The organism is Prosthecobacter sp. (assembly GCF_046154365.1).
Taxonomy (GTDB): domain Bacteria; phylum Verrucomicrobiota; class Verrucomicrobiia; order Verrucomicrobiales; family Verrucomicrobiaceae; genus Prosthecobacter.
This window is the reverse complement of sequence record NZ_JBJXFV010000182.1, coordinates 1-57,546: the sequence shown is the minus strand read 5'-3', so window position 1 is coordinate 57,546 and position 57,546 is coordinate 1. Positions and strand designations below refer to the sequence as shown.

Sequence of the window (57,546 nt, the reverse complement as noted above, 5' to 3'; positions counted from 1 at the left end):
TCCGCTGGAACTTCATCGGCCGAGCGTACTCACACCCATATCCCGTTTTCCGCACGCCGCAGGATGGTGTGACCTTCGTCTTCGATGGCGTGGAGGTGCAGCCAGCCGTTTTCGACGAGCTGACGCACGCTTTCGTGATTGGCGATGACGGCGTCGATGTCGGAGCGTGGGGCTTCGATGAAGACGCTGAGGCGCAGTGGCTCGTGCATCCAGTTTTCGCCGTCATGCACGCTTTGCAGCGGCAGGCCGGACTGGAGATCGCCGCCGTTGCCCTGCTGGATGCCAAAGGTGCCGACGACGTTGTGCGTGACTTTGTTGCCGCTGCCCCAGAGGCGGTTGTTCACGGTGCTGGCGTAGTATTGCAGGTTGATCCAGTTCGTCACGATCATGGGCGCGGTCATGATGAGTTCGAGCGTGCTCTTGGTGGTGTCGGCACGGTGGTTGTAGTTATGTAAAAAAGCGCGGCCTTGCAGATTCAGGCTCTGGGTGCGCTCGCGGGGCGCGACGATGAATGCGGCATTGCCGGCGAGGCCCCACTCAGGCCGCACCTGGGCCCAGTCGCGGCTGCGCTGGTGGATGAGCTTTTCGATCTCGGCTGTCTCGTGATTGCTGATGCCGAGATGGGTGGCGCGTTGCAGGCGGTTGTGCTGCGCGGCTTGATCCAGCCAGAGTTGTAGCTGGAGCAGGTCGGTCTCGTGTGAGGGCGGCACGGAGTCGGTGTCAAAGAGGCTGATCTCGTCCGTGGTGGTGTCATGCAGCGCGGCGATGAAGCGGGTGTCGTGCGGGATGAAGATGCCGTGTTGCTCCAGTTGAGCGCGGACGGCGGCTTGATTGAGGATGGCGGCGGCGACGCGGGCATTGGAATCGCCAGCGTGACCTCCACAGGCACCACAATCGAGTCCGGCGGCATACGGATTGTTCGTGGTGTTGCTGCCGTGGCCGCAGAGCATGACGAGGCGGGCGAAGTTCGAGGTGAGGCCCATGTTTTTCAGCGCACCGAGTCCAAGTTGCACCTGATCCTCGTGCGGAATGCCAGCTTCTGGCTGCATGTCGATCGGATCGTGCGCGAGGCGCTTGTGCTGATGCAGATTCGGCGCGGCGCAGGAGTGGCAGGTGTGTGCGTCCTTCTTGCCGCCGAGTTGAAAGCTGTCTTTGACGAGATTCCATGCGTAGCCGACACCCGCAGCCTCGACGAAGCTGAAGCAGCTCACGGCGGAGGTCTTGAAGGCATTCCATGAGTGCGACACGCGGCGTCCGAGCTGGAGCTGCCGCCGTGCGTGCTTGTCCTGCTCCGGCGTGGCGTGCGGCAGGTGCTCGCGCACGCGATATTTTGGCGAAAAGAACACGGGAAGCTGCGAGGTGCCGTGCCTCTGGCCGAAGGGCACATATTCGATCGGCATGCCAAAGAAGCCCGCGAAGCCGAGGGTCTCAACCCCGGCCGAAACGCTCTCCAAGGAGCGGCGGATGACCTCGGAGCGCACGTCGATGCAAAACACGGCCTGCACAGCGGGTCGTGCCTGTTTGCTGTCCGAGCTGTTTTGCGCGGCATAGGTGATTTTGGCGCAAAGCTCACGCTGAAAGCCGATTTCAAGGGCGCTGTGCCAGAGGAGCTGCTTTTGCGTGGTGAGGCTGAGACCGGATGTTTTGCCGGTGAGGCTGTCGGTCCAGTGTGCGCGGATGCCGACGGACGCGAACTGGTTCAGCAGGGCGACTTCAAACACGAGCCGCACGGCGAGGAGGTCGATCAGCGATTCGTCGTGCCTGCCGTGCGTGGCTTTTTCCCGCACATGATGCTGTACATAGCTGCTCCAGCCGGGCAGCGTCATGAGCAGGCGGTGGAGATAGTCCTCGGCGCTGGCGGGGGTGATGCCGAGCATGTCGAGCAGCGCGGGGATGGCTTCAGTGGCGCTCTCCGGCAGCTCGGCGATCAGCTTGCGGAAGCCTTTGAAGCCGAGCATCTCCGGTGTGGCGTCGATGGCTGAGGCCTGCTTCCATGCAGCGAAGAGCGGCAGCTTCTTCCACGGCATGCGCCAGGCGGCCTGGCCTTCGTCGAAGTAAGCGGCGCACCATTTGGAGATCTCTTCAGTGACGAGGCCGCTCCAGTTCCGCTGAAACTTCGCTGTGGCGACATCGGCGAGGCTTTGCATGCCGCTGGCAGGATAAGGCTCGGGTTTCTTCAGCCAAATAAGCAACTGCGAGGTCGTGAGGTCAGAGTTTGAGCGCGTTACCGCTTCAGCGAGGTCTTGGGAGGTGATGCGACCTCTGGCGAACTGCTGGCGGAAGTATTCCACACTCATGAGCATGCTGTCGCTCGTGACGCGCTGCATGAGGTCGCAGACTTCTGCGAAAGGCTTGCTAACAAGACCGACGAAGGGATTCACCGCCACGAAACTCTGCAGCGGCCACAGCGGAGGGATGCGCAGGCAGGCGTGGCGGGCCAGCTTAAGCCAGTTTAGATTCTCTGTCGTGGCGACGGCGGTCTTGACGACGGGTTGGACGATGATGAGTTCAGTGGGGGCTTCGAGGGTAGTGGTCATGGCGTTGATGGAGTTGGCAGGAAGATTGATCAGGCAGTGAGTTTTTGCGTGAGGCGGCTAAAGAGCGTGCCGAGATAGAAGCCGTTGCTGGCATGCACATAGAAGCGTGCGAAGGCCGGGCGTGAGGCCCAGGCGGGCAGTTGAGACTGGAAGACGAGCACCGCGAGGAAGAGCAGCGCGACGAGAAATATCACCGCATGCTCCACTCCGCTGCGCAGCGGTGCGTAGGCCGGCACACTGGCCGCGAGCAGATGCTCAAAGCCCGCATGCAGCGCGAAGCACGCCGCCGTGGCCGCCGCCGCGATGCCGAGCCCGCGCAGAATGAGCCTTTGGCGAATGCTGCTGCTCCACAGCGTCCACAGCAGGTGCGCCATTGCCATGATGAAGACCACGATGAGCAGCGTATGCCCGGGATCACTCTGCAACGTCACCCCGAGAGCTGTTGCCATGCCAAAGCCAACCGCGATGGACACCGCCAGCGAGCCCAGCACCACCAGCGGATGCGCCGCAGGCCGCCCTACCGGCGTCCAGGCCGATTTTGTGAGGTTCACGACGCTGCCGCTGCTGAGGAAGGCATGCGCCTTGTAAAGCGAGTGCGCGACGATGTGCATCATCGCCAGTGCAAAGGCACCGAGGCCGCATTGCAGCATCATGAAGCCCATCTGCGCCACCGTGGACCAGGCGAGCGATTTTTTGATGCTCGTCTGCGTCATCATGATGACCGAAGCGAAGAGCGCCGTGAAGGCACCGAGCAGCGCAAGGGTGTTCAGCGCCACTGGCGACTGAGTGATGAGCGGACTCATACGCACGATGAGAAAGCCACCCGCATTGATGATGCCCGCATGCATGAGCGCGGAGACCGGCGTGGGCGTTTCCAGCGTGTCAGGCAACCAAGAGTGGAAGGGAAACTGCGCGGACTTCAGCATCGCCGCAGCGACGAACAATCCGGCCACGAGTCCCATGTGCGGTCCGACAGGATTCGCGAAGAGTTCATGAAACTCCCAGGTGCCGTGCCCGTGCCACACCAGCACCAGCGCCGTGATCATGCACGCATCCGCCAGACGGCTGATGATGAATTTTTTCCGCGCAGCGATCACCGCCGCAGGCCTTTCACGGTAGAAGGTGAGCAGTTGGTGCAAGCTCAGGCTCGTGGCGATCCATGCGGCCGTGAACATGAGCAGATTGCTCGATGCCACGAGCACCAGCACGCTGCTCAGTGTGATGACGAGCCAGCGGGAAAACCGCGCCTGTCCAGGATCACCCTCGAGGTAATTGATGGAGTAACGAGTGACGATGAGGCCGAGGAAACTGACCAGCGTGAGCATCAGCGCCGAGAGTGGGTCGATCAACAGCGCTAGCTTTGCCGGCCCCCAGGCCGCAAGCTCGATCCGCATCGGCCCGGCCAGCACCACCGCGCCTGCGAGGAAGACGGCGGCTGCAAAGAACAACCGCGCAGCCCAGGCCGCGCCTTCCGCTGCCAGTTTTCCCTCTTGCAGCAACATGCAGGCTCCGACCGTGATGAGGAAGAGCATCGGAGTGATCCATTCGGGGGCGGAGAGTAGTTGAGGAGCAATGTGGATAAGCGGAGTCATAGGAGTGTGTGGATGTGGTGACGCGGCAGGCTATCGCCAAAAGTTTCCCTTCTCTCCAATTCAAGATTTGGCATTTATCGTTCGTTTTGCTAAATGTGAGTTCATGGCCTTTTTGAACTACCATCACCTCCGCTACTTCCGCGCCATCGCCAACGATGGCAGCCTGACCAAGGCGGCGCAGCATCTGAAACTCTCACAGTCGGCGCTGAGCGTGCAGCTCCGCAGTTTGGAGGAAAATTTGGGCCAGCCCTTGTTTGAGCGGAAGCACAAGGCGCTTGTTTTGACCGAGGCGGGCCGCATCGCGCTGGAGTATGCGGACTCCATCTTCCGCAGTGGCGAGGAACTCGCTGACCTGATGCAAAACCGCGCCAAGCGCAGTCGCGGCTTCCTGCGCGTCGGCGCGGCATCCAATCTCTCGCGCAACTTCCAGCTTGGCTTCCTACGCCCGTTGCTCACTCGCGATGACGTCGAGCTCATCATTCACTCCGGCACGCTGCGAGAGCTATTAGCACAACTCCAGACCCACACGCTCGATGTGGTGCTCTCGAACACGCCCGTGCGCCGCGATGCCGAAACGGGCTGGCATAGCCATCTACTCGATGAACAGCCTGTGAGTCTCGTCGGGCACAAAACACGCGGCATGAAGCCTTTCCGCTTCCCCGAGGACCTGCGCACTACACCCATCGTGCTACCGAGCCTCGAAAGCAGCATTCGCGCCGCCTTTGACGTGTTGATGGATCAAACCGGCATCCGTCCCATCATCGCCGCCGAAGTCGATGACATGGCCATGCTGCGACTCATGGCCCGCGAAACAAATGGCGTGACCCTCGTGCCGCCCGTTGTGGTCAAAGACGAGCTGGAAAGCCGCGCACTTGTCGAGCGGTACAAGTTCCCGCAGATCAAAGAAAGCTTTTATGCGATTACGCCGAGCCGAAGATTCCCAAATGCGATATTGCGGGAGCTGATGAAGCGAAAGTGAGGCCTACTTCCGAGGCCCATACACTGGCACTCTTTCGCTTGCGTAGGCTCCTGCTTCCGTCAGTGTGGAAAGATCGGGGGCGTCGTGGAGCTTCGCAGGGGCTTCTGGGTAGGGCGCGGAGGCCTCAATGACGCGTCCATGCTGCTCGTAGTCGGTGCCTGGCAGCTTCGTGAAGGTCCAGGTGCGGATTTTGCCTTCGAAGGGCATGCCGATGACGGCATAGGCGTTGTGGTCGATGACGCAGTGATCGCCGAAGTGCTGCACATCGACGGCGCGGCCGCGGCCGGTGGAGTAGCCGCCGTAGGTCGCGGCGGGTGGTTTGCCGCCGATGAAGAGATTGTGGGTGATTACGGCATGATCAAACGGCTCGCTGGTGTGGATGCCGAGGCCATCGCCGGTTTTGATCACGGTGTTGTGCATGATGACATCGCCTTGGCTGAAGCGGCTAATTTTGAAGGACTCGTGGATGATGTTGAACATCACATTGCGCATAAAATAGTTCGGACCGCCGAGGCCGGGCTGCGAGGAGATGCCGACAAAGCAGTTGGTGAGGCGGTTGCGCATGATGCGGCAGTTGTGCAGCGCAAAGTCGGCTTCGATGCCGTCGTCGAGACCGGCGCTGAGGTCGTTGTTAAGGATGTCGTTGCACGTCTGCTGCGCGGCGCCGTCGTCCTCCATGTGACTGATGCAGTCGCGGAAGCCGGTGACGCGGTTGTGGCGGATGACGCTGCCGCTGCCGGTGAACTGGATGCCCTCGCCCTCGTTGTCGCCGCCCGCGCCCATGATCTCCGGCTTCCAATCGCGGATGCCGGTGATGGTGTTGTCCTCGATGCAGGCGTTCATCATGCCCGGCTTGTAGGCTTTGATGCCAAACTGCGAGCGAATTGTGCAGCGCCGCACGACGCAGTGCTCGGTGCCGTTCAAGCGCACTGGGCCGTTCACCGTGACACCTTCGAGATACACCCACTTCCGATTCGTGAGGCTGATCTCGCTGAAAACGGCCTTCCCGCTCGTGCTGCGATACACAATCGGTTTCCCCGGCTCGCCATCGCGATTGAACGTCGCCGCGCCGTAATCGCCATCAGCCAGCAAAAGCACCTCACCGGGCTTCACGGCGTTCAAATCGGCCTTAGTGCCGTTTTTGATGGCTGCATCGACTTTGGCGATGGCTTCGAGCCGTGTCGATGCCATCACGATTTTCGTCGCATCACCGCCATCGGGGTCATGGAGCTTCAATGCGATCTCGTAGTCCGTTCCGGCTTCCAAATCAAAGACACTGCCGCTCAAACGATTCGTCCAAGTGATGATCGGATTGGTCTTCTGACTCGATCCAGCAGGCACACGCCGCAAGGGCATTCCATCACGCCATTCGGTGCCACCGACTTGGCGAAACTTCATCTCGCAAGTCGCATCAAGATCGTCATCGCCCTCGATCTGCCATTCGACGGCGAGATTCGTGATCGTGGGAAACGGCGTGGTGACCTCCCCGGACATGGTGGAGTCCGCCGCATGCAAGGTGGTCAGGAGAAAGAAAGGTAGCAGTTTAGTCATGGAGTTTCGTGGTGCTGGCCATGTTGCCAAACATGTGATAGATGACGCTGCCGGGCTTGCCGCCGTAGGTGAAGCCACGGGCGGTATAGCTGGGGGCGTCGTGATGGAAATCGTGCCACGTCTGGCCACCGTCGGTGCTGCGGAGGATGCCTTTGCCGCCGTGCAGGGTGCTAATGAGCATGATGTCCGGCTTCACGGGGTCGATGTAGAGCGGGCCGCTGTCGAGCGCGGCGAGTTGGGTCCAGGTTTTGCCGGCGTCGGTGCTTTTGAGCAGCTTGGCGGGGCGCGAGCCTTTGTAGCTCCAGTAGTTCTCGTGCTGACCATCGCTGATGAAGAGGGTGGTTTCGTCCTTTGGATGATGCGCGAGACCATCCACGCCATCGGCGGCATGGGCGACCTCCCAGGTCTCGCCGCGATCATGACTTGCATAGAGACCACTGCGCTTGAGGCATTGCAGATAGATGTGCTGGCCGCTGGGGCTGGTGACAAGGCTGAGGCCGTTCTTCGTTTTCAGCGTGTGCTTCCATGTCGCGCCGCCGTCTTCGCTTTTGAAAACACCGAGCTGGTAGTTCGCGAGGTGCATGATGTCGGAATTCGTCGGATCAAAACAGAGGTCGCCCATTTCGCTGTCGTCGAGCCACTTGCCCCACTCGCCGCCGAACTTCTCGTTGAGGTCGAGCACGAGCTTCCATGTCTCGCCACCGTCATCCGTGCGATGCAGACGCGGATGACGCGTGCCGCCGTGACCGTGGATGATGGCAAACCACGTTTGCGGCTTCTTCGGGTGGGCTTTGACGACGCTGCCATCGTGGTTCTGCCACTTGTCATTCCACCATTCCGTCTGGATGCACATGGGCTGCCACGAGGCACCTCCATCATTGGTTTTGAAGACGCCTTGGTCCAAAGCGGCGACCATAGCCTGCTGCGGGTTATGCGGGCTGATGGCGGGGCCTTGGAAGTAACAGAGCACTTGCAGCCCCACGGTGCTGCCCGTCCAACTGACGCCGAAGTCGGTGCTGCGACACATGAGCGAGCTGTCGCATTTCAGCCAAGTGCTGCCGTCCGCAGTGACGGCGATCGAGCTGCATTTGCCCTCGGGCGAGGCGTAACGATTCATGCCGGGATAGCTGCCACGATCCCAGTTTTTCTCAATGCGATGCCGCGTCCAGGTGTCGCCGTTGTCACTGCTCACCACGAGTTCGCCGAGCGCCCACAGCATGACTTTACCACCACTTGCGACGGCGAGACCGCCTGCAAAGCGCAGGCCGGGCTCCCACTTGTGGGGCGACTCTTTGACGATGGAGAAGGTGGCTCCGCCATCACTGCTGCGGTGAAGTTTGCCGGTGGAATCAAAGGCAAACAAGCCGCTACCAGTCGGTGTGGCGCGTGCGGTTAAGACGATGCTGTCGGCGAGCTGGAGCTGCCATGTTTTGCCGTCATCCTGGGAGATCGCGAGGCCCGGCGATGGTCGGCATGAGACGCAGAGGGTGCCATCAGCGAGGAAGAGAGGGAAGGCGGGCGTGTCGCTGCTGTTCTTCGCCACGGGTGGCTTCGCGAGTTCGGTCCACGTCGCTCCATGATCGCGGGAGACACGCAGGGTGCTGTCGTGATCGAGCGCATAGACGCTGCCATTGCTAGAGACGGCAATGGCATGGCCGAGACCTGGTGTTTTGTCATCGCCGATGGTCGGAGCTTTACCATACGACTCCTGCCAACTCACACCGCCGTCATGACTGGCCCAGATCATCCCGCAAGTGCCCCAATACATGTGCAGCGGCTCTTTCGGGTCGATGGCGAACTGACGATTGTGTGAAACGATCTGCTTCCGCGACATGACACCGCGCTCGACATCGGCGGACATCTTTCGCCAGGTCAAACCCGCGTCTTGTGAGCGAAACAGGCCGCTGAGGTCCGTCATCGCCCAGACTTCTTTGGCGTTTATCGGATGCGCCACGACGTCCTCGATCCACCCGCCGCCGCCGGGTCCAAAAGGCTGCCACGTTTCAGCGGCGAGAGCTGAAGAAGCGAGGAGGGTGAGGAGGAGTTTCATGTGGTTTATCGCGTTGTCATCGGTCCCATCTTAATGACTTCGAGGTCTTTGCCCTTCACCTTGCGGATGGGCAGGAGATCCTCGTGGTTCCAGCGATCATCGGGCGCTCCGCTGATGAACCAGTCGCCGCCGTTGTCGGCGAGGATCATGCCGTGCGTCTTGAGGCCTTCGAGGATCACTTTGGCAGCACCGGTGAACTTGGAGGTATCAAAGCTGGCCTTCAAACGCACACGCATACCCATCGGCGGCAGGTTCTCGTCCTTGTGCGGACTCGCAAAATGCGTGGCGGGCGACACATAGGCGCGGCGGCTCTTTTTGACGGTGAAGCGCAAAGCGTGCGTGAGCTTGTTCGTGCCGCAGATTTCATCGTAGCGGGCAAGTCCAGGCAGGATCGGCAAGCCAGCGGCATCAGCACTCGTCCAGCCAGCGGGGCGGGGCTTAGGCGCTTTCAGATCAAACACGCTGCCGCTGTAGGCCGTCCATGCTTTGCCACCGAAGAGTGGAAAGGCGCGGTAGATCTCGTAGAGCTTCCAGTTGTCCTTATCGAGCACGAGGATGTGGCGGTCGCCATCGCTTTCGCGCCCGCCTTCGATCCAAGCATCCTCCGGGATAGGATAGGGGCCGGGATCGCTCTCGTCTTTGCCTTCGTTGAAGTGGATCGGCACCTTCGGCTGATCACCACTGACAACGTAATATGGAATGCCGCCCGGCTGCCCCTGCCACACGAGGCCGAAATCCTCATGCAGTCCCGTCTCCGCGCCGATGGACGCGATGATGGCCTCGCTGAGCGGATCGACCTCGTCTTTCGAGACATCGCGATTCCATTCGTCATTCGCCGGCATGAGCAAAGCGCCGCCGAGGTCGGTATTCGGGCCGGTGGGAAGCTGCGGATGCTGGGCGAGCGCACTCACCGCGCAGGCAAGGAGAAGTAGGGCTGTTGTTTTCATGATGAAACTAGGGAGCGATGGCACCGCTGGTGTTTTGGGTGCGTGGTTGACCATGAAAATCGGCCGGCAGCAGGAAGCTGGCATCGGCCTGATTCAAGGGCGCGTCCGCCGCGGGCTTGGCGTCATGGCGTTCGCCATTCCAGGACACGCCGGGCAGATCTTCGAGCCCGCGACCGCGTGCGGAGCCATGATGCGCGCCACTGCCGAGGATGACATTGCCCTTGATGACGACGCCCGCGCTGCCGTTGGCAAAGTGCAGCGCGTTTTTGTCCCGCGAGTAGAGGATGTTGTTCGCCAAGATCATGCCCTCGCGATCATTCCACGAGCCGCCACTGAAGGCGTGACCGGTGTTGACGATGGTGTTGTGCACGACCTGGAGGCGCGTCGTTTTGCCCTGATGATCGGTGCTGGCAAAGCCGGAGCCCTCGGAGCTGATGAGCACGTTGTTGCGCACGATGGCCTCGCCCTGCACCTGCATCACGTGGTCGCCGCTGCGGTAGCAGAGATTGCGCTCGATGATGTTCACCGGCTTGCCAGCTGTGCCATAGACGGTGATGCAGGGGTAGTTCGTGTCGTGCACATGATTTTCGGCGATCAGATTGCCCCAAGATCCCTGCTTCACCTCGATGCCGTCGCCTTGATCGCCGCGGCAATCATGGATGTGGTTCAGCGCGATGACGCTTTCGCTCATGATGTGGTCGCCGTTGTTCGCGCCGAGATACATGCCCTCCCCATGGCCAGCGCCGTGATGGATGTGATTGCGGGTCAAATAAAGGCGCCTCGTGTCAGCGCTGTTCGCACTCAGGCAGACCTGACCGGTGTGATGGATATGGCACTGATCGAACCAAACATCCGAGCACTGACCGAGGCGCACGCCATGACTGCCGCCGGTGAACTCAATGCCGCGCAGGCAGAGGAACTTCACGGGACCACCTTGACCGACATTGAGAACGTTTTGTTGATCGTCGGGCCGGGTGATGATGACCTGCGCATCCTTGGCGACCACGATCCAAATGGGCGCGTCCGCCGTGCCGCTCACCAACAGGTCCCACATTCGCTCGACGCTGTAAGTACCGGAGCTTATTTCAAGCTTGTCGCCGGGCTTTAATGCTTCCACCGCTTTCACAAGTGAAGCCCCGCTTGGATTGGTATGCTGGATCACCCGCTTCGGCACACTGCTGGCCCAGGTTGGTTCGTAGTTGGACGCAAGCGCGTTCGAGGCGAGGCAGATGATGAGTAGGAGGGACCTCATTGCTGGTTGGAAATGGAGGAGTCTTACGATTTGTTGGTCTGGAATAAAAGTGGGGACAAGCATTTCAATTCACGGCGTATTCATGGTGCGGTGTGATTTTCTGCCACGCGGCCTCAATGAGCTTGAACGCATTTTCAGGCCGCAGGATGCCGCGCACCATTAACTCGTGAATCTCCCGCGCCTCAGCCATGCTGATGTCATAGTACCAGCGTTCGCCTGTCTCTCCTCTGCTGTCTGTAAAGGCGACATGTCCCACCTGGCTGCCTTCCGAATACTTCACGGCGGCGACGAGGCCAAAGACCACCCATGCCTGCTTGGCCTGCACCATGGCAGGCGTGGAATCATTGAACAGGGGCCGTTCACTACTCAGGAAGATGCCGAGCCGAGCCTGCTGATCGCGTACGCCGTGCGGCCATACCCGGGTGGGTGTGAATGTGGCCACGGACATCATGGATTGGACACGCCTGGCGATGGCTTCGAGCGGCAGGAATTCAGCGCGGCTGAGTGCCCGCGCTGCCTTGCTCTCGACAGGCTGCGCACTCTGAGTGGCGGCGGATGATTGCGCGTTTGCTGAACTGACGGTTTCATTGCCGGCAATCATCACCGCAGACAGCAACGTGACTGCAGTGGTGAGATTGAGGCCCACGAGAATATGGTTGGAAGTCATGATGGTTGGTGGATGGGTAAACAGGATAAGCAGGTCAGCCACGGTGCGCGGGTTTTACGCCACGCGCCGCGCCAGTGAGCCGACGCGCTTTTAGAAGACGTGTGGCGAGTATTTTGCGCACGCTGGCGTGGAGTTTTAGCAGTGCCTCGTCAAAGGTGTGCCCAGCGCTGCGCGCCAGTATGTCCGGGCCGGGGATGCAGAGCATCATGGAGAGGTGGTATCGCGGTGTTTTCTCCCGCTGCTGCTCCACGCGCACCACGGCGCGGGAAATGGGCTTGAGAGCGACGAACTGTTCGAGCGTCTGATGGATCTGGGTTTCCCATTGGGTGCGAGGGTCGCAGCCGAACCAGTCGAGTTGAATGATCATGAGCGTGTTGTTGGTAAAGGGTGGAAAAGGTTGCCGGCAGGAGCCGCCGAGGTTTTTTTCTCGGTGGGGTTGGGCGGAAGGCTCCTGCCGGCGGTTGTGACAGCATCAGGAGTTTTGGGGATACCAATGCCAGGTGCTGTAACAGGGGTGCTCCTCGGTTTGCGCCGACTTGATTTCATAGCTGCTGCATGAGGCGAGCAGGCCTGTGAGGAGGAGAAGAAGGGAAAGGCGAGTTTTCATTTCGTGTGTTTGGCGTTTGGTTTGAGTTTCTTGGTGACTGACTTCGCGGCAGGTGCTGCGTTGAGAGTGGTTTCATGCGCAGCCTTCTCAGCAGCGGCCTGGATGATCTGCTTTTCTGCGGACAGCCAGAAGTCGATCTCCCTGCCAACGGGGCGGTCCGCCTGGAGCCAGAGTTGATAGGCGAGTCCGCGAACTTCTTGAATCTGCGCCGGGGTCATGGTGGCTTGGTTTTGGTTCATGGTTTGGTGGATGGTGAGGGGGATGGTTGCGGCTGGCTTCATGTCGGACTGACCGGGACTAGAGGCGGGGACGTGATGAAACCGTTCGTTGATGCGACGGAGAATGGATTGGCGGCTTGGTTGATGATGGATGTCTGCGCAGCAGATGAGCTCGGCGTGCCACCGCACGGCCCACTGCTGCAGATCCTCGCAGAGAGTGCTCGTATGCGCGCAGGGTGAGTGGGCATCTTCCTCCAAAGCTAGGACCAAGGCTCTGTCCTCACGCTGCTGCCAAGTGATGGAGTCCAGCCAGCATTTGATATGGCCTGGCAAAGGCTCGGCGCTGGAGGTGGCGATGATGATCATGTCCGCCTCTGTACCGATACGGACTGACATGGCGCGTATGTCGAGAGCGGACACCAGCTTTTCAAAAGTCCATGCTTTGAAGGACATCCGAAGATCAGCGCGAAAGCACTGGTGTAACCAAGCGAACGCTTTATTCACCTGCATTTCCGCCTGGTAGCCGTCATGGATGGCGATGACCGAAAACGAGGCGATGGTGGCATCGCTGCTGCGTGACGCTCTGCTTATGATTGGCTTGCCCTTTTCCATGGGCAAGATCATGTCTTTTCATGCCGACACCCTCAATAGGCAGGCTTTCCCTGCGATGCTCAGCAAACCGCTGATGCCTTTTCAGTCTGGGTCCGCGGTGGCTCTCAGCCCTGTTCACCGACCCAGCGGGTGGCATGGTGAATGAGTTCGGTGGCGTTACGCAGGCCGAGCTTTTGGCGGATGTGCATGCGGTGTGTGTCCACGGTCTTGATGCTCAGATGCAGCGAGCGGGCGATGTCATGCGGCTCTTTGCCCTGGCCGAGCAGGCGGTAGATCTCGAACTCGCGATCGGTGAGCGTGCTGACGGAGGACGCGCCGCTCTTCGCGCCGGAAAGCGCATCGAGGATCTGCGTGGAGATGGATTCGCTGACGGAAATGCCACCGCTGAGCACACGGCGGATGGCGTGGATGATTTTCTCCGGCCCTTCCTGCTTCATGATGTAGCCACGGCCTCCGGCACGGATGACGCGCTCGGCATACAGCGTCTCGTCATGCATGGAGATGATGAGCACGGGCGTTTGCGGGCTGAAGGCGCGGATGTCTTTGAGCAGTTCGAGGCCGCTTTTGCCGGGAAGGCTCATATCGAGCAGCACGAGGTCTGGCTGGAGCCTTTCGAGCGCGGACATGGCCTGCACGGCATCATGCGCCTCGCCACAGACGGCGAGATCGGCCTCCAGATTTACAAGGACGGTCAATCCAGCGCGGAAGACGGGATGATCATCGACGACGAGGACGCGCTTTTTGGGCGGCAATGCTGGTTGATTGGTTTTCTTCGGCATGGCTGGTTGTTGGTGGAAATTCGCAAGACACGACGACGCCTTTGCTTCGGCCATTACGCACGCTGAGTGTGCCGCCGCACATTTCCGCACGGTAGCGCATGATGCGCAGGCCCATGCCATCTCCTTGGAGCGTGGCTTTGATTCCGGCACCGTCGTCGGTGATGGTCAAAGCGGATGCGGTTAGGCGGATGCGAATGTTTTTGGCCTTCCCATGCTTCACGGCGTTGCTCACAGCCTCCTGGGTGATGCGGTAGAGATGCATCATCGCGGTTTCAGTTTGGATGGGGGCGGTATCGCGGCATTCGAAGCGACATTTTACGCCAAACAGCTCACTGGACTGTGCGGCGAGGTTTTCCAGCGCCCGTGTGAAGCCGCCCTGTTCCGGTGAAACGGGGTGCAGGCCGCGTGCGAGGCCGCGTGTGTGCGAGAGGGCTTTTTGCAGCAGTTCGTTGATCTTTTTGGCTACGGTGCTCTGCGGTGACTTTTCCGCCATCAGCGTGCGCTGGAGCACATCGGCCATCATCCAGGCTCCGGCGAGTTGCTGGCCGAGGTCGTCGTGCAAATCCTGGCCGATGCGGCGCTGCTCCCGTTCGCTGATCTGTAGAATCTCCTCCTCAAGCTGCCGCCGCGCCACGATCTGCTCCATCAGCTCCGCGGTGCGCTGCTGCACACGCTCCTCCAGATCGGCATTGAGCTGGCGGATCGTTTGTTCGGCGGTTTTGCGCTCGGTGATGTCGGTGATGTCGATGATGATAAGCGCACCTTCCGGCGTCTCGACTTGGCTGAGGCTGATCTCCATCGGAAACTTGCTGCCGTCTTTGCGCAGGCCTGCCAGCTCCATGTTACGAAAGCGCTCCGCGTGCTCAGGTCGTGCCAGGAAAACGCTGCGCAGTTGGCTAAAGCGGCCGCGCTCATGCGGTGGAAGCAGTTTTTCAAATCCGCTGCCGATTATGGCCTTGCGCCGCAGTCCGAAGAGGCTCACGGCACGCGCATTCGCCAGCCGCACGAGACCCTGCGCATCGAGAATGACGAATCCATCCGGCGCGGCCTCAAGCAGTCGGTCAAACATGCGGCGGTCCACGTTTCGCTGTGTAATGTCGCGGGATATTTTGGAGAAGCCAACGAGGTGGCCTGCGGCATCCACCAGAGGCGATATGGAGAGCGAGATGTCGATGATGCGGCCATCCTTGCGCTGGCGGTGCGTCTCGTAATGGTCGATGCGCTTGCCGCGCCGGATGTAGCGGCGAAAGACGGCCTCGTCATCAGCTGACTCCGGCGGGCGTAGCATGGACACGGATTTGCCGATCACCTCGGAGGCGGCGTATTGAAAAATGCGCTCAGCACCGGCATTCCAGGTCTGGATGTTGCCATCGAGATCGAGCGTGATGATGGCGTCGTCCGAGCTTTCGACAACGGCGGCGAGCTTTTTGCGATTCGCGTCCGCTGCCTGCTGCTCAGTGATGTCGCGGGCGACGCCGCCGATCTGATAGGGCTTGCCATTTTGGCGGCCAAGAATGATGCCACGGTCCGCCAGCCAGCGCACTTCGCTCTTGGCACTGATGACGCGGTATTGCGCCTCGTAGTCGGCCTTTTCTCCGCTGAACCACTGCCGGAGTGCCTCGTGCACCGCCGGGCGGTCCTCGGGATGGATGGCCTCTTCCCAAAGGTCGGGCTTGTTTTGCAACTGAGCCACGCTGCGGCCCCAGATGCGCTCAAAGGCCGGACTCACATACGAATAGCGCGGCGGATCGAGTTCTTTAAACCAAAGCACATCGCCGATGTTTTCGACGAGGAGTCGAAAGCGGGCTTCATCAGGCGGAGTGGGGCGGTTCATCGGATGGCACGGAGTTTCTTCTCGATTTCCACGACGACAAGGGCCGTGACACCCACGCCGAAGATGCGCAGCCAAGCGCTGGCTTCAATGGGGGCGGTGTGCAGGAAACGATTCATCATCGGCGCATAGGTGAAGACTAGCTGCAAGAAACAGGTGAGGATGATGCCTAACAGCAAGCGCGGATTCGTGAAGAAGCCGATGCTAAAAATGCTACGGCGCAGACTACGGCAACTGATGAGATACGCGCTGGCGACGGCAACGACCACATTCACCACCGCAGTGCGGCTGGCAGCGATGCTGGCACCGATGCTTTGCTCCGAAAAAAACACCCAGTAACTGCCAGCGAGCATGATGATCGAGACGAGACCCGTGCGAATGAACATGGCGAAGTCGAAGATCGGCGTTTTTTGATCACGCGGTGGCCGCTGCATGATGTCGGTTTCCGGTGGCTCAAAGACGAGCATGAGGCCGAGCAGGATGGCGGTGGTGAGATTCACCCAGAGCAGATGCACCGGCAGTGTGGGCAGGGTGAGGCCAAAGACGACGCTGGTGAGCAAAATGAGCGCAAAGCCGACGCTGACTGGCAGCGTCCAGACGAGGAACTTGATGAGGTTGTCATACACGCCACGGCCCTCCTCCACGGCGGCTGCGATGGTCGCGAAGTTATCATCCGTGAGCACCATGCTGGCGGCCCCCTTCGCCACATCGGTGCCGGTGATGCCCATGGCGATGCCGATGTCCGCCTGCTTCAAAGCGGGGCCGTCATTCACGCCATCGCCAGTCATGGCGATGATGTGGCCGCGACTTTGCAGCGCACGCACGAGCCGCAGTTTTTGCTCTGGTGCCACGCGGGCAAAGACGCAGGTGCGGTCGGCGATCTCGGGCAGGTCGGCGTCGCTGATCGCCGCGAGTTCACGTCCTGCGATAGCTGGCACCGTATCAGCACCTGCGATGCCGATTTGCTTGGCGATGGCCTGCGCGGTGACGGCATGATCTCCGGTGATCATCTTCACGCGAATCCCTGCGGCTTGGCAGCGTGCCACAGCGGCGATGGCCTCCTCGCGCGGCGGATCGATCATACCCTGGATGCCGAGAAAAGTCAGCCCCTCGCTCACATGATGATGCGCCAGGTCGCCGCTGACATGCGAGCCATCTCGCCGCGCAAAAGCGATGACTCTCATGCCCTCGGCGGCAAAGGATCGCGCCACTTCGCGAATGGCATCCGCATCGATATCGACGACCGCGCCACGTGCATCCAGCATGTGCGTGCAACGCTCGATCAGCCGCTCCAGCGCACCTGCTTTGTAGATGCGGCGGCCCTCCATGTGGTCGTGCAGCGTGGCGCGAAACATGTGATCACTCTCAAACGGAATCATGTCCACGCGCGGCGTGCCAGCATGGATAGCGGCGTGGCGCAGCCCGGCCTTCTCCGCAGCGACGAGCAGCGCCCCTTCCGTGGGATCACCGGCAATCGTCCACACGCCCCCTTTCTCGATGATGGCGGAGTCATTGCACAGCATCCCGGCATGGAGGCACTCATGCAGCGCAGGCTTGGTGCTGGCATCAATTGGGTTCGGCGTGGCATCGTGGATTTCGCCACGCGGCTCGTAGCCGGTGCCTGTGACCTCAAAGGTATCGCCACCGGCATGGACACGCTGCACCGTCATCTTGTTCTGCGTGAGCGTGCCCGTTTTGTCCGAGCAGATGACGGTGGTGCAGCCCAGCGTCTCCACGGCTGGCAGCTTGCGGATGATGGCACGGCGTTTGGCCATGCGGCTCACGCCGATGGCGAGCACGATGGTGATGGCGGCGGGCAGGCCTTCGGGAATCACGCCCACGGCGAGCGCCACGCTCGCCACGAGCATCTCGATCACACTGCCACCGCGAAACAGCACGCCATACGCAAACAAGGCCGCCGCGAGCGCGAGAATGACCCACAGCAGCACACCGCTGAAGCGGGCGATCTTCCGCGTGAGCGGCGTGGTGAGATCCACCGCCTCCGCGATGAGAAATGCCACGCGCCCCGTCTCCGTGCGATCCCCCGTGGCCCACACCACGCCCGTGCCCGTGCCCGCCGTCACCAAAGAGCCCGCGTAAGCCATGTTCACGCGGTCGGCGAGCACCGTGTCCGCGTTCAAGGGATCAGGCCGCTTGCTGGCAGGCATTGACTCGCCGGTCAGCGACGATTCGTCGATCTGCAGGCTCTTCGTTTCCAGCAAACGAATGTCCGCCGGCACACGATCACCGCCTGCGAGCATCACGATGTCACCCGGCACGAGTTCGGTGCTGTTCACGCGGACTTTTTTGCCATCACGCTTCACCACCGCCTCCGCCACGACCATTTTCATGAGCGCTTCCAGCGCATGTTCCGCCTTCGACTCCTGGAGGAAGCCCACGACCGCATTCACCACCACGACGATGAAGATCACACTCGCATCCACCCATTCACCGAGAAGGCCCGTGACCAGCGCCGCCGCGATAAGCACCAACACCAGCGGCGCCGTGAACTGCCGCAACAGCCTCAACCACCCCGGTGTGCCGCCACGCACCTTCACCAGGTTTTCCCCATAACGCCGCCGCCTCTCCGCCGCCTCCGCGCTCGTGAGTCCAAATTCAAGTGACGCCCCCGTGAGGCGCAAAGCATCACAAGAAGCAAGATGGTGGGCATGGGTCGCAGTCAACGAAGCGCCAGTCATGCATTTTCAATTCAGCGGCAATCAGCAAACGGATGAGGCCCGCATGGATCTCACAGCGTCGTGCCTTCTTTCCATGCCTTGCCGGTTTGCAGGCGCTGGAGGTTGTCGAGCGTCGTCCCGGCGATCTGGGAGAGCGCTTCATGCGTCAAAAATGCCTGGTGAGAGGTGATGAGCACGTTCGGGAAGGTCAGCAGGCGGGAGAGTTCATCGTCCTGCAGCGGCTTGCCGGAGTGGTCCTCAAAAAAGATGCCTTCCTCCTCCTCATACACATCCAGAGCCACGCCGCCGAGGTGGCCGGTCTTTAGAGCGTCTATCACGGCGGTGGTGTCGATCAGCTTGCCACGGCTGGTGTTGATGAGAAAGGCACCGCGCTTCATGCGGGCCACGGTTTGCTCGTTGATGAGATACTTGGACTGCGGCGTGAGCGGCAGGTGCAGGCTCACGACGTCACTTTGTGCCAGCAGCTCATCCAGCGGCACATAGTTCAGTCCGCATGTGGCAGCCCACTCGGGCTTTGGAAACGGATCGTAGCCGAGCAGGCGCACGCCAAAGCCGCGAAACACCTCCGCGGTTACCTGGCCGATTTTTCCCGTGCCGATGATGCCGACGGTCTTTCCGAACACATCGAAGCCCACCAGGCCGTGTAGCGAGAAATTGAGATCGCGCACGCGGTTGTAGGCGCGGTGGATCTGGCGGTTCAGCGTGAGCAGTAGCGCCACCGTGTGCTCCGCGACGGCATGCGGTGAATACGCAGGCACACGCACCACCGCGATGCCATGCGCCTTCGCGGCGGCGAGATCGACATTGTTAAACCCCGCGCAACGCAGCGCGATGAGGCGCACGCCATGTTCCGCGAGCACCTGGATGCAGGCCGCGTCCACGCGATCATTCACAAACACGCACACCGCCTGCGCCCCTGACGCCGAGGCTGCCGTCTCCGCGTTCAGCCGAAAGTCATGGAAACGCCAATCCATACCCTCCACCTCCTTCGCGGCCTCGCGAAAGGCTTGCTGGTCGTAGGGCTTCGTGTCGTAAAAACTGACCGTGAGATTTTTCATGGAGCTGGATGGCTGGACGAAGAATGCCCCGACTTCAACACCTCACCATGAGCGAACGGCTGAGACGCCCGAGGCGTGCTCCAGGGTTCAAAAGTGGAGCTGGAACCCTCTTCGGCTTTGGCAGGAACATTTTGGGGCAAGAAAATTGGGTTGGGGGGAAATCTTCTTACCCCAAAAATATTCCTGCCAACCCACCTCGTCAGCTTGCTCGGCGCATCGGCCGCGATGGCGGCGCGGTAGTTGGCCTGGGAGCGGAAGTATTCGGCCTGGGCTTCGACTTCGAGTACTTGGGCGTCGAAGGTGGCTTGCTCGCGGATCTGGAGGGCGAGCAAGTCGGTGGCGCCTTGCTTGGGGCGCTCGTTTTCAGCGGCTTCGAGCTGTTTGGCGAGTTCGACGTTTCGACGCGTCATCTTGAGCGTGTCGTAGGTGGCGATGAGGGCGCTGTAGGCGTCACGCACATCGGCGGCGATGCCGTCTTGGCAGCGACCTCCGGCGCATGCCAGCAGCCACGCAAAGCGGTGTCATCACTGCCTTTGAGAGCTGTGACCATCGTTTCGACGAGCTTTTGCACCTCTGGCGGCACTGGCGTGTCATCGGCGGCCATGATCGGGGCACAGAGCAATGCGGAGGCGAGAAGGATGGTTTTCATGCGAGTCCGAATCAGCCCGCGCCTTCCCGACATTCAAGCGAGGATTGGGTGACAAGTTCGTTTAACGCGGCAGCCGCAAACAACTGGATTCATTTATGGCAGGAAGATTGTTGAGGTAGGAAAATGAGAAGAAGTCGGTTTGGGAGAATTTTCCTGCCCATCCAATCTTCCTGCCAAAAACCTCAACGAACCTCGCAAGCCTCCAGCAGCGCCTTATCCGCCGCCGAACGATGCTTTGGCCCCACTTTCGTCAAAAGTGTCTTCACGAGGTCTTTCGCCGGTTGAATGCTCACGTTGAAGAGTTTGGGCTTCTCGGTGTTGGAAACGGCATCTGTCTCCGCAGCATCAAGGAGGTTGTCCTTGAAATAGACGCGGCCTTCGTCGGTTCCGCGTTCCCATTTCACGCCTTCATCGGGCTTGGAGGTGCGTTGCGGCATGTGGCGGAAGATGTTGCCGATGACGGCGAGGTTTGGATTTTCCTCACCTGCATCGTAAGCGATATGCAGGCCGCTGCCGCCCCAGTCTTGCCAGCCCCAGCCGAAGACGAGGTTGTTGATGAATTCGATGTCGCGGTTCGCGTGGCGGAGGCGGATCTGGCGCTCGTTGTTTTTCACGAAGACGTTATGATGGAACGTGATGCGCTCGCGGACTTGCTTTTGATCGCTGGTGGAGAGGTGCAGGGCAGTCTCGGTGTCGCAGATGAGGTTCCAGCCGATGCTCACATCATGCACTCGCCCCCACACATCGAACACGCCATCGCCGGACGCACGGCCCGTGCAGTGCTCGATGACTTCCGCTGAAAGCGCGGCGGTGGTGAGGAGAAGGAAGAGGAGCTTCATCATGGAGTGGAAACAAAACACCGTGGCGCAACGCCCTCGTCCTGTGACCACGCATCCCAGGCACCAAACTCTGGGCAGCATGAACCCGCAGCGGAAATGCACTCCAGACACAGCCAGCGATGGGCCATCTGCACGGCCTCCGGGCTGCCGCAGGCCTCACAGCAGGCGGGAACGGGTGCGGTGGAGCCTGAGTCTTCGTTCATGACGGATGCGCCTCAGCAGTTCTCCATCTCGATGATGTAATAGCCGCGCTCATCGATGGATTTCACCATGGGAGCGGTCGCCTGCTCGACATGGCAGAAACGGCACTCACGGGTGCCTAGGCTGGTGCCTTCCTGACCTTTGCTTTTCAGAAACGCATGGCCATAGCCGTGGATCGTCGCGACATCCTTCTGCGAATCAGGCACGAGGATGTCGAAATGCATCACGCGGCCATCCGTGCGGCGGACGTAGGTATCATAGACAGAAACTTTCATGGGAATGGTGTGGGTGGAGGAGTGGAGTCGCAGATCAAAGGCGAAATCAACGCGGGTGGCAAGTGACTCGTGGGGTTGGTGTGGGCACCCATTTTTTGCCCGTCGCACTCACACGCTGGGCATGTTATGACCGCACATGAAATCAAACCCGCCGTCGCAGAGAAACCCAATCACTTGCCACTGACATGAGTGCGCTGCTCATCATCGGCCTCCAGACCGGCCTGCCACGCACACTTGGCATGCCGGACGCAGTCGAGCCGATGGATCGCGAATGGACGACTGGTTTCTTTAAAGAGGGGGTGGCTGGTGTGCGTCAGGTCACGGCGCTGGGCATCGAAGGCGACGGGCAGGCCGATCTCATCAACCACGGCGGGCAGGACAAGGCGATCAATGTTTATCCATCCGAGCACTATCCAACGTGGATGGAGGAACTCGGACTCGATCTGCAACCGGGTGCATTCGGCGAGAACTTCACCACCACCGGCATGACCGAGAGCGAGGTGTGCGTGGGGGATGTGTTTCAATGCGGTGCGCTGCGCCTGCAAGTCTCACAACCACGTCAGCCATGCTGGAAGCTCGCCCGCCGCTGGCGCATCAAAGATCTGGCCGCACAAGTCGAGCGGACGGGACGCACGGGCTGGTATTTCCGCGTCCTGAGCGGTGGTCCCGTGCGAGCAGGCATGAAACTGGAACGAGTGGAACGCCTCGCGCCCGCATGGAGCATCTCCGCCGCGAACGAAGTGATGCACCACCGCAAGACCGATGCCGCCGCCGCACTGGCCCTAGCTGGCTGCCCCGGCCTCTCCGCGAGCTGGCATGTCAGTCTGACCAATCGCGCCGCGAGTGGGCTTCAAAAGACGCGTGCCCGGCTGAACGATCCACTTGGATCATAGCAAGCTCCGTGAAGCTTCTTCATCGCGTCGTCATCGGGGAAAAGGGACAGAAGGGACGAAAACGACAGAAGGGACAGAAAGGACGCGGCGCGGTCGCTTCAGTCCCTTTTGTCCTTTCTGTCTCTTCTTTGCTGCTCACGCACTTGGAGCCGCGCCGCCGTCATTCTTTCGCGGATGCCACCTTCTTGAAGAAAAGCTTTCTCCAGACTCTCGATCTGGCGTTTGAGGAGGAAGATGGTGAATTTGCAAAGACCGAGCAGCACATTCGCAGCGATCTCCGGGTCGTCGCTTTCGATGCCGCGCTGGAAGTCAGCGTAGGCGGCACCGGGTTTGCGGCAGAGGGTGGAGAGACGTTGAGCATAGCGATGCGTTTGCGGCCACGCTTTGAGTTTTCGCGTGAGGAGGAAGTCCTGATAGTCCTCTTTGAGCTCCTCTTGGCTGGCTTTGGCCCAGTTGGTGAGTTCGATCTCTTTTTTCTTCGACATCGCCGAAGCGATGCTGCCTTCGACGATGTTTTGTTTCCCCGAACGCGCCGCCTGCACCATCTGGTCCACCGTTCGGTCGCCGAACTTCGGGAGCCACTTTTTGACAAAGAAAACCGTCCCTTCAAACACGATGAGCGCCTTCTGGTAGGAGAGCAGGTGCTCATAGCCGCCGTGTGGCGGGATGAAGTGCGGGGTGTCCATGATAAGAGAGTTTAATGTGAAGAAGAAGGGACAGAAAGGACTGAAGGGACGGTCGCGGGTCCTTTGTGTCGTGAGAGAGTTTAAAGTGCTGACGAAGGGACGAAAAGGACAAAAAGGACTGAAGGGACTTTCACGAGTCCTTTGTGTCTTTTCTGTCCCTTCTGTCCCTTTTCAACGCCGTGTCAAACTCACCGGCGCATCGGCCGCGATGGCGGCGCGGTAGTTGGCCTGGGAGCGGAAGTATTCGGCCTGGGCTTCGACTTCGAGGACTTGGGCGTCGAAGGTGGCTTGCTCGCGGATCTGGAGGGCGAGCAAGTCGGTGGCCCCTTGCTTCAGGCGCTCGTTTTCGGCGGCTTCGAGCTGTTTGGCGAGTTCGACGTTGCGACGCGTCATCTTGAGCGTGTCGAAGGTGGCGATGAGGGCGCTGTAGGCGTCACGCACGTCGGCGGCGATGCGGTCGCGGGCGAAGCGCTTGTCGTTGTTCAGGCGTTCGATGAGCGCATCAGCGACATCGACGCGGCCTTTGGCTTCACGGCGTTGCAGGGGCAGTTTGAATTCGATCTTGGCTTCGATTTCGTTCTGCTCGAGGTCGCGTGGACGGTTGTTGCCGAGGGCTTGACCAGCTTCGATGCCGATGTCGATGTTCGGCAGCAGGTTGTTCTTGGCGAGCCGACGGTCGATTTCGCTCTTTTCGACAAGGAGCTCGATGCGGCGGATCTCGGGACGAAAAATGGCCGCTTTGGCGATGTCGGCGGTGACTTGTGTTTCATCGAGCCGTGGATGCGGTGGGAAGGCGGTGGGGATGCGGTCACGTTTGGCGATGATGGGCTCGGCTTTGTCCTTCGTGCGGTAAAACAGTGAAAGTTCGATGCTGGTGGCCTGAAAGCGACGCTGGGCCTGCACGACGGCGATTTCGCGACTGACGACGAGGCGCTGGTTGTCGATCTGCACGATGGGGGCGCTGGCACCTTTCTTCACCTGCTCGGCGATGGCGCTGTCGCGGTCTTTGGCGATGCGCAGCAGTTCTTCGGTCAAGCCGAGGCGCTGGCCGCTGGCGAGCCAGTTGTAGTAGCTGATGGTGGCGGAGCGGATGAAGTCGAGGTACTGCCGCAGGATGATGGGATCGGCGAGTTCCTGGTCGATTTGTGCCTGCCAGAGCGCGGCGCGGCGACGGTCGATGGTGCCGTCCCGCAGCAGCGGCAGGCGAAAGCCGAGCACGCCCTCGCCATCGACGCCGGTGCGGTCTTTGTTGTAGTTCGGTAGGAAGCCGCTGCTCAATCGGTAGCCGCCATACACGCTGCCGCCCCAGAATGGCAGCGGCTGCTCGACCATGGCGTAACCCGTTTGCCCGTCGTAGTAGCCCGCGAGGTTCATGGTGCCGCCAGCATTCAGATTCAGGTCAAAGGCACCCATCGCCTGCCGCACACGACCGTTGGCGATGTCTTGCTCGATCAATGCCGCGAGGTAAGGCGGGTATTGGGTTTGGACGCTGGCGAGGACTTCGGGGAGGAGCAGCGGCTTCGCCGCAAATGACGAATGGGGAATGACGAATGACGAAATCAGCAGCGCCCAAGCGGCGAAGCGACTGAGAACTGAACACTGAGCAGTAAGCACTTGGTTTCTCATTTCTTCGTGGGGTCGAGTGTGCCGTCGTCGTTCGAGACGACAGGGGGGAAGCCGTTGATCTGACGCCAGAGTTCAAACCAGAGTGGGACTTCGTTGAGCATGACCCAAGCATTGGCGCGTGCACCTTGGCGCAGCCAGCGGTCTTTGTCGGGCCAGGGGACGGTGACGGGGCCTTTACCATCGCCACGATCGACGATGTCGTCCGTGGGGCCGACGACGACGCGGAATTTGCCTTTGCCGTCGTCGGTGGCGTCCACAAAGACGACTTCGCCGCCGAAGGTGCCGATGGCGAGCTGCGGCCACCCGATCATCTGCACGGCGGGCCAGCCTTCAAAGGCGAGCCGCACGGGACTGCCTGGCTGGCCATCTTTGCGTGAACGAATGAGCGGCATGTCGTTGCCATCGACCATGATCTCGACAAAACGGCTGTCGGTCTCGGGAATGATGACGCAGATGAGTGATCCGGGCCGCAAATAAGTGCCATCCGTCGCGGCGACGTTCAGCACGATGCCATCGCGTGGCGACTCGATGATCTGTCGTTCGGTTTGATTGATCTGCACGTCGATGACGGAGAGATCGCGCTCGGCAGTGGCGACTTCGCTGAGGGCGGTGCCTTTCGAAGCGTGCGTGGAGGCGATGCTGGCATCCATGTCGTTGCTGGTGCGCTTTAATGCGGCGGCGGCGGATTTTAGCTCGGCGCTGGTGGAGTCGCGGGAGAGCGTGGCGAGTTCGAGGTTGCGCTGGGATTCGAGCTGCTTGGCATGCAGATCCTGAGTGCGGGTGAAATTCAGCAGCGCGGTCTCAGCGGCGATCTTGGCACCGGCGACGCGCTGCTCCGCGCCATCGATGGCCTGCGCTTTGGCCAGCTCCTGCTGCGTGATTTGGGCGATGAGTGACTCGACGCGGCCCTGCGCGAAGTCGCGGCGGCTTTCGATGGCCTCACGCTGCGCTTTGAGGTTGTTGAGCAGGTTCGGGTCGTTGTCCTGAATCTCGATGATGAGTTCGCCTTTCTTCACACGCTGTCCTTCGGTGACGTGCAGGTGCTTCACGCGGCCAGAGACTTGCGCCTCGATATTGATGCGGCGGTCGAGTGGATTGAAGGCGATGACGCGGCCTGATCCAGAGACGAATTGACGCCAAGGAAGAAAGCACAGCGCGATGACGAGCAGTGCGAAGCTGAGGAGGAGCAAGCGACTGAAAAGGCGCGTGAACTTGGCCGATCCAGCGAGCGACAAAGCGGGTAGTGGAGGTGCGGTGGAATGAGCGGTCATTTCAGATTGGGGTCAGAGCCATCGCTCAAATGGCAGGGCGCGAGTTCGATGAGCTGGTCGCACTTTTTCGTCACGTCGTGATCACGCGTGGTCAGCACGACGGTCCAGGACAGTGATGGGTCGAGGATGGCGGTGGAAAGCGTGGCGAAGGAGGCGCTGTCGAGGCCGTCGAGCAGTTCGTCGATGAGGAGAAGCCGCGGTCGCTGCACCAAAGCGCGGGCAAGGATGAGGCGCGTGCGCTGATTGCCGCTGAGCGGTGCGCCGCCGATTTTGAGCCGGAGATTCAGGCCCTCGGGGCGATGCAGCAGATCATCGAGCAATCCGACGCTGGAGAGCGCAACGCGGATTTCATCCATGCCGATGTCGTTGCGGCCAAGGCGGAGATTTTCGACGATGGTGGCATCGACGATTTCGTCGCGACGCAGCAGCATGACGCTTTCGCGCAACGCCTCCAGATACCAACTGCGCAGATCGAGTCCGTCGATGGCGACAAAGCCGCCGGTGGGCTGGCGCAGGCCAAAGAGGATGTCGAGCAACGAACTGGCACCCGCACCATGCGGGCCAACGATGGCCGCGCGTGAGCCGGGCTGGATGGTGAAGTGGCGATCCGCAAAGAGCGGCGCAGCGCCATAACCAAAGGTGAGTCCGCTGACATTGATCAAGGCACCGCCTTTTTGCTTCACCGGCTGCTCGCCGTCCTCGCGTTCGATTTCGAGATCGAAGATGTGACCGAGCTTGTCCATGGCGGCCATAGCGTCATACCAGGCTTCGAGTTTTTTACCCATCTTCGCCAGCGCGGCGACGATGCTGCCCATGATCAGCTCACTGGCTACGAGTTGGCCGAGAGTGATCTGCTGGCTGATGACGAGATAACCACCCACAGCGAGCAAAGCGGCTGCGGCGAAGACTTGCAGCGTCAGCAGGCCCGCGATCTGCCGCATGAGCACGCGGAAGTGTTTGGCACGGGCGGTGACGTAGTCCGTAGCGAGCTGGTTCGCACGCTCATAGGCCATGCCGTAGCCGCCGGGACCTTTGAAGAGAAAGGGAAAGTGAGCGATCTCCTCATACCAGTTCACGAGGTCGTATTTCATCATCGACTCCTTGATGCTCGTCTTCACCGCGCCGCGTCCGAGCAGCCAGAGGATCAAGACGATGAGCACGAGCAGCACCGCCACAAACAGCAGCAGCACCGGATGATACAACGCCAGCAGCAACATGCCGATGAGCGTGCTGAAGACGAGATTCACGCCATCCAGCAGCAGCAGCGAGGTGCTTTTTTGCGCGGTGACGACATCGAGGAAGCGATTCACCAACTCAGGCGCGTGAACGTCATCGAGCGCCTCTGCTTTGACCCGTGGCAGCCTGTAGGCGAGGTCCGAGGCCGTGCGCACAAAGATGCGGCGCTGGATGATGTCGGAGATGTAATACTGAAAGCCGGTGACGACGGCCTGGAGCGCCAGACAGGCGAAGAGTGCCAGCGACACCACGACCAGCGCCTGCACAAACGGCTGCGACTGCCCGCCGAAGGCCAAATTACTCACCACCGCATCCACCGCGAGTGGTGCGGCGAGATAAAGGATGCCCGCAAAGATGGAGAAGACCAGCAGTGTGCGGATGTCCTGCCTCTCGGCCTTCAGCAGACCGAAGAAACGCTTCGCCGGACTCATGTGCTCTTGGTGAGTCGCATGGGCACTCATGCCATGCGCAGGACGCTCTGGATGCACGATGCCGACCTCCATGACTTCATTCACGCTGGTCAAGCCGAGCATGCGGGCGAGTTGCGTGCGCGAGACGGTGACACGGTGCGTCAAGTGGTCGCCATCCGCCAAGCGCAGCCCAAACCAGCCAGCAAACGTGATCACCACCCAGCGCGCTTCCATCTTGCTCCACACAACCACCGGCGTGTCATGATGCGCCTGCCAGATCGCCTCCGAAAGCGGCAGGCGCACTGGCGACACATGCATATAAACCTCCGCCGCTGCACTGACGAGCTGGCTCAGCGGGTCCGCGTCCGCCTTCGCCGCGTTTTGCACCGCGATCCGTGCCCGCTCATGGTCAAACTCACTGCCGGTGATGGCGGCAAGCTGCGCGAGCAGGTTGGTGGATAGCGTGAAGGTCGTGGGGAGCATGGGAAAGCCGTCCAATGAGGAACCAAATGGCACTTTGACAATCTCGATGTTTCAAAGATACACTTCGGAAATACCTCATGAACACCAAGCTCAACGATCCGCACCTCAACTACCACCACTTGCGCTTGTTTTGGGAAGTCGCCCGGGCAGGCAGCCTCCGCGCCGCCGCATCCCGCCTGCATCTTTCACAGCCGACGATCAGCGCCCAGGTCAAGGCGCTGGAAACGAACCTCGATGAGCAACTCTTTGACCGCACGGGGCGCGGATTGAAGCTCACCGCCCAGGGACGGCTGGTGATGGAATGCGCAGCGGAGATTTTTTCCCTCGGCACGGAGATGGTGCGCTCGCTGCACGGGCAGGGCAGCGCACGCAACCTGCGGCTGAACATCGGCATCACGGATTCGCTGCCGAAACTCGTCGCGTGGCGACTGATTCGGCCGGCGATGCAGGCGTTTCCGAATTTGCAGCTCTCCTGCTCGGAAGGGCATGCGCAGGAGCTGCTGGGTTCGCTCGCGGCGGGTCGGCTGGATGTGGTTTTGTCGGACGAGGCCGCGCCGTCGTCCATGCCGGTGAAAGCCTTCAATCATCTGCTCGGCGAATCGCCCGTGGTCTTCTGCGCGACTCCAGCGCTGGCGAAAAAACTGAGCAAGAACTTCCCAGCCTCGCTGAAGGACGCCCCGGTGCTGCTACCCGCCAGCCGCACGGCCTGGCGGCATGAGATCGACCGCTGGTTTGACTCGCACCGCATCCGCCCGCGTGTCGTCGCGGAGTTTGATGATGCGGCGCTGATGAAAACGGCAGCGGCGGATGGTCTTGGACTTGCCCCCATCGCGACGGCGGTGCTCGAAGAGGCGGTGGGTCGTTATGGCCTGCGGCCCATCGGTCGGCCGGTGCATTGCGGCTTCTCGTGTTACCTCATCACCCTGGAGCGGGCGATGCGGCATCCGGCGCTGGCGGTGATCGCGGCGGAGTCGAAAAGTGTTTTCAGTCTGGCGAAATCCAAGCGAGTTACGAGTAACTTGGCCTGAAGCCTGTCAGTTCGACGGTGATGCCGTGGGCCGGGGCGGTGTTGTTTTGAAAGTCCTGGATGAGGTCGAGGATGTCGGCGTCGATGTAGTCCGTGTTCGTGGCATCAATGACAGCGGAGCTGCCGCGTGGGATAGCACGCAAGGCTTTTTCCAGCGTGGCGCGGCCCAGGAAGCTGACCTGGCTGGCCAGTTCGATGCGCACCTGATCGCCATTGGTGCCATGCACCACGGTCTGATGCACGGGCCGGCGCATGTTGCTGCGCAGGATGAAGCCGATGCTGACACCGAGACCGATGAGGATGCCGACAAGCAGGTCGGTGAGCACGATGGCGGCGATGGTGATGATGAAGGGCAGGAACTGGTTCTTGCCCTCCCGCCACATCTGTTTCATCAGCTTCGGGCTGGCGAGTTTGAGGCCGGTCATGAGCAGGATGGCGGCGAGGGCGGCGAGCGGTATTTCATTGAGCCAGCGTGGCATGAGCAGCACGCAGCCAATGAGCAGAACGCCGTGGAAGATGGCGCTGAGCCGGGTTTTGCCGCCGGCATTGATGTTCACGCTGCTGCGCACGATGACGCTGGTCATGGGCAGGCCGCCGATGAGGCCGGCGAGCGTGTTGCCGATGCCCTGGGCCAACAATTCGCGGTTCGGCGGGCTATGGCGCTGCTGGGGATCGAGTTTATCGACGGCTTCGAGGTTGAGCAGCGTTTCGAGGCTGGCGACGATGGCGATGGTGATGGCGGCAGTGTACACCGCTGGATTGGCGAGCGCGGCGAAGTTCGGAAACTGTAAGAAGCCGAGAAACGCCCCGAAATTTTCCGCGACGGGCACCTGCACCAGATGGGATGCCTCGATGGCCCAGGGGGCACCGAGTTTGCGCAGCAACAGGCTGACGCCGACACCGAGCAGGACAACGACGAGCGGTGCTGGCACGCCGCTTTTTTTGAGCGGCTTGATCTTGTCCCAAAAAATCATCAGCAGGATGGACAGCACGCCGACCAGCGCGGCACCGGGCTGGATGTCGAAGAACGAGGCCCACAGTTCGGTGAAGGTGTTTTCATGGTCAGGCTGCTCGAAGGCCATGTCATCCTCCGGATCGGCATCGTGGCCGATGACGTGCGGGATTTGTTTGAGGATGAGGATGACGCCGATGGCGGCGAGGAGGCCCTTGATCACGCTGGAAGGAAAGAAAGCGGCGATGAACCCGGCCCGGCAGACACCGAGCACGATCTGGATCACGCCCGCAAGCATCACGGCGAGCAGGAAGGTGTCAAAAGTCCCGAGTTTGCCGATCTGCGCGGCGACGATGGCCGTCAGGCCCGCCGCCGGGCCGCTGACGCTGGTGTGCGAGCCGCTGAGCATGCCGACGAGGATGCCACCAATGATCCCGGCCACGACACCGGAAAACAGCGGCGCATTGGAGGCCAGCGCGACGCCGAGGCACAACGGCAGGGCGACGAGGAAGACGACGAGACCGGAAGTGAGGTCTTTGAAGAGTGTGGGAGACGAGTTCGTGCTGGTGGCAGGCATGCGGGGAAAATTTGAGAGCGCACTTGCTACGCTTTGTGGGTCCGCTTTGCCTCAAAAAAATCGTCACAGCCCCAATGTAGCGGGTGCCGCCACAATTCCGCTCTCCGCCCAATCACTCGTGCTGCTGACCGCCGCCGAGGGCGGATTCGATGACGCTGGCGGCCTCGGCGCGCCAGCGGATGATGGTGCTGGGGAACAGGCCGCCGAGGATGAGGAACATCATGCAGGCGGCCAGGGGCCAGCGCTCGCGTGGCAGGGCATCGGGGATGTCGATGACGTGCTTCGGCAGCACACCGAGGAACAGCAGGCCGAACAGACGCATGAAATTGATGGCGTTGAAGGCGGTGGTGAACAGCAAGGCGAGGCCAAGCCAGGAATGATTCTCCAAGGTGCCGTGGTAGATGAGATCCTCCGCGCAGTAGCCGAGCGTGCCGGGCAGACCGATGAGCGCGAAACCGCAGACAAAGAAGAAGGTGGCAAAACGCGGGACTTTGACGGCGAGACCGAGATGCCCGGCGGGATCGGCGACGCCGCTGATGCGGACTTCGAGCGCGCGCAGGATGCAAACGAGGCCGGTGGTGGCGACGGCCACGACCATCCAGTGCAGCAGGCCGCCGGTGATGCCTTTGTCATCCACCGTGGAGAGACCGACGAGAATGAAGCAGGCCTGGCTGACACAGAGACGGGCGAGCAAACGACGCGGCTTCTTTTCCGCGAAGGCGCGCAGGCTGGTGACGAGCGCGGTGGCGAGCGCGGCCATGCCGAGGATGTCGAGCGCGTGCTGCGCGGTTTCCGGCAGCGCGGTGCCCTCCGCCCGGGCGACCAGCAGGGCACCGAGGTGGCCGTTGAACATCAACGCGGTGGGCAGCAGCGGGCCGTGCTCAAAGGCATGCACCATCCAGCCATGCAGCGGGAAGAGGCCTTTGCGCAGGAAGACGGCCAGCATGAGCAAGCCAAACGCGAGTTTCCCGGTGTGGGAGATTTCATTAATCTCCACGGTGTGCATGAGGATGATGCCAGCGGTCAAGGCGATGCAACTGGCGGCGAGAAATACCTGCGTGACCTTCTGACCACGCTGCGGACCGAACATGCCGAACGCAAACGGCACGCTGGTGAGCCACCAGCCTGCGGCAAGCGTGGCGAGGTTCGCGGCGGCGTAGGCGGTCTGCGTGGAGGCGGAGATGAGCAGCATGCCGGCGAGCGCCCGGCCACCGGCATCACGCTTGGGCGCGAGCAGCAGGACGATGAACGTGAGCGCGGCATAAAAAGCCATCGGCATGGCGTCGAGTGCGTCCGCCTCGAAGCAGCGCAGCAGCGGATCAAACAGCCGGGCGTGACCGGCGGCGGCGACCTCACGGGCGGCGAGCAAGAAGCTCAGCAATGTGATGAGAGAGCTGGCGATGGCGACTGGACGCGGATTCTTGGCACGCCAGGAAAGCAAGGCACCGCCCAAAAGTGAGGCGAGACCGATGGTGATGAAGGGCAGGGAGAGAAAGTCCATGGGGAGAGGAATCAGACGTCGGGATTGCCACGCGGCGGCGTGGTCCCTTGAAGGTCGAAGATGGCAAGGAAGCGGGCCACGCACAGCACGGGCGCAATGACGAATCGATCGACGATGGAGTCGTAAAAGCCCCGTCCAAGCGCGAAGCGGTAGAGCCAGAGCTGCACGTACTTGGGCAGGAACGAATCGTACTGTGCGCCCGTGGGAGCCAGGTGACCGCCGGCGGCCGCATGCAGGCGGTGGTGGTCATGCAGCATGGAGGGCGCGCGCAAAAACTGCAGGGTGCGCACCATGGCGTGGCCGATGATGTGGATGATGGCCAGCGTGGTCCAGCCAAGACCGATTTCGGCGAAGATGAGGCCGAGCTGCGTCTGCGAGGCGTAGGCGAGCGAGGTTTTGGCATCAGCACAGGTGCGATGGACGAGCGTGCCGAGGACGGCGGTCGTCAGGCCGATGAAAATGACGAGTCCGGTGGCGAACCACGAGGAACGGATGATCGGCTCCACCCGCAGCAGCAGGTATGCGCCGGCATGCACTGAGATGGCACCATAAAAAATGGCGCTGGAGGGCGTGGGGCCTTCCATGGCACGCGGCAGCCAGCCGCAGAACGGCCCCTGTGAGGATTTGCCGCTGGCGGCGAAGACCAACAGCACGGCGATGACACTGACCGCGTTGTCATTGAGATTGCTGACGTGGCCGGGCCACTCACCGCTGAACATGGCATCCCAGGAGGCGGTGCCGAACCAATGATGCGCGAGGAAGACGGCCAGCAGCAGGTTCAAATCGGCAATGCGGTAGATGCCGAACACTCGCAGCGCGTTGCGCACAGGATCAGGCCGGTATTGGAAGAAGCCGATGAGCAAGACAGAGGTGATGCCGACCAGTTCCCAGCCGGCGATCAGCAGATCGAGCGAATTGGCTGTGAAGATGAGCAGCGCGCCAAAGCTGAACAGGTGCAGTTGCAAAAAGAAGCGGTGAAAGCCGGGATCACGATGCAGATAACGCACGGAGAACGCACCGACGATGCCGGTGAGCACGACGGTGATGCCGACGATGGGCAGCGAGAGCCGGTCGATGAGCAGCGAGAGCGGAAAGCCGTAGTGGCCGACGGTGAACCAGTTGCCAAGCGAAACATGGATGGATGGCGTGTCCGTCTGCCACATCTGCCAGGCGATCATGCCGACAACGATGGTGAGCAGCGCATAGACGCCTTTCGTGAGCCGCGACATGGCGCGCTCCGGGATGGCACCGCCCAGAAGCCACAGAAGGCCGAGCGAGAGGAACAACACGCCGGGAGTGGCGACGAGGATGAGGAGGAGGAGTTTTTCGGGGGGCATGTGGCGAAAGGGAGGGTTTTGTCGTCCTCGTCCTCCTACTCGAACTCGTCCTCGATCATGGCGGGTGGAGAGCTGAAGGGATGATCGAGTGGTGGAAAGGGAGCTGTGGAGTTTTATCGTCCTCGTCCTCCTACTCGAACTCTTCTTCGATCAAATCGGATGGGGAGCAGAAGGGAGGTTCGAGTGACGGAAAGTATGCTGTGGAGGGGTTCGGCAGCCAGAGGTGTGAAAGGGAGTGGTAGAATCGAGGACGAGTTCGAGTAGGAGGACGAGGACGAGCCTGCGGGCGTGCGCTTGAGGCTATTCGGTGATTTAAGCGGCTTTCCCGAGCTTCGGATCAATGCGTGCGACCGGCAGATGCTCGATTTTACCCGAATAGTAGTCGAAGGAGGAGCGGGCGAGCGGGAGGGGTTCTTCATCGCCTTCAAGCGGTTCAAAGACGCCGTTGCCACGGTAGATTTCGATGTGCGCATCATCGGGGTCGATGGTGGCGAGACGGATCCAGCGGTTCTCCAGAAACTCCGTGAGCAGCGGATTCGCATGGATGGTGCTGAGCACGCGCTCTGGCGTGGTTTCGACCACAAAGAGGATGCGCACGGGTTCGTGAATCTCGACCATTTGCAGCGGTAAGCCGGTGCGCAGGTCGCCCTGGAAGCCGTTCATGATGCCGACGAGGCCGGTGACGTTGTGCGGCAGCTTGGTGCCACAGCCGTAGCCTTCGTTATCGACGAAGGAGAAGTAATATTCGAGGCTGATGCCACCGCAGACGGGAATGACCGCGCCGAGCACGGCGGCGAGCGCCTTGTTCTCCGCGTCCTTGGTAGCGTCGTAGGAAATGAGGAAGGCACGGCGGTCAAAGAACAAACCGCGCGTGGTGTCACGCCGGCCGACGATGGCGACGGAGTTGGTGCAGTGGCCGTACTCAGGACGTGGCTCGCCGAGTTGTTCGGCGCGATCTTGGACGTGGCGCAGGCCGGTGGCGGCAGTGCGATTGGGGAAAGCAGCCTCGAAACGCCGGGAGCGCTCGTGGGCGGAGAGCGCGCGTGCTTTATCGAGCGACTGGCGGACGCGGGCGAGATCACCGCGATGCGATTCTGGCACGAGATCGAAGTCGAAGATGTCGATGTTGTCGTTGCAGGTGTCATGGTAGCCGCCGACGAACCAGGTGTCGTCCGGGATGATGATGCCCTTGGCGCGCAAACCTTCGCGCACGGCGGGAATATTGGCCATGGCGGCAAACAGACGCGCATTGGGACCGCCGCGCCGGCCGCCGCAAGCGCCGCAGTCGTGTGCGGACTCGTGTGGATTGTTTAACGAGGTGCTGCCGTGACCGAGCACGACGACGATACGCGCGTGGCCTTTATGCAGCCCGGCAGGGCCGAGCACGCCGGCGACGCGGTCCACTTTTTCCTGCGTGCCGAAACCGGCGAGCAGGCCGGTGGTGGCGTCCTTGGAGGCTTCTCCCTCTCTTGTGAAAGCCAGCTCGGTGCGCGGCTCCTGCAGAAACAGGTCGTTGAGCTTCGCCATCAAGCGCGCATAGGACAACGGGCTGAGCACCCGCATGGCCAGCGGAAACAACGAGAGGAAGCCGAGGCACGCCGTGCTGATCCAGCCGCGCACGAGTGTGCGGGAGGAGATGTAGCTATTGTGAGTGTACTTGGCCCAGGCGCGGCGCAACGACTGGCGTTTCTCATCAATGTGGGCGTGCTCCAAGACGGGCTGCTCACGCACGGCATGCGCCGGTTTGACGACGACGGGGCAGAGCGAGACGCCGTGTGCGTCATCAATGCCGGCGTAATCAATGGCGCAGCCGAAGAAACCCGCCGCGCCGTAGGTTTCGATGCTGGGATCGACTTCTTCGAGCGCGCGGCGGATGGACTCTTCGCGCTCGTCGATGCAGAAGATGGCCTGCGCGGCGAGGCGGTCGCTGCGCGGTTCGGTGCGCGGCAGAGCGCGGAATTTGGCCAGCGGAATAAGAATCTGGCGCTCGTGGCGGCGCTCATAGGCGATGTGAAGCAGGCGGCGACGCTCCAGTTCGTTGCAAGCGTACAATTCATCGCAGAGGCGGTTGAATTCGGAATCCGGCAGGGCTTTGAGTGTGGCGCTGGAGAGGCCGAGAAGCTGCGCGGCATCAAACAGACGGGCGATGTGCGTGAAGGGATCAACCAGCGGCGGCGGCGGCTGGCAGGAATGCCAGGCGGTGGTGTCGCCGGCGATGTCCGCCAGGGCGGCGACGGTGTAGGTGAGCCGCAGGGCAAGAAATTCCATGAGCGAGCAGCGCACGCGGTCATGCGGCGCGAGCGTGGGATCCACCTCGAGACAGCGCACCAGTCCCGCCCAGCCCGGCAGCGCGAGCAGTTCGGCGATGATGTATTCCTCCCACTGGCCCGGAAAGACGACGAGCTGCTCCAGCGCATCGAGCACGACCGCCTCTGCATCCATTTTTTTGGCCTCCTGCTTGAGGAAGGCGTCACGCACGCCGCTGAGACGCGCAGGAAAAATCGCCAGCGGCTGCGGCATGATCTGCCGCGCGGCTTTGAGTAAGCCTCCCTCACGCAACGGCATGGGCCAGTAGGCGATGCCCTGGTCAAGATAGGCACCGGTGAGGCGGATGAGCGGCGGGTGGATGAGCAGATCCATGTCGATGCCATGCTGTGCGAGCACGGCATCACGCGGGCGCTTGGGCTGTTCCACCGCTGGAGCCGGCGGCGGCTTCACCCGGGCGGCGCACACATCCCAGAGTGCCTGCGGCTTGTCGCCAGCGAGCGCTCTGGCAGCGGTGGCATCGAGATCGGTGCGGAAAGCGGCAAGCCAGTCGCCCTCTTCGATCTGCCAGGAGATATTGATGCCATTCACGCGGCGCACGCCGGGAATGAGCAGTGCGCGACGAAGCTGGCGGCGTGTCAGCCTGCCCGGAATGATCTCCGCGTCCGGCTCACGCCGCAGAGTGTCGTCGATGTCCTGATCGAGGATGCGACCACGTCCACGATCCTTTTGATACGCCTCTTCAGACATGTACGGCTCCGTCTTGAACAACTGCGCGGCATCCAGCACCGCCTTTTCAAACGGTTCGTGCTGGAAGGCATGGAGCGTGTTGTGATGAATGAAAACGCCGATGGGGCCCTGCGCTGGCAGGTAATGCGCCGCGTGGTCGAGCACATGCCGGAGTTGCTCGCGGCGGTCGGAGGGGATGGAGGAATGAGATGACACGGTATGCTGACAATGAACCGCAGTCTGTAAGACACTACCATCCCTTTGAGAAGGGGTATTCATGCTGGGTTGGTGGGGATGATCGGCGATGAATGCTGAACTGATTGATTGACGATGCTCACGAATTTGCCCATGTTCACGGAACCGTGAAAACGAAGACAACTGCCAAAAAAGCCTCCCCCCAGGCCCGTGCCATTGAAAAAGCACTGGCGCAGAAGTTGCGTGAGCTGCTGGGCAGCGTCGCATGGCTCAAAGGTTGGGATGTGTCGGTGAATCCGGCGGCGTATGGGCGTGTTTTTGATCTCATGGCCGTTGTGCCGCTGCCCAAACAGCAACGTGCGGAGCTGTGGGTGGAGTGTGATGAGCTGCCAAGGCCGTCACGCTTTCCGCATGTCTCAATCAAGCAGACGTTCCATCCCGACGGTGATCGCACATTACGGATACCCGTGCTGGCAGCCCCTTTGATCTCACCGCGAGTGGCGGAGCTTTGCCAGCAGCATGGCTGGAGTTGGTTCGACCTTGCGGGGAACTGCCGCCTGAACGTGCCGGGTGCTCTTTATATCGAGCGCCGCGGACAGCAGGCCACGCATCAACGGCCGAAGCCGGTGGCAAAACTGAACTCGGCGGAGGCAGCGCGTGTGGTGCGCAGTTTGTTAGCCATCGAGAACACAGGCCGTCGCTGGACCCAGCGTGCGCTTCAGGTGGGGTGTCAGCCAGCGGTGAGCATCGGCCTGATCAACAAACTGGTGCTGCATCTGCGTGAAGAGGCCTATCTGGCAGCGGATGCAGAAGGCGGCTTCCGAGTGAGTGATGCGCCTGGGATGTTAGCTGCATGGTCAGAGGCGTACCGCTTTGAGCGACATTCGCTTCATGGCTACTTCACACTCAAGCAAGGGCGAGCGCTGGATACGGCGCTGGCACGACTGAGAGATGTGGCGCAGGGGCACGCCGCGCTGGCTGCCTTCTCTGCCGCTGAACAACAAGCTCCGCATGTGCGGCAGCCAAAGACTTGGCTGTATGTGGGTGCTGAATGGGAGGACGAGATGGCTGAGCTTCTGGACGCTAAGCCTGTGGACTCTGGCGAAAATTTGGTGGTGCTCATTCCTGAAGACAGTGGTGTGTTTTACCTGCCACAGACCGGCACGGCGGCGCTGCCATGCACCAATGCGGCCCAGACATTCGTGGACCTCATGCACTGTGGCGGACGCGGGAAAGAAGCGGCAGAGGCGGTCTTGGACAAGATGCTCAAGCCAGCGTGGCAAAAGAAAGGCCCGAAGAAATGATGCATGAGCCACGCCATCAGGATGACTATAGCGCCCGTCAGGTGGAAGCCGCGCGACGTGTGCTGATCGATCTAGGACAGGTGCTCGCGAGCTATGTGGACTGCCTCGTGGTCATCGGCGGCTGGGTTCCGGATTTGCTTCTGCCTTCAGCAGAGGAGCCCCACATCGGAAGCATTGATGTGGACATCGCGCTGGATGCGCGGCGACTGCAAGACGGGCGTTACGCCGACATGCTCAAGCTGCTTTTGGAAAATAAGCGTTACAGGCATGGCGTGAAAGATTTCCAATTTATCGTCGAAGTCGATTTGCAGGATGGCGGGACGCTAATCGAGGTGGAAGTCGAGTTTTTGGCCGACAAAGAGGTGAAGCTGAAAAGGCGGACCAAGAAGATGTTGGAGGGCTTTCGTGTGCTCCAGGCGGATGCATGCGGCGTAGCCTTTCATGCACCCGTGAGTCTGCCACTCACGGGCAAATCAGTGCGTGGTGCCAAGAACACCGTGTGTCTCCGTGTGGCATCCCTGGCGGATTTTATGGTGATGAAAGCCCACGCTATCGCAGGCCGGGATAAGCCAAAGGACAGCTACGATCTGTGTTACTGCCTGGAAAATAGTCCTGCGGGCATCGAAGGACTCGCGCATGACTGGCAGCAGCGTTTGGACGACCAAGTGGTGAAGCGTGCGGTGGAGATTCTTCGCGCAAAGTTTGCCAGCGTGGCTGATTTTGGGCCGCAGCAGGTTGTGGAGTTCCATGCTGCGCAGGATTTGGAAACGCAGGCCATGCAGGCACGACGTGCCTACGAGCTGGTGCGGCGCTTCTTGGAACTGCTTTAGCCACATCCCCTCAACCGGGGATGAGAATACCCTGTGGAGGGGATGTTTTTGAGGCGGGGAGCCGTGGTTCAATGGGAGCGTCAAAATACGCACCCACACCATGTCAGCTCCCACCCCCATCACCACCCTCACCGGGCCGAAGCCCATCGGAAATTTCGCCGGCTTCAAGACCTACCTGGGCAAGGATCTGCTCTCCGGCTTCCTCGTCTTCCTCATCGCGCTGCCGCTCTGTCTTGGCATCTCCATCGCCTCCGGGGTGCCGCCCATCGCGGGGATTTTCACGGCGGTCATTGGCGGGATGCTCACGCCGTTTCTCAGCAACTCCGAACTCACCATCAAAGGCCCGGCGGCGGGCATGATCGTGATCGTACTCGGCACGGTGCAGGAACTTGGGTATGAAAAGGCGCTGGCTGTCGGCCTCGTGGCCGGGGTGATTCAGATGCTGTTCGGGGCTTTCAAGCTCGGCACGCTGGGCGAATTTTTCCCGGTGGCCGCCGTTCACGGCATGCTGGCCGCCATCGGCGTGATCATCATCTCAAAGCAGGCGCACGTCGCCCTCGGCGTCGCCGCACATGCCAAGGAGCCGCTGGAACTGCTCGCGGAGATTCCGCACAGCATCATGAACATGAATCCTGAGATCGCGCTCATCGGTGCCATCTCGCTGCTGCTGCTGTTTGGCCGTCTGTTTATCAAAAACAAGCTCGTGCAGGCCATCCCCGGACCAATGGTGGTGCTGCTGGTGGCCACCCCGCTGGCCTTCTACTTCGACATTCAGCATCAGCACATGTACCAGTTCCACGGGCATGAGTATGTCGTCAGTCCGAAAAATCTCGTCGCCCTGCCGATGAACCTGCTCACCGGCATCGCCTGGCCGGACTTCTCAGGCATCGCCTCCATGGCCAGCCTCAAATGGATCGTGATGTACTCGCTGGTGGGTACGCTGGAGTCGCTGCTGAGCGCCAAGGCCATCGACTTGCTCGATCCGTGGCAGCGCCGCACCAATCTGAACCGCGATCTGCTCGCCGTCGGCGCAGCGAACACGCTGGTTTCGTGCATCGGCGGCATCCCGATGATCTCCGAGATCGTGCGCTCCTCCGCCAACCGCAACAACGGTGCCCGCACCCGCTGGGCCAACTTCTGGCACGGTGCGCTCTTGCTCATCCTCGTCGCCAGTGTGCCGTGGTTGCTCAACAACATCCCGCTGGCCGCTCTTGCAGGCATGCTCGTCTTCACCGGCTTCAATCTCGCCTCGCCGAAGGAATTTTATCACATGTGGCACGTCGGCAAATGCCAGCTCGCCGTCTTCCTCGCCACCATGATCGCCACGCTCGCCACCGACCTGCTCATCGGCATCGGTGTCGGCATTCTCGTGAAACTGGTGCTGCACATGTTCCAGGGCACCTCCCTCGGCAATCTGTTCTTTCCACAAACAGAGCTGAGTCGCTGTGAGGCTACCGGCCATCCGGTCCTCACCATCAAAAAAGCCGTCGTCTTCAGCAACTGGCTCTCGCTGCGCAAACAACTGCTGGCCATGAAGGATGAAAAAGTGCGCATCGACCTCTCCCAAACCCATCTGGTGGATCATTCCGCGCTCAAAAAGCTCGAAGAAATGGCCCAGGACTGGAAACTGGAAAATCGCGAGTTGATCATCGAAGGTCTCGACGAACACAGCGCCGTCTCCTCCCATCCCCTGGCCGCCCGCGTGCTGCGCCCCTCTGCCTGATCCCATTTCATTTGGAAATTTCCCGTTGGTGTTGAAACCGGCGGCGGCGATCGGGAACGCCGCCGCCACTTCATCTGCCACTTCGCAAAGAACCTGCCTCATCATGATCCGCCGTCTCTTATTCACCCTCTTGATTGCCGCCGCCGTCCTCGCGGGAGCCCACATCGCCTCCGCCGCCGACCACACGGAGTCGAATGACAACCTCTGGCTCAACTACGTTGGTGATCATCCGCTGTTCGGCAGTAAATGGGGTCTGCACCTGGAGTCGCAGGTCCGCCGTGCCGACTTCGGTGAGCACTGGCAGCAGCTCCTGCTACGCCCCGGCATCAACTACGCCATCAGTCCCGCTTTGACCGTCACTGCCGGTTACGCCTGGGTCGAGACGCATCCGTATGGTGACATTCCCATCGCCCACGAGTTTCCTGAGAATCGCCTCTGGGAGCAGGTGGCCTACACGCACAAGGGTCTTGGTCTGGAATGGACCCATCGCTTCCGCCTCGAGCAGCGCCGCATCGGCGAAGTGGCCCCGAGCACCGGGGACGTGCTGAACTGGCGCTACGAAAACCGCATCCGCTACATGCTGCGCACCACCATTCCGCTCAGCGATGACAAGAAATGGTACCTCGCCCTCTGGGATGAAGCCTTCTTCAACTTCGGTGCCAACGTTTCGATGAACTACTTCGATCAAAACCGCGCCTTCATCGGCCTTGGCCGCAAATTGAGCGACACCACCAAGCTCGAGATCGGCTTCATGGAGCAGACCCTCCAGCGGCGGGGCGGCAGGGTATGGGAAAACAACCACACCGTGGCCGTGTGGCTGATGTCGAAGTGGCCGTTCAAGCTATGAGCTACCTTCCCACCGCACGCTTCAACGCGTGCTGGGCCTTGTTGAAATCCGTCACGGCCTTCACACGGCTTTGACGGGCGCGGGTAAGTTCATCACGTGCCAGCAGGTATTCGAGCACGACGCCGAGCTGACTGGCCTGGCGTTCCTTGGCGAGCTTGGTCATCTCCTCGGCGGCATCGACGGCTTCGTCGTTGATCTTGATCTGATCGTTGGCGGATTGCGAACGCGTGGCGGCCTCGACGACTTCGCGGCCGATGGCGGCTCGGACTTGGCTGGTTTGCAGCGAGGCGCTTTCTTCACGCGCATTGGCAATGTTTTGACGCTGGCGATCCAGCAGGCCGCCGGGGCCGATCTTCCAGCCGACACCGACGTAAAAATCCTGCTGCCGGCCGAAGTTGCCCCACTGCTGGCCGCCTACGCCGGGGCCACCGCCGAATCCGCCCATCGTGTAACCGGCCTGCACGCTCGGAATCATCGGCGCGATGCGCACGCGGTCTTTTTCCGCATCCATCGAGCTGTGAATGGCCTGCGCGGCCTGCATCTCGGGACGGTGCTGCTGCGCGAGTGAGATCATCGTGGCGACGCCTTTGCCAGACATCATTCTCACCGGCACGAGGTCGGATTTCGCCGGACGCAGCGCCGCATCGGGCGTGAGGCGGAGAATTTCAGCGAGTCTGGCAGCAGCGAGATCGCGTGCTTCCTCGCCCTGGCGAATGGCGAGCTTCGCGCGGCTGATCTGCGATTTAACACGGAGCAAATCAGCGCGGAAGGCCGTTCCGGCAGCCACGGCACCTCCAAGCTGCTTCGCATAGTCCTCGGTCAGTTGCAGGTCGTCCTGGATGATAACCATCGAGGCTTCAGCGGCCAGCAGATCGTAGTAACGCTCCACCGACTGCGTCACGATGTCGATGCGTGCCTTCTCAGCGAGGTGTTCAGCGGCCAGAGCGCGCTGTTTGGAGGCCAGGGCCGCATAATAAATGTCACCGGGCGACCAGTCGATCATCACGCCGGTGCCGACGTTGTACTGCTGCTTGTTCGCGTTGAAGACGTTGCCGCCAATGTCCTGCAACCGCCCGTCATGCCCGCGATAACCGGCACCAAGGCTCAACGCCGGCCAGAAGCGCTGCCACGCCTGCTTCGACTCCGCCACTGCCTCGTCATGCTTCGCACGCGCGAGTTGGATCTCGTCGTTGTTCGCGCCCGCGAGCTTCATCACCGTGCGCAGATCGACGAACGCGGGATCGGCATGGGCGAGTGTCGCGATGAAAAGAAAGGAAAGGGCGAGTTTCATGGCTTGATCGAAACAGGTTGTTTGTCGGTGAGTAATGTTGTTCCCGGCAGCAGAATCACGTCATCGGCTTTGAGTTCGGGAATCTCGACATTCGTGCCGTCATTGAAGCCGGTCTTCACGGCGGTCTTGATGGCTTTGCCATCGACGTGTTTGAAGACGAAGGCGTTGGTCTTCTCCATGACCAGTCCGGCCACGGGGATGAGCGTGGCTTGTTCGTGTTTCTCCACGGCGATCTTGGTGCTGGCATACATGCCGGGGCGCAGTTTGAGGTCGGCGTTCTTCAAATCGGCCTCGGCGAGCATGGTGCGCGTGGCGGGATCGAGCGCGTAGGCGATGCGGGAGATGGTGGCCTCGATGGGCGTGGCACCAGTGGCATCGATTTGCGCTTTGATGGGCTTGCCGACCTGTACAAGACTGGATTCCATCTCGGTGACGGGAATTTGCAGGCGAATCGTGCTGGCATCGACGATTTGCAACACTTGGCTGGTGCCGGCGTTGACGAGTGCTCCTGGATCGACGCTGCGCATGGTGATGATGCCATCGAACGGCGCTTTGATTTGCGCAAAGGCCAGCATGGTGCTGGCACGTTCGAGCGTGGCCTTGGCGATGGCGAGCTTGGCCTCCACATCATCCACGGCCTGCGGCAGCACGAGATCAGGCGACTTCGCGCGTGCCTCATGCATGCGCTTCACCTCGATGTCAGCAGCGGCGACCTCGGCTTTGTTCTTGGCGAGATCGGCCTGGAGTTCAGGAATCTCGATGGTGGCGAGCACCTGGCCCGCTTTGACGGTGTCGCCCTTATCCACGGTGATTTTGTCAATGTAGCCGGTGACCTTGGCGTAAAGAACGGCCTGCTGCCACGGTGCGAGTGTGGAAGGAAGTGTCACCCAGCGATGAATGAGGCCGGTGGTAGGTTTGGTGGCTGGGAGTTCGATCGCTCCGGCGAGTGTGGTGAGAAGGAAGAAGATCAGGAGGCGCATGGGAGGGAAAGTGTGGAGTGCTCAGTGCTTAGTGCACAGTAGATGGGATTGATGCGTCGGAAGAGGGATGATGGGAAACTGAGCACCGAGCACTGAGAACTGAGAACTGAGAACTGAGCACTGAGCACTGAGCACTTTGGATCACGCTGGTTCTGTTGGTTCCAAAGAAGCCAATGTGGCGATCTTCGACGCCACCAGCGCATACACCGCAGGCAGTACCAGCAAGGTCGCCACGGTGGCGAAAGCGAGTCCGCCGAGGACGGCGATGGCGAGAGGTGAAGTCTGGCTGCGACTGAGGGCCATGGGGATCATGCCGGCCATCATGGCGAGGCTGGTCATGAGGATGGGGCGAATGCGCGACGTGGCACCTTCGAGCGCGGCGTCTTTGCGGGCGAGACCGCCAAGCTGCGCACGATGCGCGAAGGTGACGAGGAGGATGGCGTTGGCGACGGCGACACCGACGGCCATGATCGCGCCCATGAAGCTCTGGATGTTGAGCGTGGTCTGCGTGAGCCACAGCGTGAGCACGACACCGAGCAGCACGGCGGGCACGGTGCTGACGACGATGAGGGCGAGGCGCACGCTTTGGAAATTGGCGATGAGAAGGAGGAAGATGACGACGACGGCGATGAGCAAACCGGTGCGCAGGCCGCTTTGCAGCTCTTTCATCGGCGGCACCTGGCCGCGCAGAGCGATGTTGACGCCAGCGGGTGCGGTGAGCTGGGCGAGGGCTCGTTCAACCGCGCTCACGACGCTGCCGAGATCGCTGTCGTGAATGTTGGCGGTGACGCTGATAGTGCGGGCCATGTTGTAGCGGTCGTACTGGCCGATGACGTTGCCTTCGCTGATTTTGGCGAAATTGCGCAGCGGCACGGTGGCCTTGCTGGCGGTGATGGGCAGATTGCGCAGGTCTTCGAGGCCCTTCATCTGCTCGGTGGGCACCTGCACCTGCAAACTGTAGCTGATGCCGGTCTTGGTGTCGGCCCAGTAGTTGGGCACGGTGAACCGGCTGCTGGTGGTGGCGGCCACGATGCTGCGCGTGGCGTCGTTCATCTTCACACCGAGCAAGCCGGCGCGCTCGCGGTCGATGTTCACATCGACGCTGGGATAATCGAGCGTCTGGCCGAACTGCACATCACGCAGCGCGGGGATGGCGCTGAGTTTTTCACGTACAAGTTCGGCAAAGGCACGACTGGCAGCGAAATCTTTGCCGCTGACGGCGACTTCGATGGGCGTGGGCGAGCCGAGCGCCATGACGCGCGAAACGATGTCGGCAGGCTCAAAGGAGAGCCGCACATCGGGGAGTTCGCGGGCGAGACGTTCCCGCAATTTTTCACGCAATGGGGCGACGGGGACGCCGCTGTTGTCTTTGAGTTGGATTTGCAGCAGGCCTTCTTCGGGGCCGCTGTTCCATTGGTGGATGAGATTGACGGGATAGTTCGGCGCATGCACGCCAACGAGGCCCATGGTGGTGGCGATCTTGTCGGCACCGGCTTCATCGGCGATGGTGGCGAGGATGCGTTTGGCGATCTGCTCGGTGGTTTCGAGCTTCGTACCGGCGGGTGCGCGGAAACGAAGCTGGAGCTGCCCGGCATCGACCTGCGGGAAGATTTCACTGCCGAGACGCGGGAAGAACAGCATCAGCGCGAAAACGGTGCCGGCGAGGTAGGCAGGGACGAGGATGTGACGCGTGGTGATGCTGGGGAGGAAGAGCCAGCGCAGTGATGTCTGAATGGTCGGACGTGTCTGACTCGCCGGACGAGGCTGCTGATGCCACCAGATGCTGAGGATGGGCACCAGGGTGCTGGAAAGCAGATACGACGCGATCATGGCAAAGCCGACGGCGAGCGATAATGGCATGAACAGGGCCTTCGCGGCACCGGTCATGAAACAGCTCGGCACGAACACGGCGAGGATGCAGAGCATCGAGAGCGAGCGCGGGCCGATGGTTTCTTCGGAAGCATCGAGCACGATGCGGCGCAGGCGATTGTTGGAGCGTGGATCAGGTGCGGACATCAGGAAATCTAGGTTGCGACGGCTGGAGCGAGGTGATTGAATGGGGACATGATTCCTGCCGACTTTGATTCCAAGTTTGCCAGCGTGGCCGAAACCATGAATGAAGAGGCTTTAAAGGCACTCATTGATCTCCGTGCCTCACCCCAGGAGGAGGAGCGGCTGGAATATCTAGGGGACAGGGCGACTGAAGGACTTCTCACTACCGAGGAACGGCAAGAGTACCAAAGCTGCATCATGTTCGCGAACTTCCTGGGCATCCTGCAATCCAAGGCGCGCAAGAAGCTGCAAGCTGCCGCCTGATGAGTCTTCCTGCACCATTGCGGCAGGCAGTGCGTGAACGTGCTGGACACCGTTGCGAGTATTGCCGGATGAAGCAGTCTTGGGAGGGGTACTACTCTTACCATGTCGAGCATGTGATCGCTCAGCAGCATCGCGGCCCGGACTTGCTGAAAAATCTGGCGCTGTCCTGCAGGCACTGCAATTGGCTCAAGGGACCGAATCTTGCCAGCATTGATCCCGACGGTGCTCAGGTGGTGCTGTTGTTTCAGCCTCGCACTCAATTGTGGGCGGAGCACTTCAGCATGGAAAATGGGCGCATCTTCGGCCTGACGGCGGTCGGCCGAACCACGCTGTTTTTGCTGGAGATGAATGCGCCGCATCGGGTGGAGATCAGGTTGGAGAATCTGGCGGACTGGTGACGTCCTGTTTCATGCGGCGGTGGATGTTTTCGATTTCGACCGTGGCTTCATCAACGAGAATACCGACGACGAGGGCGAGACCGCCGAGGGTCATGAGATTGATCGTGTTCCCGGTGAGCCAGAGGGCCAGGAGTGAGGCGGCGATGGCGATTGGGATGGTGATGATGACAATCACCGCACTGCGGAAGTCGCGCAGGAACAACAGCACCATCAAGCCCGTGAGTGCGGCTCCCAGCAGGCCTTCTTTGGCGAGATCGTTGATGGCGCGGATGATCCACGGGCTTTGATCGAACTCGAAGCTGACGTTGATGTCGTCGGGGCAGGCGGCTTTGAATTTGCCGAGGTTTTTCTTCACCAGCTCGACGACGCTGAGCGTGGAGGCGTCGCTGCGTTTGGTGACGGGCATGTACACGGTGCGTTTGCCGTTCACGAGGGCGTGGCTGGTGATGATGTCGTGATCATCGGCCACGGTGGCGATGTCGCGCACATACACCGCGCCCTGCGGCGTGACTTTGAGCGGCACGGCGGCGAGATCCTGGATGTTTTTCACCACCGCGTTGATGGGGACGATGGGATAGCTGTTTGGCAGCGACAGATTGCCGCTGGGACTGATCGTGTTGGCGGCGGTCATCGCACTAACGATGTCATCGGGCGACAAACCGTAGGCGCGGAGGCGGTCCGGCTTCACCTGGATGACAATCGTGCGCGCACTGCCCCCGAACGGCGGCGGCGCTGAGACACCGGGCAGCGTGGCGAACAACGGGCGCACCATATTGAGCGCCGCGTCCTGCATCTGCGCCACGGAGCGGTTCGGATTCTCGGTGGAGAAGACCAGATTGCCCACGGGCACGCTGCCCGCATCAAAGCGGGTGACGAAGGCTCCCGGCGTGCCCGGTGGCATGAAGGAGCGCGAGCGATTCACATAGGCGATGGTTTCCGCGAGAGCAGCAGACATGTCCGTGCCCGGATGAAACTGGAGCTTCATGATCGAAGCGCCCTGAATCGACTTCGACTCCACATGCTCGATGCCGGTGATGTAGAGGAAGTGGTACTCGTAGTAGTAGGTCAGGTAGCCTTCCATTTGCAGCGCATCCATGCCGCCAAACGGCTGCGCCACATAGATCGTCGGAATGCCCAGTGGCGGGAAGACATCCCGCGCCATGCGTTGCACTGCGACCCATGCGCCAAGCAGCACCGCGATGACGGCAACGATGATGGACCACGGGTGGCGAAGGGCGAGGCGAGGCAAAGACATGCGGGCAGAGTGACTAAAAAGGTGTGTAGCAACTAACAGGGCTGGTGGGTTATTTCAGGCGATATAGCCTGAACGCCAGTTAGTTCAATCGACCTGCGCGACCGGGCCGGCCAGCCGCACCGGCACGACCGCTTCGATGCGCAGACCGCGCGGGGTGACGTCCGTCACACTGAGTTCGCCGCCGGACTGCCGCGCGCGGGCGCGCATGCCGACCATGCCCAGACTGGGGCTGGAAATGCTGTCCGCGATGATGGCGGGCATGCCTTTGCCGTTGTCTTCGATGCTCAGGCGGATGCTGCGATCCCGGCATGACAGCGTGACGCCCACCCGCGTGGCCTCTGCATGCCGGGCGATGTTGGTGAGCGCTTCCTGGGCGATGCGGTAGAGATGCGTCTCGGTTTCATCGGCAAAACGATCGGTGCAGTCGGAGGCGTAATCGACCTGGAGCCGCGTGCGCTGCGCAAACTTCTCCGTCAGCCAGCGCAGACCGGCGTCGAGGCCGAAATCATCGAGAATGACGGGCCGCAGCAGTTGGGACAACTCACGCACGTTGGCGATGGACTCATCCACGAGGTGCAGGCAGTCCGCCCGCAGCGAATCCAGATCATGCGTGGCGCCCCTGGTCAGGTTCGCACGCACGGCGGCCAGCGACTGGCCGAGTTCGTCATGCAGCTCATGGGAGAAGCGCCGCGCGGCCTCCTCCTGCGTCTGCAGCATGTGCCAGGAGACGCGGTTCAGCTCCTCCGACTGCCATTGGATGCGCTGGATGCTCTTGCGGGCAAACGCGATGGTGAGCATGGCGCAAATCGCCGCCAGCACGAAACTGGAGCCAAGCAGCAGCGCTGCGTCATCACCCAGATCCTGCGACTGCTGCTCGATCTGGCGCTCCGCCTGCGCCAGACGCTCCGAGCTGGCCTGGATGAGCCGGTTGACGAGATCCACGACATGATCGTGATGCACGAACAGGGATTCCAGTTTTTCACGCGGCACCGGACGGGCGGTCTCCAATACGCGGTGCGCCTCCAGCGTGAAGGCTTTGACGCTGGCGTCAAGATCACGCCACAGCGCGTCACCCGCCGCCGCCCGCGCCTCAGCGGACAGCCGGGCGAGCTGACGGTCGCTCTCATCCAGATCATGCAGCAGCGTGATGTGGTCGTGCTGCTGCGGATGAAACTGCGCGAGCTGGTGCAGCACCTCGGTCATCGCATTCTCCTCCATCTGCACATCATGCAGCAGGCGGGCGATGAGAAGCTGATCACGCGCAAGCTGCGCCACGCTAAGCCGGATGCGCTGGCTCTGCCGCACCGCGATGAGGCCCGCCGCGCCCAGCAGCACCATCACCAGCGCGAAGCCGAGCACGAGGCTGCGCAGCACATGGCGTTCGGTGATGCGGAAAAAGGTGAAGGGCATGGCGGCGGCCTCCAGTTCAGTCAATGAGGCCGTTGCGGATGGAGAAGCGCACCAGTTCGCCGATGGAATGCAGATTGAGCTTCTCCATGATGCGGCCGCGGTGCGCCTCGATGGTGTACACGCTCAAACTCAGGGTGGTGGCGATCTCCTTGTTGGTCTTGCTCTCAGCGATCATCTGCAGCACCTCGCGCTCGCGTGGGGAGAGCAGGTCAATCGGATTGGTGACGTGCTTGCGGTAGTCATCGAGCACCGCGTCGCTCACCTCGGGGCTCAGCCAGCCCTTGCCGACCGCCACGGCCCGCACGGCGGCGAGGAAGTCGCCTTCGTTGCAGTCTTTGAGCAGATAGCCCTTCGCGCCAGCACGCAGCATCTCGCGCACATAAACCGAGTCCTTCTGCATCGAAAGCGCCAGGATGCGGGTCTTCGGCAGCGACTTGGTGATCTGCCGCGCGGCCTCGATGCCGTTCAACTCCGGCATGGTCACGTCCATGACCACGACATCGGGTGTGAGTTTTTCGGCCATTTCCACCGCCTCGCGACCGTTGGAGGCTTCGCCGACGACCTCCATGTCCCATTGTGCCGCCAGGATCATGCGGAAGCCGTTGCGGACCACAGCGTGATCATCGGCGAGCAGAATGCGTGTTTGTTTGGCGGCCATAGCGGCCTTACCATGGCGAGCAAAGTTCCTGGAGCAAAAGGAGGCGGTCTTTTTCAGGTAGAGACGGCATGGCGAGTTCTAAAGAACTGCTAGAGCAGCGGTTTGTTTTAAAAGGCGACCGACGGTGCTGGGGCTGATGCTCTCAACGATCTTGAGTTTGACCAGCTGGTCACTCAATAACTGCAGCGTCCAGTGTGCGGCTCCTTCCGGGGCCTTGCTGCAAGCGCTCGCCACCAGTTGGGCCTCGGTTTTCGCATCGAACTTGGAACGGGGCACCTTGCGATAAACAGGCCATCCATGCACGGCTACTTTTAGTCCATGCTCACAGAGTGCCCGCCGCGTTCGTTCAATGGTCGAGATCGAGACGCTCAAAACACGGGCAATCTCCTCGTCGAGACACTCACCGTTGGGACCGGTGGCATCTGCTGCCAACAAGATATGAGCATGTTGCCTTTTGGTCACCGCGCCGTTGCCCTTGGCGACAAAGGTTTCGAGTTCGGCACGTTCTTCAGGGGTCCGACGGATGCGATATTTCTACATCCGAGACCTCTACCACTGACACATGAAATGGTTAAGAAGCATTAAACACATTACCCGTCAATTTTGGTGATGCCGGCCACTAGGTGCGCACGGCCATAGAACAACTCGTGAATCTGCTTGGGACGATACATTTGTCCGTCATGCACGAGCAACCACGGCCTCACCGCGCCACCGGTGATGGGACTTTTCTCCAGCGGCACCGTGCCGAAGCCGACCTCGCGTCCCGTATCGACGCACACGGCTTCTGGCATCACCTGGATGTCGCAGCCGATGTAAGCGCCACACAGGAAGCTCGGCAGATGCCGCTCGATGATCGGTGTGATGGACAGGCCGCGTCCTTTCGCGGCTTTCGCCGCGAGGAGGCCATACATCGTGTGTCCGATCAGTCCGCTCATGGTTCTCCCAACGCCTGCCGTGCCGCTGCTCTAGCCTTTCGTGCTCAGTCAAGCAACCCGAAGCGTCGTTCTGACTGAGCACTAAGCACTGAGCACTTTCAGACGAACACAGTTCGGCAAGAGTCCCATCCCTCGAACCGTAGGTTTGCGGCACTCCAACCAGCCATGCTCAACATCTACTCACATCCCAGCGACGGCTTTTGCGATGGCGTGTCGCGTCGCAACTTCCTCAAGATCGGCGGCCTCGCCATGGGCGGCATTTCTCTCAATGATGTGCTGCGTGCCGAGTCGGCGCAGCAGGTGGGCAAGTCGCACAAGGCAGTGATCATGATCTTCCTGCCGGGCGGTCCATCGCATCAGGACATGTTCGACATGAAGCCCGATGCGCCGAGCGAGATTCGCGGCGAGTTCAAACCCATCTCCACCAATGTCCCCGGCATCCAGATTTGCGAGCACCTGCCGCGCCTCGCCAAGATGATGGATAAGTGTACGCTCATCCGCTCGCTGGCCGACTGCGACAGCGGCCATGATGCCTTTCAGTGCCTCACGGGTCGTAAATTCAAGCAACAAGCTCCCGGCGGCTGGCCTTCGCTTGGATCCGTCGTTTCTAAATTGCAGGGCAGTGCCAATCCAGCGATGCCCGCGTTCGTTGGCCTCGCTCCGAAGATGGGCCACATGGAATGGGCACGCACGGGCGATCCCGGCTTCCTCGGTGTCCCGCATGCTCCCTTTCAAGCGAACCGAGGCGCGGGCAAAGAGGACATGTCATTGAATGGCATCACGCTCGACCGTTTGCGTGATCGCAAGTCGCTGCTCGGCAGTTTCGACAATCTGCGCCGCGATCTCGACTCCAGCGGCCTCATGGGCGGCGTGGATGTCTTCAATGAGCAGGCGCTCAATGTGCTGACGAGTCCGAAGCTGCTCCACGCCCTCGACTTGAGCCGCGAAGACCCGCGCATCGTCGCCCGCTATGGCAAAGGCGAGGACCGCAACCGCGACGACGGTGGTCCACGCCTGCCGGAGCACTTTCTCGCCGCACGTCGTCTCGTCGAAGCCGGTGCGCGTGTTGTAACGCTCGCCTTCAGTCGCTGGGACTACCATTCCAACAACTTCGGCCAGCTCCGCGAAGACCTCCCGCTGCTCGACAGCGGCCTCACCGCCCTCATCACCGATCTGCACGAGCGGGGTCTCGATAAAGACGTCTCCGTCGTCGTCTGGGGCGAGTTTGGCCGCACGCCGTTGATCAACGCCAAAGGCGGCCGCGATCACTGGCCGCGCGTGGCCTCCGCCCTCCTCGCCTGCGGCGGCATGCGTCATGGACAGGTCATCGGTGCCACCGACAAACACGCCGGTGAACCCACCGACCGCCCCGTCGCCTTCGGCGAAGTCTTCGCCACGCTTTATAAACAGCTCGGCATCGACGTGACGAAAGCCACGCTGACTGACCTCACCGGCAGGCCGCAGTATCTCGTGGATGGGCACCTGCCGATGGCGGAGCTGGTTTGAGCCTTGTCATCAATGCTCCATTGGAGTATAGAGGCGCGTGGAGTTCATTGAGTTTTCCCACTTCGCCAAGAATCTGTCGCTGCTCGGCGATGACGATGAGTATTTGGATTTGCAGCTTCATTTGATGGAGCGTCCCGAATCCGGCGCCGTCATCCCAGGCAGTGGAGGTCTTCGCAAGCTGCGCTGGGCGGGTTCTGGCCGTGGAAAACGAGGCGGCCTCCGACTCATCTACTACTACGTCACTGCCGAAGGCCAGATTCTTCTGCTCCATCTCTATGCCAAGAACGAAATGGAGGATCTGGACTCGCAGATGACTCGTCAGCTCAAGCAACTCGTCACCGAACACCTCGTATGAACAAGAAAACTCTCGAAGAAATCAAATCCTCCATCCGTGAGGCTGGCGCGGTGCGCCGTGGTGAAAAAGCACCTGCCCGCGTCTGGCGGCTGACCAAGCAACCTGATGGCAGTGTCAAACGCACGCAGGTCGATCCGCACAAGTATCAGGGCGAAAAGAAAGCCCAGTGGAATGCGCAGACAGAAATCGTGGCGGCGCGTTCTGCCTTGTCGATGTCGCAATCTCAATTCGCTGGGTTTCTCGGCATCAGCATTCGCACCTTGCATCATTGGGAACAGGGCAGCCGCAAGCCGACCGGCGCGGCCCGCGTGCTGATTCAAGTCGCGCAGAAAGAACCCAAGGCGATCAAACGCGTGCTGGCGACTGCTTGATGGGCATGAAAGCGATTTTCGTTCTGCTTGTGATCATCGGTCTGACGGCGTGCTCTTTAACGAGCGCACCAATCTCTGGCGAAACGGCGGAGACGATTGGAATCGCCAGCATGTCTGCTGACCGCATGATCACCGTCATGCTTCGCGCAGAAGACGGTCAAGGAGCCGTTGGAGATGCCGCATTCTTCATGAGTCCGGGCCACAAGGATTACGAGGAAACGATTCAGCATGTCGGCGGACTCAAGCCGGGGCAGACGAAGCCGTATCCGGCGTGGCCTGATGAGTGATGATCTTCGCCTCATCTCATCATCCCCCGACAAGATTCCCGCCCCAGGCCCGTAGGTTTGTCTTGTTATGAACCTGCACCGCCTTCCCACCCTCGCCGCATGTTTGATCGCCGCGCCCTGCCTCGCTGCCGAGGCACCGCGCGCATTGAACTTCGCCAACGACATCGTACCCATCCTCACCAAGGCTGGTTGCAACTCCGGCGGCTGTCATGGCAAGTCCGGCGGCCAGAACGGCTTCAAGCTCTCGCTGCTCGGCTTTGAGCCGCAGGAGGATTATGAGCACATCGTCAAAGAAGCGCGTGGTCGTCGTGTCTTTCCAGCATCGCCGGAGCAGAGCCTGTTTCTCACCAAAGGCACCGCGCAGCTCCCGCATGGCGGCGGCAAGAAGCTCGATCCGAAGTCCGAGGACTACGCCGACCTCGCGCGCTGGATTCGCGAAGGCATGCCGTATGGCAAAGATACCGATCCCAAGATGGCCAGCATCAGCGTCGCACCTGCGAAGCTCACCCTGCCGCTCAAAGCCGAGCAGCAGCTCAAAGTCACCGCCCATTACACCGACGGCAGCACGCGCGACGTCACCCGCCGCGCCTTGTATGAAGCCAACGAAAAAAGCATGGCCGAAACCACCGAAGGCGGCCTCGTAAAGCTCTTTGATTATCCTGGCGATGTCGCCGTGATGGTCCGCTATCAGGGCAAAGTCAGCACCTTCCGCGCCACCGTGCCGCTCGGCGCTCCCGTGGAAAAACTGCCGCCCGTGCGCAACTTCGTGGACGACCTCGTCATCGCCAAGCTCAAGACCATCGGCATCCCGCCCTCCGACATGGCCGACGACGGCACCTTCCTGCGCCGCGTCACGCTCGACATCACCGGCCGCCTGCCCACCGCGCCCGAGATGAAGGACTTCCTCGCCTCCAAAGATGCCAACAAACGCAGCGTCCTCATCGACCGCCTGCTCGACAGCCCCGAGTACGCCGAATTCTTCGCCAACAAATGGAGCGCCCTGCTGCGCAATCAGCGCACGCAGCCCACCTTCGCGCGCGGCAGCTACCTCTTCTACTCGTGGATTCGTGACAGCATCGCCGACAACAAACCCTATGACCAGTTCGTGCGTGAAGTCGTCACCGCCTCCGGTGAACTCGACCAGCAGCCGCCCGTCGCCTGGTATCGTCAGGTCAAAGAGATGAAGCAGCAGATGGAAGACGTCGCCCAGCTCTTCCTCGGCACCCGCATGCAGTGCGCCCAGTGCCATCATCATCCCTTCGAAAAATGGAGCCAGCAGGACTACTATGGCTTCGCCGCGTTCTTCAGCAACGTCAGCCGCAAGCCCTCCGCCTTCGCTGGCGAAGAAATGATCTTCCACAAACGCGGCGTCGCGCAGACCACCAACATCCGCACCAAAGAAGCCGTCATGCCCACCAGCCTCGGTGCCGCCGCCTTGAAGCTGAAGCCCGAGCAGGACCCGCGTCAGGCCCTCACCGAATGGATGAGCCAGAAAGACAATCCCTTCTTCGCCCACACGCTCGTGAATCGTTACTGGAAGCACTTCTTCAATCGTGGCCTCGTCGAACCCGAAGACGACATGCGCGAAACCAACCCACCCGTGAACCCCGAACTCCTCAGCGCACTCGCCGCCGACTTCATCAAAGGCGGCTACGACATGAAGCAGCTCATCCGCACCATCACCAACTCCAGCACCTACCAGCTCAGCGCCATTCCGAACGCGCACAACGCCAAGGACCGTCAGAACTTCAGCCGCTACTATCCGAAACGCCTCAATGCCGAAGTGCTTTACGACTCCGTCAACACGCTGCTCGATGTTGAGACCAACTTCGCCGGCCAAGCCCCTGGCACCCGCGCCGTCGCCCTCCCCGACAACAGCTACAACCAGAGCAACTACTTCCTCAGCGTCTTCGGCCGTCCTGATTCCTCCAGCGCCTGCGAATGCGAGCGCACCCAGGAAGCCAGCCTCGCACAAAGTCTGCACCTCCTGAACGCCGCCGAGATCCAAACCCAGCTCTCACGCGGAAACGGTCGCGCCGATGCCCTCACCAAGGACAATCGCCCCGACGACGACAAAATCACCGACCTCTACCACATCGCCCTCAGCCGCGAACCCAACGCCGACGAAGTCAAATTCGCCCACGCGCATCTCGACAAGAAATCCGCGGGCAAAACCGGCGACGAAGCCTTCAAAGGCAAAAAGGAAGCCTATGAAGACATCCTGTGGGCCTTGCTGAACACGAAGGAGTTCTTGTTCAATCATTGATCGAGAACGCCGCTTCATGCGGAGTGCGGATGCCCTCATCCGCCTTCATGAAATGGAAGCACTGAGAATGGGGGAACTGAAAACTGCCAAATGAACACCCGCGCCATGCATCATCGCCATTCCCCATTCTCCATTCTCCATTTTCAGTTTGCCATCCTGCTGGCCTTCGCCGCCTCCGCATTCTCCCAGGCCACGTTCCCCACTCCAGCGCTCACCGGCATCGCTCCTCTCGGCTCCAAAGCGGGCATAACCATTGAACTCACGCTTCGCGGCACTGACCTCGATGCGCCCATCGCCATCCTGCTCAACGAACGCTCCATCCCGGTCAAAAGTACCAAGCCAAACGTCGTCAGCCTCGCGCTGCCCGCTGATCTCAAACCCGCGCTCTACGATCTCCGCTTCGTCGGCCGCTACGGCGTCTCCAATCCGCGCGTCTTCGAAATCAGTACGTTGGACGCCATCGACTCCCCCGGCACCAACGCCAAGCCCGACAAGGCCCTCAAAGTCGCGCTCAACTCGGTGATTCAAGGCAGCTTCAAAGCCGCCACGCCTCACTGGTTCACTATCGACGCCAAAGCCGGCCAGCACATCACCGCCACCTTCAGCGGTCGCCGCTTTGACACCCGCACCGAACTCCTTGCCACCCTCAGCGCCCCCACCGGCCGCGAACTCGCCCACCTGCGCGATGGCGTCCTCACCTTCACCGCCAAAGCCGATGCCACCTACCGCCTCCGCTTGAATGACCTCATGTTCCGCGCCGGCGATGATTATGGCTTCCGCGTCACCCTCACCGACCGCGCACCCACCATCCGTCCCATTCCTCCCATCAGTCCTATCCGTCCCATCCAAATCAGCCAGACCATCCAAGACTCCTTCCTCCCCCACGGCGTACCGCACTCCTTCGATCTCGCCTTCAAAGCCAGCGACAAATTCATCATCGAAGTCCACTCGCATCAGCTCGGCCACGCCACCGATCCACAGCTCATCATCGAGAACGTCAAAAAAGAAGCCGATGGCAAGGAAGTCCTCACCGCGCAGGCCGAAATCGCCGACGCACCCGCCATCACACCCGTGCCCAGCATCAACATCGCCAGCCGCGATCCCTCGTATGCCTTTGAAGCCAAAGCCGATGGCATCTTCCGCATCTCCATCAGCGACGCCTTCAATTCCACCAACCCCTTTGAACTCCGCATCCTCAAAGAAGCGCCGAAGCCCGCCCCTGTCATCGCCATCAATGCCGTGATGACCGGTGCCGCCAAAGCCAAGACCGGTGATCTCGGCAGTGCCAACGTGCCGCGCAACGGCATCGCCGCATTGGAAGTCATTGCTCCCAATCGCAACGCCCTCAGCGAACCCATCGAATTGAAGGCCGAAAACTTGCCCGCAGGCGTCACCTGCCTCGGCGGTTTCATCGGCAAAGGCCAGTCACTCGGCTACATCGCCTTCCAAGCCACCGCCGATGCTCCCGCAGGCGGCACCATCCTCAGCGGCATCCCGCAAAGCCGATTCGTCAGCTTCCCCGTCGCCGACGCGACCAAGGACAACCTGCTCTACCGCACCACCGGCGCTCCTGCGCTTGGCGTCAGCACCCAGACCTCACCCGCACTCATCCAAACCGAGAAAACCGACCTCCTCGAAGTCGCCGCCGACGCCAAACTCGAAATCGCCCTCAAAGTCACCCGCCACGCCGATTTCCCCGACGCCCTCAAGCTCAAAGCCCTCGGCCTCATCGACCCCGCCAAAGCCCCCGAAGCCGACATCGCCGCCAAAGCAGTCGCCGGCAAATTCACGCTCGATGTGAAGACTCTCAAGCTCGCCCCCGGCGACTACGGCTTCATCCTCCAAGGCCCCGCCAAGATGAAAATCCGCCGCAACGTTGAAGAACTCACTGCCGCCGAAGCCGACGCCAAAAAAGCCATCGAAGCTCAAGCAGCCGCCAAAAAGCAACTCGACGCTGCCAACGCCGATGCCACGCCCAAAAAAGCCGATCTCGTCAAAGCCGCCACCGCCGTAGTCAAAGCCGCCGACACCGCCAAAGCCACTGCCGACAAGCTCGTCAAAGACCTCACCGCCAAAGCCGCGCCCAAAGAGGCCACATTCATCGTCTATTCCAATCCCATCCGCATCCGCGTGAAGGAAGTGGCGAAGAAGTAACTGAGGGTGCGTCGCCGGAATGATGTAGATTAAAGCGAAGAAGCAGACGGCTGGGAGTGCTGTTGCCAGAAGTGGTTCCAGCGTGAGGGCGTCAGGTAAAGCGCACGCAAAGAGATCAGCGCATCGCTC

The 57,546-nt window shown here is 61.0% G+C and carries 49 protein-coding genes; 15 read left to right on the top strand and 34 right to left on the bottom strand.

The genetic code is table 11. The annotated features are described in order from the left end of the window. Positions 1-29 precede the first annotated feature (29 nt). The gene (locus tag ACKVY0_RS23345) at positions 30-2,537 is read right to left on the bottom strand and encodes a YbcC family protein (protein ID WP_409217267.1); all 2,508 of its coding nucleotides are present in this window, start codon (positions 2,535-2,537) and stop codon (positions 30-32) included. 29 nt (positions 2,538-2,566) lie between these two features. Then, the gene (locus ACKVY0_RS23340) at positions 2,567-4,129 is read right to left on the bottom strand and encodes an NADH-quinone oxidoreductase subunit L (RefSeq protein ID WP_409217266.1); all 1,563 of its coding nucleotides are present in this window, start codon (positions 4,127-4,129) and stop codon (positions 2,567-2,569) included. A gap of 103 nt (positions 4,130-4,232) precedes the next feature. Between ACKVY0_RS23340 and ACKVY0_RS23335 the strand changes: the two genes are divergently transcribed. After that, positions 4,233-5,108, top strand: a complete 876-nt coding sequence (locus ACKVY0_RS23335) for a LysR family transcriptional regulator (protein ID WP_409217265.1) — start codon at positions 4,233-4,235, stop codon at positions 5,106-5,108. A gap of 3 nt (positions 5,109-5,111) precedes the next feature. Here ACKVY0_RS23335 and ACKVY0_RS23330 read toward each other — a convergent pair whose 3' ends face one another. From ACKVY0_RS23330 to ACKVY0_RS23255, 16 genes are all read right to left on the bottom strand, one after another. Continuing rightward, entirely contained in the window at positions 5,112-6,659 is a 1,548-nt protein-coding gene (locus ACKVY0_RS23330) for a right-handed parallel beta-helix repeat-containing protein (protein WP_409217264.1), read from the bottom strand. Further along, positions 6,652-8,709, bottom strand: a complete 2,058-nt coding sequence (locus ACKVY0_RS23325; protein WP_409217263.1) for a WD40/YVTN/BNR-like repeat-containing protein — start codon at positions 8,707-8,709, stop codon at positions 6,652-6,654. The genes ACKVY0_RS23330 and ACKVY0_RS23325 overlap by 8 nt, the downstream gene beginning before the upstream one ends. Before the next feature lie 5 nt (positions 8,710-8,714). After that, positions 8,715-9,656: a hypothetical protein gene (locus ACKVY0_RS23320; RefSeq protein ID WP_409217262.1), complete on the bottom strand. Its 942-nt coding sequence runs from the start codon at positions 9,654-9,656 to the stop codon at positions 8,715-8,717. 7 nt (positions 9,657-9,663) lie between these two features. Then, positions 9,664-10,908 carry a right-handed parallel beta-helix repeat-containing protein gene (locus ACKVY0_RS23315; RefSeq protein WP_409217261.1) on the bottom strand — a complete coding sequence of 415 codons (1,245 nt, stop codon included), beginning with the start codon at positions 10,906-10,908 and terminating at the stop codon, positions 9,664-9,666. Positions 10,909-10,972: 64 nt separating this feature from the next. After that, positions 10,973-11,617, bottom strand: a complete 645-nt coding sequence (locus ACKVY0_RS23310) for a hypothetical protein (protein ID WP_409217260.1) — start codon at positions 11,615-11,617, stop codon at positions 10,973-10,975. After that, complete coding sequence (locus ACKVY0_RS23305) at positions 11,610-11,942, bottom strand: hypothetical protein (RefSeq protein WP_409217259.1); 333 nt, start codon at positions 11,940-11,942, stop codon at positions 11,610-11,612. Before ACKVY0_RS23305 ends, ACKVY0_RS23310 begins: the two co-directional genes overlap by 8 nt. 105 nt (positions 11,943-12,047) lie before the next feature. Beyond that, positions 12,048-12,182 carry a hypothetical protein gene (locus tag ACKVY0_RS23300; RefSeq protein WP_409217258.1) on the bottom strand — a complete coding sequence of 45 codons (135 nt, stop codon included), beginning with the start codon at positions 12,180-12,182 and terminating at the stop codon, positions 12,048-12,050. Further along, positions 12,179-12,796 carry a DUF2934 domain-containing protein gene (locus ACKVY0_RS23295; RefSeq protein WP_409217257.1) on the bottom strand — a complete coding sequence of 206 codons (618 nt, stop codon included), beginning with the start codon at positions 12,794-12,796 and terminating at the stop codon, positions 12,179-12,181. Before ACKVY0_RS23295 ends, ACKVY0_RS23300 begins: the two co-directional genes overlap by 4 nt. A 320-nt stretch (positions 12,797-13,116) precedes the next feature. Continuing rightward, entirely contained in the window at positions 13,117-13,791 is a 675-nt protein-coding gene (locus ACKVY0_RS23290; RefSeq protein WP_409217256.1) for a response regulator, read from the bottom strand. Next, a complete protein-coding gene (locus tag ACKVY0_RS23285) occupies positions 13,730-15,625 on the bottom strand; it encodes a PAS domain S-box protein (RefSeq protein ID WP_409217255.1) in 1,896 nt (631 codons plus the stop codon). The genes ACKVY0_RS23290 and ACKVY0_RS23285 overlap by 62 nt, the downstream gene beginning before the upstream one ends. After that, positions 15,622-18,306, bottom strand: a complete 2,685-nt coding sequence (locus ACKVY0_RS23280) for an HAD-IC family P-type ATPase (protein ID WP_409217254.1) — start codon at positions 18,304-18,306, stop codon at positions 15,622-15,624. The genes ACKVY0_RS23285 and ACKVY0_RS23280 overlap by 4 nt, the downstream gene beginning before the upstream one ends. A gap of 65 nt (positions 18,307-18,371) precedes the next feature. After that, entirely contained in the window at positions 18,372-19,379 is a 1,008-nt protein-coding gene (locus ACKVY0_RS23275) for a 2-hydroxyacid dehydrogenase (protein ID WP_409217253.1), read from the bottom strand. Continuing rightward, entirely contained in the window at positions 19,376-19,837 is a 462-nt protein-coding gene (locus ACKVY0_RS23270) for a hypothetical protein (RefSeq protein WP_409217252.1), read from the bottom strand. The genes ACKVY0_RS23275 and ACKVY0_RS23270 overlap by 4 nt, the downstream gene beginning before the upstream one ends. Next, on the bottom strand, positions 19,786-20,028 hold the full coding sequence (locus ACKVY0_RS23265; RefSeq protein WP_409217251.1) for a hypothetical protein: 243 nt from the start codon (positions 20,026-20,028) through the stop codon (positions 19,786-19,788). The genes ACKVY0_RS23270 and ACKVY0_RS23265 overlap by 52 nt, the downstream gene beginning before the upstream one ends. Before the next feature lie 182 nt (positions 20,029-20,210). After that, positions 20,211-20,870 carry a hypothetical protein gene (locus ACKVY0_RS23260; RefSeq protein WP_409217250.1) on the bottom strand — a complete coding sequence of 220 codons (660 nt, stop codon included), beginning with the start codon at positions 20,868-20,870 and terminating at the stop codon, positions 20,211-20,213. 212 nt (positions 20,871-21,082) lie between these two features. Continuing rightward, positions 21,083-21,343 (bottom strand): DUF2024 family protein, encoded by a 261-nt coding sequence (locus ACKVY0_RS23255; protein WP_409217249.1) that lies wholly within the window; start codon positions 21,341-21,343, stop codon positions 21,083-21,085. 185 nt (positions 21,344-21,528) lie between these two features. Between ACKVY0_RS23255 and ACKVY0_RS23250 the strand changes: the two genes are divergently transcribed. Beyond that, positions 21,529-22,236 (top strand): MOSC domain-containing protein, encoded by a 708-nt coding sequence (locus ACKVY0_RS23250; RefSeq protein ID WP_409217248.1) that lies wholly within the window; start codon positions 21,529-21,531, stop codon positions 22,234-22,236. Positions 22,237-22,334: 98 nt separating this feature from the next. On the opposite strand, the gene ACKVY0_RS23245 is transcribed toward ACKVY0_RS23250, so the two are convergent. The 4 genes from ACKVY0_RS23245 to ACKVY0_RS23230 all read right to left on the bottom strand — a co-directional run bounded on the left by ACKVY0_RS23245 (position 22,335) and on the right by ACKVY0_RS23230 (position 27,948). Then, complete coding sequence (locus ACKVY0_RS23245; protein ID WP_409217247.1) at positions 22,335-22,922, bottom strand: four helix bundle suffix domain-containing protein; 588 nt, start codon at positions 22,920-22,922, stop codon at positions 22,335-22,337. A gap of 171 nt (positions 22,923-23,093) precedes the next feature. Beyond that, positions 23,094-24,548, bottom strand: coding sequence for a TolC family protein (locus tag ACKVY0_RS23240; protein ID WP_409217246.1), 1,455 nt, complete (start codon positions 24,546-24,548; stop codon positions 23,094-23,096). After that, on the bottom strand, positions 24,545-25,819 hold the full coding sequence (locus ACKVY0_RS23235; RefSeq protein ID WP_409217245.1) for an HlyD family secretion protein: 1,275 nt from the start codon (positions 25,817-25,819) through the stop codon (positions 24,545-24,547). Before ACKVY0_RS23235 ends, ACKVY0_RS23240 begins: the two co-directional genes overlap by 4 nt. After that, positions 25,816-27,948 (bottom strand): peptidase domain-containing ABC transporter, encoded by a 2,133-nt coding sequence (locus ACKVY0_RS23230; RefSeq protein WP_409217244.1) that lies wholly within the window; start codon positions 27,946-27,948, stop codon positions 25,816-25,818. The genes ACKVY0_RS23235 and ACKVY0_RS23230 overlap by 4 nt, the downstream gene beginning before the upstream one ends. A 77-nt stretch (positions 27,949-28,025) precedes the next feature. On the opposite strand from ACKVY0_RS23230, the gene ACKVY0_RS23225 reads away from it, so the two are divergent. Beyond that, a complete protein-coding gene (locus ACKVY0_RS23225) occupies positions 28,026-28,976 on the top strand; it encodes a LysR family transcriptional regulator (protein WP_409217243.1) in 951 nt (316 codons plus the stop codon). Here ACKVY0_RS23225 and ACKVY0_RS23220 read toward each other — a convergent pair. From ACKVY0_RS23220 to ACKVY0_RS23205, 4 genes are all read right to left on the bottom strand, one after another. Then, the gene (locus ACKVY0_RS23220) at positions 28,957-30,504 is read right to left on the bottom strand and encodes a SulP family inorganic anion transporter (RefSeq protein ID WP_409217242.1); all 1,548 of its coding nucleotides are present in this window, start codon (positions 30,502-30,504) and stop codon (positions 28,957-28,959) included. The genes ACKVY0_RS23225 and ACKVY0_RS23220 overlap by 20 nt on opposite strands. Before the next feature lie 112 nt (positions 30,505-30,616). Continuing rightward, positions 30,617-32,005: a proton-conducting transporter membrane subunit gene (locus ACKVY0_RS23215; RefSeq protein ID WP_409217241.1), complete on the bottom strand. Its 1,389-nt coding sequence runs from the start codon at positions 32,003-32,005 to the stop codon at positions 30,617-30,619. An 11-nt stretch (positions 32,006-32,016) separates the two neighbouring features. Continuing rightward, a complete protein-coding gene (locus ACKVY0_RS23210; protein ID WP_409217240.1) occupies positions 32,017-33,342 on the bottom strand; it encodes a proton-conducting transporter membrane subunit in 1,326 nt (441 codons plus the stop codon). Between the two features lie 312 nt (positions 33,343-33,654). Continuing rightward, positions 33,655-36,552 carry a YbcC family protein gene (locus ACKVY0_RS23205; protein WP_409217239.1) on the bottom strand — a complete coding sequence of 966 codons (2,898 nt, stop codon included), beginning with the start codon at positions 36,550-36,552 and terminating at the stop codon, positions 33,655-33,657. 146 nt (positions 36,553-36,698) lie between these two features. Between ACKVY0_RS23205 and ACKVY0_RS23200 the strand changes: the two genes are divergently transcribed. The 4 genes from ACKVY0_RS23200 to ACKVY0_RS23185 all read left to right on the top strand — a co-directional run bounded on the left by ACKVY0_RS23200 (position 36,699) and on the right by ACKVY0_RS23185 (position 41,235). Next, the gene (locus ACKVY0_RS23200; protein ID WP_409217238.1) at positions 36,699-37,835 is read left to right on the top strand and encodes a type IV toxin-antitoxin system AbiEi family antitoxin; all 1,137 of its coding nucleotides are present in this window, start codon (positions 36,699-36,701) and stop codon (positions 37,833-37,835) included. Continuing rightward, complete coding sequence (locus ACKVY0_RS23195; protein ID WP_409217237.1) at positions 37,808-38,665, top strand: nucleotidyl transferase AbiEii/AbiGii toxin family protein; 858 nt, start codon at positions 37,808-37,810, stop codon at positions 38,663-38,665. The genes ACKVY0_RS23200 and ACKVY0_RS23195 overlap by 28 nt, the downstream gene beginning before the upstream one ends. 100 nt (positions 38,666-38,765) lie before the next feature. After that, positions 38,766-40,388 carry a SulP family inorganic anion transporter gene (locus ACKVY0_RS23190; RefSeq protein ID WP_409217236.1) on the top strand — a complete coding sequence of 541 codons (1,623 nt, stop codon included), beginning with the start codon at positions 38,766-38,768 and terminating at the stop codon, positions 40,386-40,388. A gap of 103 nt (positions 40,389-40,491) precedes the next feature. Then, entirely contained in the window at positions 40,492-41,235 is a 744-nt protein-coding gene (locus ACKVY0_RS23185; RefSeq protein WP_409217235.1) for a DUF2490 domain-containing protein, read from the top strand. 1 nt (position 41,236) lies between these two features. Here the strand turns inward: ACKVY0_RS23185 and ACKVY0_RS23180 are convergent, their stop codons facing one another. The 3 genes from ACKVY0_RS23180 to ACKVY0_RS23170 all read right to left on the bottom strand — a co-directional run bounded on the left by ACKVY0_RS23180 (position 41,237) and on the right by ACKVY0_RS23170 (position 45,522). Further along, positions 41,237-42,526, bottom strand: a complete 1,290-nt coding sequence (locus tag ACKVY0_RS23180) for a TolC family protein (RefSeq protein ID WP_409217234.1) — start codon at positions 42,524-42,526, stop codon at positions 41,237-41,239. Further along, on the bottom strand, positions 42,523-43,506 hold the full coding sequence (locus tag ACKVY0_RS23175) for an efflux RND transporter periplasmic adaptor subunit (RefSeq protein ID WP_409217233.1): 984 nt from the start codon (positions 43,504-43,506) through the stop codon (positions 42,523-42,525). The genes ACKVY0_RS23180 and ACKVY0_RS23175 overlap by 4 nt, the downstream gene beginning before the upstream one ends. Before the next feature lie 141 nt (positions 43,507-43,647). Beyond that, complete coding sequence (locus tag ACKVY0_RS23170; RefSeq protein WP_409217232.1) at positions 43,648-45,522, bottom strand: efflux RND transporter permease subunit; 1,875 nt, start codon at positions 45,520-45,522, stop codon at positions 43,648-43,650. A gap of 48 nt (positions 45,523-45,570) precedes the next feature. Between ACKVY0_RS23170 and ACKVY0_RS23165 the strand changes: the two genes are divergently transcribed. Then, positions 45,571-45,822, top strand: a complete 252-nt coding sequence (locus ACKVY0_RS23165; protein ID WP_409217231.1) for a hypothetical protein — start codon at positions 45,571-45,573, stop codon at positions 45,820-45,822. Next, complete coding sequence (locus ACKVY0_RS23160) at positions 45,822-46,220, top strand: HNH endonuclease (protein WP_409217230.1); 399 nt, start codon at positions 45,822-45,824, stop codon at positions 46,218-46,220. Before ACKVY0_RS23165 ends, ACKVY0_RS23160 begins: the two co-directional genes overlap by 1 nt. On the opposite strand, the gene ACKVY0_RS23155 is transcribed toward ACKVY0_RS23160, so the two are convergent. From ACKVY0_RS23155 to ACKVY0_RS23135, 5 genes are all read right to left on the bottom strand, one after another. After that, a complete protein-coding gene (locus ACKVY0_RS23155) occupies positions 46,192-47,475 on the bottom strand; it encodes an efflux RND transporter permease subunit (RefSeq protein WP_409217229.1) in 1,284 nt (427 codons plus the stop codon). The genes ACKVY0_RS23160 and ACKVY0_RS23155 overlap by 29 nt on opposite strands. 84 nt (positions 47,476-47,559) lie before the next feature. Next, entirely contained in the window at positions 47,560-48,885 is a 1,326-nt protein-coding gene (locus ACKVY0_RS23150) for a sensor histidine kinase (protein WP_409217228.1), read from the bottom strand. A gap of 16 nt (positions 48,886-48,901) precedes the next feature. Next, positions 48,902-49,543 carry a response regulator gene (locus ACKVY0_RS23145; RefSeq protein WP_409217227.1) on the bottom strand — a complete coding sequence of 214 codons (642 nt, stop codon included), beginning with the start codon at positions 49,541-49,543 and terminating at the stop codon, positions 48,902-48,904. A gap of 78 nt (positions 49,544-49,621) precedes the next feature. Continuing rightward, on the bottom strand, positions 49,622-49,975 hold the full coding sequence (locus ACKVY0_RS23140; RefSeq protein ID WP_409217226.1) for a helix-turn-helix domain-containing protein: 354 nt from the start codon (positions 49,973-49,975) through the stop codon (positions 49,622-49,624). A 158-nt stretch (positions 49,976-50,133) separates the two neighbouring features. Continuing rightward, on the bottom strand, positions 50,134-50,478 hold the full coding sequence (locus ACKVY0_RS23135) for a hypothetical protein (RefSeq protein WP_409217225.1): 345 nt from the start codon (positions 50,476-50,478) through the stop codon (positions 50,134-50,136). 165 nt (positions 50,479-50,643) lie between these two features. Here ACKVY0_RS23135 and ACKVY0_RS23130 point away from each other — a divergent pair, with 165 nt between their 5' ends. From ACKVY0_RS23130 to ACKVY0_RS23105, 6 genes are all read left to right on the top strand, one after another. Beyond that, the gene (locus ACKVY0_RS23130; RefSeq protein WP_409217224.1) at positions 50,644-51,984 is read left to right on the top strand and encodes a DUF1501 domain-containing protein; all 1,341 of its coding nucleotides are present in this window, start codon (positions 50,644-50,646) and stop codon (positions 51,982-51,984) included. 37 nt (positions 51,985-52,021) lie between these two features. Continuing rightward, the gene (locus ACKVY0_RS23125; protein ID WP_409217223.1) at positions 52,022-52,339 is read left to right on the top strand and encodes a type II toxin-antitoxin system RelE/ParE family toxin; all 318 of its coding nucleotides are present in this window, start codon (positions 52,022-52,024) and stop codon (positions 52,337-52,339) included. Further along, positions 52,336-52,710, top strand: coding sequence for a helix-turn-helix domain-containing protein (locus ACKVY0_RS23120; RefSeq protein WP_409217222.1), 375 nt, complete (start codon positions 52,336-52,338; stop codon positions 52,708-52,710). The genes ACKVY0_RS23125 and ACKVY0_RS23120 overlap by 4 nt, the downstream gene beginning before the upstream one ends. Positions 52,711-52,820: 110 nt before the next feature. Then, complete coding sequence (locus tag ACKVY0_RS23115) at positions 52,821-52,997, top strand: hypothetical protein (protein ID WP_409217221.1); 177 nt, start codon at positions 52,821-52,823, stop codon at positions 52,995-52,997. A 67-nt stretch (positions 52,998-53,064) separates the two neighbouring features. Next, positions 53,065-55,263, top strand: a complete 2,199-nt coding sequence (locus tag ACKVY0_RS23110; RefSeq protein WP_409217220.1) for a DUF1549 and DUF1553 domain-containing protein — start codon at positions 53,065-53,067, stop codon at positions 55,261-55,263. A gap of 90 nt (positions 55,264-55,353) precedes the next feature. Further along, a complete protein-coding gene (locus ACKVY0_RS23105) occupies positions 55,354-57,417 on the top strand; it encodes a hypothetical protein (RefSeq protein WP_409217219.1) in 2,064 nt (687 codons plus the stop codon). The last annotated feature ends 129 nt before the right edge of the window (positions 57,418-57,546 follow it).

Bases quoted from the DNA above. Each gene is read 5' to 3' on its own strand.
- ACKVY0_RS23345 (WP_409217267.1), bottom strand. From the start codon at position 2,537: ATGACCACTACCCTCGAAGCCCCCACTGAACTCATCATCGTCCAACCC.
- ACKVY0_RS23340 (WP_409217266.1), bottom strand. From the start codon at position 4,129: ATGACTCCGCTTATCCACATTGCTCCTCAACTACTCTCCGCCCCCGAA.
- ACKVY0_RS23335 (WP_409217265.1), top strand. From the start codon at position 4,233: ATGGCCTTTTTGAACTACCATCACCTCCGCTACTTCCGCGCCATCGCC.
- ACKVY0_RS23330 (WP_409217264.1), bottom strand. From the start codon at position 6,659: ATGACTAAACTGCTACCTTTCTTTCTCCTGACCACCTTGCATGCGGCG.
- ACKVY0_RS23325 (WP_409217263.1), bottom strand. From the start codon at position 8,709: ATGAAACTCCTCCTCACCCTCCTCGCTTCTTCAGCTCTCGCCGCTGAA.
- ACKVY0_RS23320 (WP_409217262.1), bottom strand. From the start codon at position 9,656: ATGAAAACAACAGCCCTACTTCTCCTTGCCTGCGCGGTGAGTGCGCTC.
- ACKVY0_RS23315 (WP_409217261.1), bottom strand. From the start codon at position 10,908: ATGAGGTCCCTCCTACTCATCATCTGCCTCGCCTCGAACGCGCTTGCG.
- ACKVY0_RS23305 (WP_409217259.1), bottom strand. From the start codon at position 11,942: ATGATCATTCAACTCGACTGGTTCGGCTGCGACCCTCGCACCCAATGG.
- ACKVY0_RS23300 (WP_409217258.1), bottom strand. From the start codon at position 12,182: ATGAAAACTCGCCTTTCCCTTCTTCTCCTCCTCACAGGCCTGCTCGCC.
- ACKVY0_RS23295 (WP_409217257.1), bottom strand. From the start codon at position 12,796: ATGTCAGTCCGTATCGGTACAGAGGCGGACATGATCATCATCGCCACC.
- ACKVY0_RS23290 (WP_409217256.1), bottom strand. From the start codon at position 13,791: ATGCCGAAGAAAACCAATCAACCAGCATTGCCGCCCAAAAAGCGCGTC.
- ACKVY0_RS23285 (WP_409217255.1), bottom strand. From the start codon at position 15,625: ATGAACCGCCCCACTCCGCCTGATGAAGCCCGCTTTCGACTCCTCGTC.
- ACKVY0_RS23275 (WP_409217253.1), bottom strand. From the start codon at position 19,379: ATGAAAAATCTCACGGTCAGTTTTTACGACACGAAGCCCTACGACCAG.
- ACKVY0_RS23265 (WP_409217251.1), bottom strand. From the start codon at position 20,028: ATGAAAACCATCCTTCTCGCCTCCGCATTGCTCTGTGCCCCGATCATG.
- ACKVY0_RS23260 (WP_409217250.1), bottom strand. From the start codon at position 20,870: ATGATGAAGCTCCTCTTCCTTCTCCTCACCACCGCCGCGCTTTCAGCG.
- ACKVY0_RS23255 (WP_409217249.1), bottom strand. From the start codon at position 21,343: ATGAAAGTTTCTGTCTATGATACCTACGTCCGCCGCACGGATGGCCGC.
- ACKVY0_RS23250 (WP_409217248.1), top strand. From the start codon at position 21,529: ATGAGTGCGCTGCTCATCATCGGCCTCCAGACCGGCCTGCCACGCACA.
- ACKVY0_RS23245 (WP_409217247.1), bottom strand. From the start codon at position 22,922: ATGGACACCCCGCACTTCATCCCGCCACACGGCGGCTATGAGCACCTG.
- ACKVY0_RS23240 (WP_409217246.1), bottom strand. From the start codon at position 24,548: ATGAGAAACCAAGTGCTTACTGCTCAGTGTTCAGTTCTCAGTCGCTTC.
- ACKVY0_RS23235 (WP_409217245.1), bottom strand. From the start codon at position 25,819: ATGACCGCTCATTCCACCGCACCTCCACTACCCGCTTTGTCGCTCGCT.
- ACKVY0_RS23230 (WP_409217244.1), bottom strand. From the start codon at position 27,948: ATGCTCCCCACGACCTTCACGCTATCCACCAACCTGCTCGCGCAGCTT.
- ACKVY0_RS23225 (WP_409217243.1), top strand. From the start codon at position 28,026: ATGAACACCAAGCTCAACGATCCGCACCTCAACTACCACCACTTGCGC.
- ACKVY0_RS23220 (WP_409217242.1), bottom strand. From the start codon at position 30,504: ATGCCTGCCACCAGCACGAACTCGTCTCCCACACTCTTCAAAGACCTC.
- ACKVY0_RS23215 (WP_409217241.1), bottom strand. From the start codon at position 32,005: ATGGACTTTCTCTCCCTGCCCTTCATCACCATCGGTCTCGCCTCACTT.
- ACKVY0_RS23210 (WP_409217240.1), bottom strand. From the start codon at position 33,342: ATGCCCCCCGAAAAACTCCTCCTCCTCATCCTCGTCGCCACTCCCGGC.
- ACKVY0_RS23190 (WP_409217236.1), top strand. From the start codon at position 38,766: ATGTCAGCTCCCACCCCCATCACCACCCTCACCGGGCCGAAGCCCATC.
- ACKVY0_RS23185 (WP_409217235.1), top strand. From the start codon at position 40,492: ATGATCCGCCGTCTCTTATTCACCCTCTTGATTGCCGCCGCCGTCCTC.
- ACKVY0_RS23180 (WP_409217234.1), bottom strand. From the start codon at position 42,526: ATGAAACTCGCCCTTTCCTTTCTTTTCATCGCGACACTCGCCCATGCC.
- ACKVY0_RS23175 (WP_409217233.1), bottom strand. From the start codon at position 43,506: ATGCGCCTCCTGATCTTCTTCCTTCTCACCACACTCGCCGGAGCGATC.
- ACKVY0_RS23170 (WP_409217232.1), bottom strand. From the start codon at position 45,522: ATGTCCGCACCTGATCCACGCTCCAACAATCGCCTGCGCCGCATCGTG.
- ACKVY0_RS23165 (WP_409217231.1), top strand. From the start codon at position 45,571: ATGATTCCTGCCGACTTTGATTCCAAGTTTGCCAGCGTGGCCGAAACC.
- ACKVY0_RS23160 (WP_409217230.1), top strand. From the start codon at position 45,822: ATGAGTCTTCCTGCACCATTGCGGCAGGCAGTGCGTGAACGTGCTGGA.
- ACKVY0_RS23155 (WP_409217229.1), bottom strand. From the start codon at position 47,475: ATGTCTTTGCCTCGCCTCGCCCTTCGCCACCCGTGGTCCATCATCGTT.
- ACKVY0_RS23150 (WP_409217228.1), bottom strand. From the start codon at position 48,885: ATGCCCTTCACCTTTTTCCGCATCACCGAACGCCATGTGCTGCGCAGC.
- ACKVY0_RS23145 (WP_409217227.1), bottom strand. From the start codon at position 49,543: ATGGCCGCCAAACAAACACGCATTCTGCTCGCCGATGATCACGCTGTG.
- ACKVY0_RS23135 (WP_409217225.1), bottom strand. From the start codon at position 50,478: ATGAGCGGACTGATCGGACACACGATGTATGGCCTCCTCGCGGCGAAA.
- ACKVY0_RS23130 (WP_409217224.1), top strand. From the start codon at position 50,644: ATGCTCAACATCTACTCACATCCCAGCGACGGCTTTTGCGATGGCGTG.
- ACKVY0_RS23120 (WP_409217222.1), top strand. From the start codon at position 52,336: ATGAACAAGAAAACTCTCGAAGAAATCAAATCCTCCATCCGTGAGGCT.
- ACKVY0_RS23115 (WP_409217221.1), top strand. From the start codon at position 52,821: ATGTCTGCTGACCGCATGATCACCGTCATGCTTCGCGCAGAAGACGGT.
- ACKVY0_RS23110 (WP_409217220.1), top strand. From the start codon at position 53,065: ATGAACCTGCACCGCCTTCCCACCCTCGCCGCATGTTTGATCGCCGCG.
- ACKVY0_RS23105 (WP_409217219.1), top strand. From the start codon at position 55,354: ATGAACACCCGCGCCATGCATCATCGCCATTCCCCATTCTCCATTCTC.